The 55,265-nt window shown below is 65.6% G+C and carries 58 protein-coding genes and 1 pseudogene (2 of these 59 cut by a window edge); 12 read left to right on the top strand and 47 right to left on the bottom strand.

Features of this window, described 5'->3' with window-relative positions; all coding sequences use genetic code 11:
- The 23 genes from A9513_RS28525 to A9513_RS28415 form a co-directional block, all read right to left on the bottom strand.
- Positions 1–458 carry the 5' portion of a TIGR03747 family integrating conjugative element membrane protein gene (locus A9513_RS28525; RefSeq protein ID WP_065086183.1) on the bottom strand. The gene continues 292 nt to the left of window position 1, outside the view, so 458 of the gene's 750 nt are visible here — the first part of the coding sequence; its start codon is at positions 456–458; the stop codon falls past the left edge of the window.
- Positions 455–2,611, bottom strand: a complete 2,157-nt coding sequence (gene traD, locus A9513_RS28520; RefSeq protein WP_065086182.1) for a type IV conjugative transfer system coupling protein TraD — start codon at positions 2,609–2,611, stop codon at positions 455–457. Before traD ends, A9513_RS28525 begins: the two co-directional genes overlap by 4 nt.
- Positions 2,612–2,619: 8 nt before the next feature.
- On the bottom strand, positions 2,620–3,153 hold the full coding sequence (locus A9513_RS28515; RefSeq protein ID WP_065086181.1) for an integrating conjugative element protein: 534 nt from the start codon (positions 3,151–3,153) through the stop codon (positions 2,620–2,622).
- Positions 3,150–3,770 carry a lytic transglycosylase gene (locus A9513_RS28510; RefSeq protein WP_058159121.1) on the bottom strand — a complete coding sequence of 207 codons (621 nt, stop codon included), beginning with the start codon at positions 3,768–3,770 and terminating at the stop codon, positions 3,150–3,152. Before A9513_RS28510 ends, A9513_RS28515 begins: the two co-directional genes overlap by 4 nt.
- Positions 3,755–4,474 (bottom strand): TIGR03759 family integrating conjugative element protein, encoded by a 720-nt coding sequence (locus A9513_RS28505; protein WP_065086180.1) that lies wholly within the window; start codon positions 4,472–4,474, stop codon positions 3,755–3,757. Before A9513_RS28505 ends, A9513_RS28510 begins: the two co-directional genes overlap by 16 nt.
- A gap of 9 nt (positions 4,475–4,483) precedes the next feature.
- Positions 4,484–5,131 (bottom strand): hypothetical protein, encoded by a 648-nt coding sequence (locus A9513_RS28500; RefSeq protein ID WP_065086179.1) that lies wholly within the window; start codon positions 5,129–5,131, stop codon positions 4,484–4,486.
- Complete coding sequence (locus A9513_RS28495) at positions 5,128–5,697, bottom strand: PilL N-terminal domain-containing protein (protein ID WP_058163801.1); 570 nt, start codon at positions 5,695–5,697, stop codon at positions 5,128–5,130. Before A9513_RS28495 ends, A9513_RS28500 begins: the two co-directional genes overlap by 4 nt.
- Positions 5,698–5,894: 197 nt before the next feature.
- Positions 5,895–8,168: a helicase-related protein gene (locus tag A9513_RS28490; RefSeq protein ID WP_065086178.1), complete on the bottom strand. Its 2,274-nt coding sequence runs from the start codon at positions 8,166–8,168 to the stop codon at positions 5,895–5,897.
- Between the two features lie 100 nt (positions 8,169–8,268).
- Positions 8,269–8,574 carry a hypothetical protein gene (locus tag A9513_RS28485; protein ID WP_024537150.1) on the bottom strand — a complete coding sequence of 102 codons (306 nt, stop codon included), beginning with the start codon at positions 8,572–8,574 and terminating at the stop codon, positions 8,269–8,271.
- A gap of 101 nt (positions 8,575–8,675) precedes the next feature.
- On the bottom strand, positions 8,676–9,785 hold the full coding sequence (locus A9513_RS28480) for a DUF6094 domain-containing protein (RefSeq protein ID WP_065086177.1): 1,110 nt from the start codon (positions 9,783–9,785) through the stop codon (positions 8,676–8,678).
- 65 nt (positions 9,786–9,850) lie between these two features.
- Entirely contained in the window at positions 9,851–10,501 is a 651-nt protein-coding gene (locus tag A9513_RS28475; protein ID WP_003141029.1) for a hypothetical protein, read from the bottom strand.
- 84 nt (positions 10,502–10,585) lie between these two features.
- The gene (locus A9513_RS28470; protein WP_009461172.1) at positions 10,586–10,951 is read right to left on the bottom strand and encodes a hypothetical protein; all 366 of its coding nucleotides are present in this window, start codon (positions 10,949–10,951) and stop codon (positions 10,586–10,588) included.
- 89 nt (positions 10,952–11,040) lie between these two features.
- Positions 11,041–11,652, bottom strand: coding sequence for a DUF3275 family protein (locus tag A9513_RS28465; protein WP_023125201.1), 612 nt, complete (start codon positions 11,650–11,652; stop codon positions 11,041–11,043).
- Positions 11,653–11,707: 55 nt separating this feature from the next.
- Positions 11,708–12,259, bottom strand: coding sequence for an STY4534 family ICE replication protein (locus A9513_RS28460; RefSeq protein WP_023125202.1), 552 nt, complete (start codon positions 12,257–12,259; stop codon positions 11,708–11,710).
- A 344-nt stretch (positions 12,260–12,603) separates the two neighbouring features.
- Positions 12,604–12,966 (bottom strand): DUF3085 domain-containing protein, encoded by a 363-nt coding sequence (locus A9513_RS28455; protein ID WP_003294147.1) that lies wholly within the window; start codon positions 12,964–12,966, stop codon positions 12,604–12,606.
- Between the two features lie 66 nt (positions 12,967–13,032).
- Entirely contained in the window at positions 13,033–13,833 is an 801-nt protein-coding gene (locus tag A9513_RS28450; RefSeq protein ID WP_013721851.1) for a hypothetical protein, read from the bottom strand.
- A 290-nt stretch (positions 13,834–14,123) separates the two neighbouring features.
- Positions 14,124–14,840 (bottom strand): hypothetical protein, encoded by a 717-nt coding sequence (locus A9513_RS28445; protein ID WP_013721850.1) that lies wholly within the window; start codon positions 14,838–14,840, stop codon positions 14,124–14,126.
- Positions 14,841–15,090: 250 nt separating this feature from the next.
- Positions 15,091–15,483 carry a hypothetical protein gene (locus A9513_RS28440; RefSeq protein ID WP_023125203.1) on the bottom strand — a complete coding sequence of 131 codons (393 nt, stop codon included), beginning with the start codon at positions 15,481–15,483 and terminating at the stop codon, positions 15,091–15,093.
- Positions 15,484–15,508: 25 nt separating this feature from the next.
- Positions 15,509–15,745 (bottom strand): hypothetical protein, encoded by a 237-nt coding sequence (locus A9513_RS28435; protein ID WP_010792170.1) that lies wholly within the window; start codon positions 15,743–15,745, stop codon positions 15,509–15,511.
- A 779-nt stretch (positions 15,746–16,524) separates the two neighbouring features.
- Positions 16,525–18,540: a DNA topoisomerase III gene (locus A9513_RS28430; RefSeq protein ID WP_023125205.1), complete on the bottom strand. Its 2,016-nt coding sequence runs from the start codon at positions 18,538–18,540 to the stop codon at positions 16,525–16,527.
- Between the two features lie 294 nt (positions 18,541–18,834).
- Positions 18,835–19,218 carry a single-stranded DNA-binding protein gene (locus A9513_RS28425; protein ID WP_004255072.1) on the bottom strand — a complete coding sequence of 128 codons (384 nt, stop codon included), beginning with the start codon at positions 19,216–19,218 and terminating at the stop codon, positions 18,835–18,837.
- Positions 19,215–19,763 carry a DUF3158 family protein gene (locus A9513_RS28420; protein WP_065086176.1) on the bottom strand — a complete coding sequence of 183 codons (549 nt, stop codon included), beginning with the start codon at positions 19,761–19,763 and terminating at the stop codon, positions 19,215–19,217. The genes A9513_RS28425 and A9513_RS28420 overlap by 4 nt, the downstream gene beginning before the upstream one ends.
- The gene (locus tag A9513_RS28415; RefSeq protein WP_065086175.1) at positions 19,760–20,548 is read right to left on the bottom strand and encodes a PFL_4669 family integrating conjugative element protein; all 789 of its coding nucleotides are present in this window, start codon (positions 20,546–20,548) and stop codon (positions 19,760–19,762) included. The genes A9513_RS28420 and A9513_RS28415 overlap by 4 nt, the downstream gene beginning before the upstream one ends.
- Positions 20,549–20,784: 236 nt before the next feature.
- Here A9513_RS28415 and A9513_RS28410 point away from each other — a divergent pair, with 236 nt between their 5' ends.
- The gene (locus A9513_RS28410) at positions 20,785–22,002 is read left to right on the top strand and encodes a phospholipase D family protein (protein WP_065086174.1); all 1,218 of its coding nucleotides are present in this window, start codon (positions 20,785–20,787) and stop codon (positions 22,000–22,002) included.
- A gap of 51 nt (positions 22,003–22,053) precedes the next feature.
- Here the strand turns inward: A9513_RS28410 and A9513_RS28405 are convergent, their stop codons facing one another.
- From A9513_RS28405 to A9513_RS28370, 8 genes are all read right to left on the bottom strand, one after another.
- Positions 22,054–23,256, bottom strand: a complete 1,203-nt coding sequence (locus A9513_RS28405) for an STY4528 family pathogenicity island replication protein (protein WP_065086173.1) — start codon at positions 23,254–23,256, stop codon at positions 22,054–22,056.
- Positions 23,257–23,259: 3 nt separating this feature from the next.
- Positions 23,260–23,820 (bottom strand): DUF2857 domain-containing protein, encoded by a 561-nt coding sequence (locus A9513_RS28400; RefSeq protein ID WP_010792177.1) that lies wholly within the window; start codon positions 23,818–23,820, stop codon positions 23,260–23,262.
- Between the two features lie 17 nt (positions 23,821–23,837).
- A complete protein-coding gene (locus A9513_RS28395; RefSeq protein WP_065086172.1) occupies positions 23,838–25,481 on the bottom strand; it encodes a ParB family protein in 1,644 nt (547 codons plus the stop codon).
- Positions 25,474–25,710 (bottom strand): type II toxin-antitoxin system HicA family toxin, encoded by a 237-nt coding sequence (locus tag A9513_RS28390; protein ID WP_017244807.1) that lies wholly within the window; start codon positions 25,708–25,710, stop codon positions 25,474–25,476. The genes A9513_RS28395 and A9513_RS28390 overlap by 8 nt, the downstream gene beginning before the upstream one ends.
- Complete coding sequence (locus A9513_RS28385) at positions 25,694–26,560, bottom strand: ParA family protein (protein ID WP_026006522.1); 867 nt, start codon at positions 26,558–26,560, stop codon at positions 25,694–25,696. The genes A9513_RS28390 and A9513_RS28385 overlap by 17 nt, the downstream gene beginning before the upstream one ends.
- 40 nt (positions 26,561–26,600) lie before the next feature.
- Positions 26,601–26,819: an AlpA family transcriptional regulator gene (locus A9513_RS28380; protein WP_004255100.1), complete on the bottom strand. Its 219-nt coding sequence runs from the start codon at positions 26,817–26,819 to the stop codon at positions 26,601–26,603.
- Between the two features lie 124 nt (positions 26,820–26,943).
- Positions 26,944–27,699 (bottom strand): hypothetical protein, encoded by a 756-nt coding sequence (locus A9513_RS28375; protein ID WP_017244805.1) that lies wholly within the window; start codon positions 27,697–27,699, stop codon positions 26,944–26,946.
- 554 nt (positions 27,700–28,253) lie between these two features.
- Positions 28,254–29,165: a LysR family transcriptional regulator gene (locus A9513_RS28370; RefSeq protein ID WP_017244804.1), complete on the bottom strand. Its 912-nt coding sequence runs from the start codon at positions 29,163–29,165 to the stop codon at positions 28,254–28,256.
- A gap of 410 nt (positions 29,166–29,575) precedes the next feature.
- On the opposite strand from A9513_RS28370, the pseudogene A9513_RS35265 reads away from it, so the two are divergent.
- Both A9513_RS35265 and A9513_RS28365 read left to right on the top strand, forming a co-directional pair.
- Positions 29,576–30,105 (top strand): annotated as a pseudogene (locus tag A9513_RS35265) (LysR substrate-binding domain-containing protein); the annotation flags it as partial.
- Between the two features lie 124 nt (positions 30,106–30,229).
- Positions 30,230–31,174, top strand: coding sequence for an IS481 family transposase (locus tag A9513_RS28365; RefSeq protein WP_054665630.1), 945 nt, complete (start codon positions 30,230–30,232; stop codon positions 31,172–31,174).
- Between the two features lie 30 nt (positions 31,175–31,204).
- On the opposite strand, the gene A9513_RS28360 is transcribed toward A9513_RS28365, so the two are convergent.
- The 12 genes from A9513_RS28360 to A9513_RS28305 all read right to left on the bottom strand — a co-directional run bounded on the left by A9513_RS28360 (position 31,205) and on the right by A9513_RS28305 (position 43,194).
- On the bottom strand, positions 31,205–31,678 hold the full coding sequence (locus A9513_RS28360; protein ID WP_031323743.1) for a cytochrome c: 474 nt from the start codon (positions 31,676–31,678) through the stop codon (positions 31,205–31,207).
- Positions 31,679–31,726: 48 nt separating this feature from the next.
- Entirely contained in the window at positions 31,727–32,926 is a 1,200-nt protein-coding gene (locus A9513_RS28355; protein ID WP_023125211.1) for a lipid A deacylase LpxR family protein, read from the bottom strand.
- Positions 32,923–33,789 (bottom strand): TIGR00730 family Rossman fold protein, encoded by an 867-nt coding sequence (locus A9513_RS28350; protein ID WP_023125212.1) that lies wholly within the window; start codon positions 33,787–33,789, stop codon positions 32,923–32,925. The genes A9513_RS28355 and A9513_RS28350 overlap by 4 nt, the downstream gene beginning before the upstream one ends.
- Complete coding sequence (locus tag A9513_RS28345; protein ID WP_065086171.1) at positions 33,789–35,198, bottom strand: MBL fold metallo-hydrolase RNA specificity domain-containing protein; 1,410 nt, start codon at positions 35,196–35,198, stop codon at positions 33,789–33,791. The genes A9513_RS28350 and A9513_RS28345 overlap by 1 nt, the downstream gene beginning before the upstream one ends.
- Positions 35,199–35,205: 7 nt before the next feature.
- Positions 35,206–35,415, bottom strand: coding sequence for a DUF2892 domain-containing protein (locus A9513_RS28340; RefSeq protein ID WP_017244801.1), 210 nt, complete (start codon positions 35,413–35,415; stop codon positions 35,206–35,208).
- 20 nt (positions 35,416–35,435) lie between these two features.
- Entirely contained in the window at positions 35,436–36,974 is a 1,539-nt protein-coding gene (locus A9513_RS28335) for an efflux transporter outer membrane subunit (protein WP_065086170.1), read from the bottom strand.
- Positions 36,971–38,089, bottom strand: coding sequence for an ABC transporter permease (locus A9513_RS28330; protein ID WP_017244799.1), 1,119 nt, complete (start codon positions 38,087–38,089; stop codon positions 36,971–36,973). The genes A9513_RS28335 and A9513_RS28330 overlap by 4 nt, the downstream gene beginning before the upstream one ends.
- 4 nt (positions 38,090–38,093) lie before the next feature.
- Complete coding sequence (locus A9513_RS28325; RefSeq protein ID WP_017244798.1) at positions 38,094–39,263, bottom strand: ABC transporter permease; 1,170 nt, start codon at positions 39,261–39,263, stop codon at positions 38,094–38,096.
- The gene (locus A9513_RS28320; protein ID WP_065086169.1) at positions 39,260–41,032 is read right to left on the bottom strand and encodes an ATP-binding cassette domain-containing protein; all 1,773 of its coding nucleotides are present in this window, start codon (positions 41,030–41,032) and stop codon (positions 39,260–39,262) included. Before A9513_RS28320 ends, A9513_RS28325 begins: the two co-directional genes overlap by 4 nt.
- 1 nt (position 41,033) lies before the next feature.
- Positions 41,034–42,071, bottom strand: a complete 1,038-nt coding sequence (hlyD, locus tag A9513_RS28315; RefSeq protein WP_065086168.1) for a secretion protein HlyD — start codon at positions 42,069–42,071, stop codon at positions 41,034–41,036.
- Positions 42,072–42,098: 27 nt separating this feature from the next.
- Positions 42,099–42,518, bottom strand: coding sequence for a hypothetical protein (locus A9513_RS28310; protein WP_023125218.1), 420 nt, complete (start codon positions 42,516–42,518; stop codon positions 42,099–42,101).
- A gap of 67 nt (positions 42,519–42,585) precedes the next feature.
- Entirely contained in the window at positions 42,586–43,194 is a 609-nt protein-coding gene (locus tag A9513_RS28305) for a TetR/AcrR family transcriptional regulator (RefSeq protein WP_015476681.1), read from the bottom strand.
- 284 nt (positions 43,195–43,478) lie between these two features.
- Here A9513_RS28305 and A9513_RS28300 point away from each other — a divergent pair, with 284 nt between their 5' ends.
- The 4 genes from A9513_RS28300 to A9513_RS28285 all read left to right on the top strand — a co-directional run bounded on the left by A9513_RS28300 (position 43,479) and on the right by A9513_RS28285 (position 47,310).
- Complete coding sequence (locus tag A9513_RS28300) at positions 43,479–44,375, top strand: LysR family transcriptional regulator (protein ID WP_065086167.1); 897 nt, start codon at positions 43,479–43,481, stop codon at positions 44,373–44,375.
- A 381-nt stretch (positions 44,376–44,756) separates the two neighbouring features.
- Positions 44,757–46,604: a diguanylate cyclase gene (locus tag A9513_RS28295; protein WP_065086166.1), complete on the top strand. Its 1,848-nt coding sequence runs from the start codon at positions 44,757–44,759 to the stop codon at positions 46,602–46,604.
- Between the two features lie 116 nt (positions 46,605–46,720).
- Positions 46,721–47,029 (top strand): type II toxin-antitoxin system RelE/ParE family toxin, encoded by a 309-nt coding sequence (locus A9513_RS28290; protein ID WP_065086165.1) that lies wholly within the window; start codon positions 46,721–46,723, stop codon positions 47,027–47,029.
- Positions 47,014–47,310: an addiction module antidote protein gene (locus A9513_RS28285; RefSeq protein ID WP_037011255.1), complete on the top strand. Its 297-nt coding sequence runs from the start codon at positions 47,014–47,016 to the stop codon at positions 47,308–47,310. The genes A9513_RS28290 and A9513_RS28285 overlap by 16 nt, the downstream gene beginning before the upstream one ends.
- Positions 47,311–47,341: 31 nt before the next feature.
- Here the strand turns inward: A9513_RS28285 and A9513_RS28280 are convergent, their stop codons facing one another.
- Both A9513_RS28280 and A9513_RS28275 read right to left on the bottom strand, forming a co-directional pair.
- Positions 47,342–48,562 (bottom strand): cytochrome c biogenesis protein DipZ, encoded by a 1,221-nt coding sequence (locus A9513_RS28280; RefSeq protein ID WP_065086164.1) that lies wholly within the window; start codon positions 48,560–48,562, stop codon positions 47,342–47,344.
- A 93-nt stretch (positions 48,563–48,655) separates the two neighbouring features.
- Positions 48,656–48,928, bottom strand: coding sequence for a DUF2790 domain-containing protein (locus A9513_RS28275; RefSeq protein ID WP_024767565.1), 273 nt, complete (start codon positions 48,926–48,928; stop codon positions 48,656–48,658).
- Between the two features lie 225 nt (positions 48,929–49,153).
- Here A9513_RS28275 and A9513_RS28270 point away from each other — a divergent pair, with 225 nt between their 5' ends.
- The 4 genes from A9513_RS28270 (at position 49,154) to A9513_RS28255 (ending at position 52,561) form a co-directional block, all read left to right on the top strand.
- Complete coding sequence (locus tag A9513_RS28270) at positions 49,154–49,894, top strand: response regulator (RefSeq protein ID WP_024767564.1); 741 nt, start codon at positions 49,154–49,156, stop codon at positions 49,892–49,894.
- On the top strand, positions 49,891–51,201 hold the full coding sequence (locus tag A9513_RS28265; RefSeq protein ID WP_083196245.1) for an ATP-binding protein: 1,311 nt from the start codon (positions 49,891–49,893) through the stop codon (positions 51,199–51,201). Before A9513_RS28270 ends, A9513_RS28265 begins: the two co-directional genes overlap by 4 nt.
- A gap of 136 nt (positions 51,202–51,337) precedes the next feature.
- Entirely contained in the window at positions 51,338–51,976 is a 639-nt protein-coding gene (locus tag A9513_RS28260; protein WP_065086163.1) for a hypothetical protein, read from the top strand.
- A gap of 75 nt (positions 51,977–52,051) precedes the next feature.
- Positions 52,052–52,561 carry a DoxX family protein gene (locus A9513_RS28255; RefSeq protein ID WP_024767562.1) on the top strand — a complete coding sequence of 170 codons (510 nt, stop codon included), beginning with the start codon at positions 52,052–52,054 and terminating at the stop codon, positions 52,559–52,561.
- A gap of 67 nt (positions 52,562–52,628) precedes the next feature.
- Here A9513_RS28255 and A9513_RS28250 read toward each other — a convergent pair whose 3' ends face one another.
- A complete protein-coding gene (locus A9513_RS28250) occupies positions 52,629–53,570 on the bottom strand; it encodes a DMT family transporter (RefSeq protein WP_065086162.1) in 942 nt (313 codons plus the stop codon).
- An 81-nt stretch (positions 53,571–53,651) separates the two neighbouring features.
- On the opposite strand from A9513_RS28250, the gene A9513_RS28245 reads away from it, so the two are divergent.
- Positions 53,652–55,076 carry a PLP-dependent aminotransferase family protein gene (locus A9513_RS28245; protein ID WP_065086191.1) on the top strand — a complete coding sequence of 475 codons (1,425 nt, stop codon included), beginning with the start codon at positions 53,652–53,654 and terminating at the stop codon, positions 55,074–55,076.
- A 138-nt stretch (positions 55,077–55,214) separates the two neighbouring features.
- On the opposite strand, the gene A9513_RS28240 is transcribed toward A9513_RS28245, so the two are convergent.
- Positions 55,215–55,265, bottom strand: the 3' portion of a protein-coding gene (locus A9513_RS28240; protein WP_065086161.1) for an organic hydroperoxide resistance protein. 372 nt of this gene lie beyond the right edge of the window; 51 of the gene's 423 nt are visible here — the last part of the coding sequence; its start codon lies beyond the right edge, outside the window; it ends in the stop codon at positions 55,215–55,217.

Genomic DNA, 55,265 nt, shown 5'->3' with positions numbered 1-55,265 from the left:
AGGAAGACCAGCGTCGTGTAGGCCGCCGCGATCAGGTAGCTCTCCACGTTCACGTAGACCAAGCCGATGTAGTAGCGGAAATCCTTGGTCGGGCGATGGCTGCCGGCGCTGGCCTGCGTCGAGGCGTCGCGTATCCAGTCCAGCAGACCGCTCTTCACGAACAGACAGTCGTAGCCCTGCTCGACCAGCCGGTGCGCGGTGCGCCCTGGCTCCTGCACCAGCGCGCTGCGCGTGAAATGCGTGGAGAGCTGATCCAGCTCGTAGTGCAGCATGCCCTGCGCGTGGCGCCAGCCCTGATCGGGCCAGAAGAAGTGCATGCCGACGCATTCGATCAGGATGCACAGCAGCAGCGCGCCGCACAGCACGCCGAAGAAGCGGAACGGCAGCGTGATGAGGCCGGCGATCAGCCCCTGCTGTCGTTGCTGCTGGCGCTGTGCCGCGACGGCCGGATCGCTCATGCTTCGGCCTCTTCAGCGGCGGCCATCTGCTTGAAGTCGTCCAGCAGGTCGTCGGGCAGCGCCTTGTCCTGCAGGCCGGGGATGCCCTGGTTCTCCCACCAGTCTCCCGCCTCGACGTAGTGCTGTCGCATGTAGCCGGCCAGCTCCTGCAGATCCTTCGGCATGGCTTCGTCGGGGTCGGGTGCCGGCAGCGGCATGCGGACTTTCCAGAGGTTGCCGCCCTCGGTCAGCGCGAAGCACTGCCCCTTGGGCAGCGCCACCACATGCGCCGGCTCGATCAACGGCACGCTGTTGCTGCTGATGCGGTCCTGGGTGTTGGACGTGAACGCGGTATTGCCGTGCGGGTCGGAGCTGTCGGTGGCGCCGCTCATCAGTGCCGTGGCATACACCTCAACCTTGGGCAGTTGTCGCGTCAGCAGTTCGGCGGTGGCGGTCTCGCGCACGCGCAGCATGAACAGGTTGTTGAAGTTGCCGACGACCTGGCCGGCCTTGGCACGGTTGCCGATGCGCGCCTCGATGTCGCTCAAGGTCTGCGTGTAGGCCGTCACCTGCACGCCGGCACCGCCGCCCTTGTTGACCATCGGAATGAACTCGTCGCCCATGAGTTCATTGAATTCGTCGGCGTGGACGTTGATCAGAATCTTGGCGCCCACCGCGGCGCCGGGCAGCCCGTCGTCGATGCCGAACTTGTAGATGTGGCCGGCGACCGAGACGAGATCGCTGAACATCGAGTTGCCCACCGCCGCCGCGACTTCGGCGTCGGACAGCGCATCCAGCCCCACGTAGACCACCGCGCGTTTGCGGATGACCTGCATCCAGTCGAAGATCGGCCGCGGGTCGGACAGGTCGGAATAGTTCGGTGCGAGCAGTTGCGCGATCTTGCCGGTGGTGAGCTTCTCCAGCAGCGGCAGCAGCGAAGCGACGATCTTGTCGAAGTACGTCCGGTCGTAGCGCACGGCGCTGCGCAGGCCGTCGAGCACCGGGTCATAGATGCGCACCTGGGACAGGTACTGTTCGAGGGCCACCACGCGCTTCTCGCGCCCGATCATGTTGCGCGGGATGTTCTTGTCGTTCAGCTTCGCTTCGAGCTGGACGATGACCTCCCAGGCCTTCGGCTCGTTCTTGGCGAAGTAGTGCTGGGCGTACTCGATGAACAGCGCGTCGATGTTGATGACGTGGCGCTGGATCAGCAGGTAGTCCGGCCGCTGCCCCAGCTCGACCAGGGCGCGCGCGATGATGTTGACGAAGCGCCATGCGAATTCGCGGAACGCGGCGCTGTTGCCTTCGCCCGAGAGCTGCCCGGCGATGCGCGTGGCAACCTCGGAGATCCGCCCGAACCGGCCCACGGCGTTGTAGCGCGCCGAGATGTCCGGCCAGCCCAGATGGAAGACGTAGAACTCGCCTTCGCGCCCGGCGCGCTTGGCCTCAACGTACATGCGCTTCAACAGATCGGCATCGCCCTTGGGGTCGAAGACGATCACCACCTCGTGCTCGCCGCGGACCTTGCGGCGGATGTCTTGCGTGATGAACAACTCGGCCAGCCGCGTCTTGCCCACGCGCGTGGTGCCCAGCACCAGGGTGTGGCCGACGCGCTCGCCCAGCGGCAGCGTGACATCGACCTCGTGCGGCTCGATGCCATGCAGGCGCGGCATTCCGCCGAGCGGTGGCAGCGGTCGCGCCGGGTTGAGCGGGCTGTCCCAGGCCAGCGCGCGCGCCAGCGTCGAGACGGGAAACGGGGCGAACTCAAGCCGCTCCTCCAGCCGCCGGGCGGCCCGGTAGATCGCCGTCGGCTCGACATAGCGGCGGAACTCCGGCCGGTAGGTCTGCATCAGCCGGTGCGTGTGCCGCTGCTCCCAGCGAAAGCCCCGGCCGACGAACAGCCGTTGCTGACTCACCGGTACGTCGCGGCTGGTCATCACGTAGCGCGGCAGGCGGCGGATGTTGCGGCGATAGCGCAGGATCGCCCAGGCATCGCGCAGGCGAATCGCGCCAAAGGTCAGGAAAGCCAGCGCCGAGCCCAGGCCAAGCAGCGGGTTCAGCGCAAGCGACCACGGTGCCACCAGGCACAGAATCGCGGCGCCGGTGCAGACCACCACGGTGTAAAGCTCCACCGCTGGCCGCAGCAGCACCTCGACCGCATGCGGTTGGGCCATTGGCGCACCTACTGCTCGACGCCGGTGGCCGTGATGAGCACCGGGTAGTGGCGCAGGCCCAGGCGCTGGGCCAGGTCGTCGCCGGAGACCGGCGACAGGGTCAGGCCAGGCGCCAGCCTGCGCAGCGCCGTCAGCGCGGCCATCGACTCCACATTGACCACCAGGCCCACGGCCCCCAGCTCGCGCAGCGCGGTCTGCCGCTGCCGCAGCCAGGCGCGCGAACGCTCGTCGTCGCCGATCAGGAACAGCGCCGTCAGGCCCGGCGCCCGGATGACACGGCGCTGCACCTCGCCCGGCGACAGTTGCGTCGAGCGCACCGGCAGCATGGCGGCTTCGGCGTCGGCCGCGTTACCCGCGTGAGGGGCCGGCATCGGGGCCAGCGGTGCGGCCTGATCCGGCTGAGGATTCAGAGACTGGTAATACGGCAGCGCGGAGGCGCCGCCGCGGTCTTCGACGACGATCAGGGGCGCGGAGGCGGTCTGGGCGAAGACGGTGGCCGTGGACAGCAGCCCGATGGCGGCGATGAGGACGATGTGGTTCATGGCGTGGTGGCCTGGAGGGTTGGAACGGGAACGCCGGGGTCGAGCACGCGGCTCAGGTGCCGATGCACACTGCGCCGGTAGCGCGCCGCGGGTGCCCCGCCGGCGGGCCGGTGGTAGCGGCCGATGGCAAGCAGCCAGTCCTCGCCCGGCGTGTGCTGTTCGCGCAGGATTTCCGCAGCGATGGCGAGGTTGCGGTACGGGTCCAGCAGCTCGCAGGGCTGGGTGTAGCGATGCGCGTGGTAGCCGAGATTGACCTGGCCGAGGCCGGCGTCGATGCGATTGGCCGGCGTGTGGGCGAGTGCCCGGCGCAGCCCCGCGCAGGCCTCGGCGCGGGTGGCGTAGCGCTGCGGCGTGCCGGCGACGTTGAGCGTCCACGGCCAGGGGATCAGGCGCCCGCGCAGCATGGCGCCGCTCTCCTGCAAGGCTACCGCGTACAGCACCGCCGCCGGCACGTCTGCACGGTGCGCCGCCAGTTGATAGGCCGGCGGCGGCACTTCCCGCGCCAGGGCGGCCAACGCCCAGCCGCCGCTGGTGAGCAGCAGCACGGCGCCGGCGCAGCGGATGGCGACGCGGGATGGCCGACGCTCCCGGCCCGGAGTAGCTATTGCCGCTGCCATTGACCGTTCACCTCGCGCACCACGGCCGGCAGATCGCCGGGCAGGCCGAGCGACAGCCAGCGTCCCGCATCGTGGTTGAGCGTGATGGTGCGGGCGCGCACCCTGGCCGGGTCGATGCCCACCCGGGTGGCCCACTGCCGGATGCGCGCGTCGTCCTGACGGCTGCCGACCATGTAGAGATCGAAGGCCGTGCCGGCCGCCTGCAACTGCTGCACGCGCTGCGCGCACGGTGCGCAATCGGCCTTGACGAAGACCGCCAGGCGCCCGGAGCCGGTGTTGCCGGCACCCTGCGCCTTGGCGCCGGGCAGGCTCACGCGCGGCTGGCCGGGAAACAGGCGCTGCCACGCCGCGTCGTAGGCCCGCTGGTAGGCCAGCGTCTTGCCGACGCGCCGGGCCTCGGCCTGCACCTGCAACTCCGCGTAGCGCCTGCGCTCCTCCTCGCTGCGGGCCTCGATGCCCAGCGCCGTGAGCGGATCGAGCTGCGGCGAATAGACCCCGAGCGGCCCCTGCATCAGTTGCCGGTAACGCGCCCACTCCTCGGGCTGAAGCCCCCACTCCCGCGCCTGTCTCTCGTCGAGCGCGGTATCAGCGCCCGGCTGCACCTGGGCGGGCACCATGCGCGAGTTCGTCACCGGGGCCGGCTGGGCGGATGCGCCGAAAGCGGCGAACAGGACAACGGCAGCGAGCAACGGCCGCAGGTTCATGGCGACCTCCTACGGCACCGCGACGCGCTGCGTCTGGCCGTTCACCTGGAACACGCCCGCCTGCGCCTCGATGGACTGCAGTTGCCAGCCGCCCTCGGCATCGCCCTCGCGCAGCAGCCGGGCGCCCGCGAGCGAGGCCGCGGCGGTGGAGGTGATCGACAGAAAGCGCTCGCCTCCCCGCAGCTCCACGCCGAGCGCCCGGAACGGCGGCTCCGGCACCTTGGGCTTCGTCGCAACCGGAGCGCGCGGGCGAGCGGCGGATGCCACCTGCCGGATCTTCTCCAGGCGGGTTTCGATTCCGCTCACGCGCGCCAGCAGCGTCTGCAGGTCGACGGCCAAGGCCCTCGCCTCATCGGCCTCTTCGAGGCGCGTCATCCGTTCGTCCAGCGCCTGCCGCGCGTTGGCGAATTCGGCCTGGCTGATCGGCACCGGCCGGCGCTTGTCCGCATTGGCCTGGTGTTCGAGATCGGCCACGCGCAGGCCCAGCGCATTGACCTGCGCATCCTGTGCGCTGCTCTGGGTCTGTTCGGCGAGCCGCGACAGGCCGACGCTGTTGACGAGTGCCACGGCACTGATGAGGACCAGCCAGAAGGCCGCGGCGACCTTGAGCCAGCGCGTGCGGGAATTGCGCTCGGATGGCGCTTGGGGAAAGGTCATGGCTGCATCTCCCCGGGCCGGTCGGCGTCCGGTACGGGCGTGGCGGTGCCGGGCGGGTTGGCGGAAAGGAAGGTGGGAGCACCGCGCCGGCTGAAGCAGACCTGGCGGGTCAAGTCATCGACCGACAGCTCCCAGGCGGGGCCGGCAAGGGTCAGCAAGGCATCGCGCAGCATCAGCGGGCCCAGGCGCAGGTGTGCGGCGGGCAGCGGCAGCGCGTAGAGCGTGGCGGCCTCGGCCGCATCGCAGAGCCGGTAGCCGGAGCGCAGGAGCACATGGCGCATGGCATCGCCCACGCTGGCATCGAGCATGGGCGGAATCGAGACCTCCACCGCCTGCTGCAAGAGATCCCGCTGCGCAGGTTCCGGCACCAGCTCGACCAGGGTGTAGCGTCCGTAGCGGGCCACCGGAACGAAACCCGGCTCCGGCGCGACGGCGGTTGGCGATGCGGCCGGCACCGCTGACGCAGACGGTGCGGCGGTCGTCGCGCAGCCGGCGGCCAACAGGCTGCCGGCCAGCAAGCCAGCGACGAGGGCCAGGCGGTGAACAGCGCGGATGGATGGTTGCATGGAGGGCGCTTCCCTGGAACACGGAGCGCTCACCATCGCCGCCGCTTGGCCTGCGGGCAGCAAACAAAACGCACTGACGCCCGCCCGAATACATGGGGGGCGGCGCCATAGACTGTCATACGCCCAAGAAAAACGGCCCCGAAGGGCCGTGGAAAGAAGCCGGCGACCCCGAGGGGCCACCGGCATGGGCACATGGATCAGACCGTGACAAGCTGCCGGGCCAGTGCGACCTCGACGGAATCACCATCCTGGTTCAGAACATCCAGGCCCGACTCGGGTACGTCTCCCGACGTGCTTTGCGACACCATGATCTTCCGGGCCATCAACCCCAGGCAGGTCATCTGCGAGGAGTTGGCGTAGCCGAGGTAGATCACGCGCACCGGCTGCTTCTGGCCGATGCGCCATGAGCGCCGCGCGGCCTGCTGCAACGAATACACGTTGTAGCCCGACTGGAGGAACACGATGGTCGGGAACTCCAGCAGGTCCAGGCCGGTTTTCACCAACTCGGGATTGGTGATGAGCACATCGATGCCACGGTCCAACTGCTCAGCGATCCAGTCCTCGCGGCGGGAGGCATCCACGCTCGCGCGCAGTACCGCCACCTTGAAGCCTTCCTGCTCCAGCAGCACCTTCAAACGCGACGTGGTGTCGCGCGTGCCGGTGTAGACCGAATAGACCAGGGTCTTGCGACCTTCTGCCTTCTCCTGCTTGCAGATCTCGATCAGCTCGCGTTCCTTGGGCATCACCTCCAACTCGTTGAACTGAGCCGGCACGAACGCCAAGGTGTTGCGCGTGCGCGGATGCACCACGGTTTCCGACCGGAAGCAGCAGTCCGGCCAGGCCAGCAGCACGTTGAGGACCACGCCGAGCAGCGTCGTGTCGCGCTTCGCCAGGGCCTGCTTCAGCTCCTGGGTCAGGCGACCCGCCAGATCGCGGTAGGCCGCGGCCTGCGCCGTGTCCATCGCGACTTCGCGGAACTCCTCGTCGTAAGGCGGCAACACATTGCCGCCGATGTCCTTCAACTTGAGGAATACCGTGAACGGCAGGACGCACCGCAGTACGCCCTTCGGACCGAAACCCGGCGCCTTGACCGTGCGCACCGATACCTTGGTGCCCTTGGCCGTCTTGTGCGCCGTGCCAGTGCTCTCGGAATAGATGTCCTTCAAGACACCGTGATCGCGCATGAACGCCATCGCGGCCGACGTCATGCTGCCGCTCTTCGTCGGCCGGTAGCCGTCTTCGATCATCCGCCCCGGCAGGGCTCGGAACAGCAGGTGGAACAGGTCGTCGCCGTAGCCGCCCATCAGTGTGCCGGTGAGCAGCAGCGTCTTGCGCGCCTTGGCCGCCAACACCCCCATGGCCTGGCCCTGTGCGGAGCCGCCGTTCTTGTACTCGTGTGCCTCGTCGGCGATGAGCAGGTCGAACGTGCCTTGGGGAAGCTGCCTCTTGATGAACTCGGACGGCTGGTAGCCGCCCTCGCCGAAGCCGAACTCCATGTTGGCCATCGCACGTTCCATCCGATGGGCTTGCCGGTCCGAGAAGACCAGCTCGCCGTTGCCATCCATCAGGTTGATGAACTCGTGGATGTTGTCCCCGAGCATCGACGCGAGGAAGGCGTCACCGAACTTTTGCATCAGCTTCTGCGCGGTGACTTCCCCGATGGTTGGAATACGCTTCAGTGCCTTGAGCACGGTCGAGGACTGGTCGCTGGCGGACAGGCCTCTCGGACGGATCAACGACCACAGCGGTGCACGGCAGTGGCTGCACTTGCGGCGGGACTCCTCGGCTTCCAGCTCGACCGGGTTGATCGGCTCGCCGTCGAGGTCGGTGATGACATGCCCGCAATCCGGGCAGGCCCCCACGTCGCCGTGAGGCATGCGCCGCCGAACGAAGACAGGCTTCCAGTGGAACCCCATCCGCATCCGCACGCGGCCCAGGACGAAGAACTCCTGGCCCTGGGCCGGCACGCCCAACTGCTCGCGCAGTTTCAGCAGCTTGACCAGCGTGTCCGGGCCATTGAGCACCCAGACCTTGGCGCCGGCCACCGTCTCCTGGATTTCGCGCCGCCACTTGTAGACCAGGTGGGGTGGCGAGAGCACCAGGGTGCGGCGGTAGCCTTCGGCGTTGAGCACGGCGGCGGTGGCAATACCCACCGTCGTCTTGCCGCAGCCCATCTCGCCATTGACGATCGCGGCGCGTTCGCCGCGATCGACCAACAGCTCGGTGACGGCATGGACCACATCGGCTTGCGCCGGGAACAGCTTGCGCTTGAGCGCGGCGAGGATCAGTTGCCGATGCACCCGCACCTGGCCGGTGTAGACCGGAGGATTGGCGCGGTTGAGCGAATCGAGCAACTCGTCGCCGAACTCCGATACGAAGTCCTGCAGGCTGAGCGTGAGGGGTGAAGCGGCCGCTTCGAGCAGGTCGCCCTGCACAGCGGTTTCGGGAATGGTTTCGAGATCGAGGGACATGGTGATGCTCCAAAGCAAATGGGGCATGCACCTCCCTCACGGGGCGGCGACATGCCCCTGGGGGGAAAGAAAGAAGCGGCGCGAGACCGCTGGATGGGGATCAGTATTCGCTGGGCAGCAGCAGCGTGGTGACGCTGCGATCCCATTCGGTGATGATCCAGAGCTTCAGGTTGGGCGTGACCTGGTAGGACGAGAACAGACGATCCTCGCCGGACTTCAGCGCGGCGTCGTTCTGCCGCCGATCGCTGTCGCTCAGGTCGCCCCATTCGCCATGAAGATGGCGGCGCAGGTACGGCGTGGGGTTGAGCCGGCCCTGTCGGACCAGCTCGTCGACGCCGGCGGTCATGACCACCTGCCCGGGCGAAAAGCGTGCTTGTGACGCGAGGTTGAGGACTGCGAGTGCCATGGTGGTTTCTCCTTCTGGAAGAAGGGGCCACGGCACCCCATCGGGGCGACGTGACCCCGGTGGGTGGATGAAAGCGACGGCGAACCGTCAGGGAACAGCGATCAGCGGATGGTCAGCACTTCGCCCCACGTGGGCGAGCCCAGCGTCAAGTCCCATGCACGAATGACCGGCACGAACTTGTCGGTGAGGATGCGCGTCTCGGCCACGGAGCCGTCGTCGCGTTCGGTGTATTCCGTCTGGAGCGTCTTCTCCTTGTGGGTATCACCTTTGACGACGAGCACGCGCCCGCTCTTGGACTTCACTACGCCGGAGATCGCGCCTGCGGCCAGAGCCAGGGCGAGATGCCAGTGCGACAAGGCCCGCGCGGGCGGACGCAGCGATTGCTGCGCGGCGCCCAGGTGGGTATCGAGCGCCGGCCAGAGTCCTTGCAGCCGGCCGACTTCATCGGCGAACTGCTCGGGCTCCATCGTCACGCGATAGAAGTGCTCCGGCTCGGCCGGGCTGGCAGGGACGGTGTACGGCAGGAACGGCCATTCGAGCGGCAGTTCCTCGGCTTCGGCGTCACCCTGTCCGATCTGCAGCAGCAGACCGCGCACGGCTTTGACCGACTCCGACGCCTGGTCGCGTTGACGAATCCTGCGACCGAAGATCACTACCTGCTTGAACTGCGTTTCCACCGCACGGTAGATGCGCAGGTCGGCGAAGTGGCGCGTCAGCCATCCGACCAGCTCGGCGTCGAGCACGTAGTGCGGCACGATGAAGACCAGCACGCCACCGTACTGCAGCAGCGGCAGCGCGCGCTGATAGAACAACTTTTCCAGCCGCGCACGGCCCTGGCCCTGATAGCCGATGTTGCCGTTCACGTCCTTGCTCAGGTCGCCATACGGCGGGTTCAGCCACAGCAGCCCGAAGGACTGGCGCGAGATCAGCGTGTCCATCAGGTCACCTTGGATGCAGCGATCGACCAGTTGCCGTGCGTGGCGGGCGCGCTCGGCGTCGTACTCGACGGCGAAGGCCTGGACCTGCTCGCGCCCGAGGGCGTGAGCGGCTTCGGCGATCGCCACGCCTTCGCCGGCGCAGGGATCGAGGATGGACATGGAGCCGGGAGACGGCGCCAGTGCGGACAAGGCCCGCTCCAGCGTCGGTTCGTCGGTGGGGAAGTAGCCGTTACGAATGAAATTGCGCGCCAGGCGCGGAAACATGAGTGCCATGGATTTCTCCTGATGATGGATGAGGGAAGGCGGGCACGCGCGGCGCGCATGCCCGTGGGGATGGTTCACGCCACACGCCGAAGCGGTGCGTTCGCGGCCAGTTCGTACTGCGTGGCGCCGAGGGTGCCGTTGCGAATCAGTTCGCCCAGCGCCTTCGTCAGCGCCGGGACATCGAGGGCCAGCCGATGGCCTTCCAGTGGCCCGAGGGCCAAGGGAAGACCGGTCAGCATCCGCCGTGTCTGCAACAGCTCCAGCACGGTGTCGCGCCAGTGGTCGAGCAGTGGCAGCGGGCAGGTGTCCTGCACCAGCGTCCACAGCCGGTCGAGCCGGTGCGCGGAATCCCTGGGCAGAAGCGCCAACGCGCTGGCGTTGGCCTTGTCTGGCTTCACGCAGCGACGATCGAACAGCCACACATTCGTCAGCGAACCGAACAGCGTTCGCCGATAGGCGCGGGTGATGCGCTTTTCCAGGTTCTCGACGTTGCCGACGAAGACCGGGATGGATGCGCCCTGCTCGGTGATGACGTGGAACTGGTCGAGCCCCTGTTCATCCCGGCCGAGGGTCAGGCGGGCGAGGAACTCCTGAACGGCGGTGTCGCGCGCCCAGATCGACAGAAAGACGAGATTGCCCTGCTCGTCACCGACGCAACCGTCGGCCATGAGGTCGGGGCATTCGTCGATGCGGTACAGCGGTTTCGCGGAAGAAGGTGCAGGCATGGTGATGTCCTCTTGGAAATGAAGGAGCAACCAAAGCCCGCGGGGCCATGCTCGCCCCGGTTGGGTGAAGGAAGATGCGTGCCGCTAGACAGCGCGCCCCGCGTGAAAGCGGTGAACCCGCTCGCGCCACTCGGGGCTTTGCACCGGCGCCATGTCGAGATAGCGCAGCGGGCACGAGTAGTAGTACGGATGCACGGACTCGTCGAGGGACTTGTAGCCCCAATCGCCGCCCGAGCTTTCCAGCAGATGGCAGCCGATGTAGCAGACGGACTCACCGGCCGCGAGGCCCATGACGCCCGCCTGCCTAGCGGTGACGCGAACCACGGTCCACAGAACGTCGCCGTCGAGCGTGTGGTCGATGACTTCGCAGCAAGCGCGTTCGGACGCCTGCGGAGCGAGCAGCTCGCGGATCAACTGATCGCGCGTCTGACGAACGAAGGTCCAGCCCATGAGGGTCTCCTTGAAGAAAAGGCCGGAGCCCTCCCCGTCGGGGGAGAACCCCGGCGGGTGGCGGTATGCCGCGCAATGCGGCGGATGGATCAGGCAGCTTTGAGGTGCCAGTCCTGGGACAACGGAGCGAACTCGTAGCCCAGCTTGTCGAGACGGTCGCGCTGCTGACGCAGCACACGACGATCCACGGTCGCGTCGAGCTTCACGGTCTCGCCCAGGGGCCACAAGGAAGCGAAGAGCGCCGCGTCGTCTGCCTCGGCCGAGGCCGCAGCGGACGCGGGAGCCGGTTCGCTGCCGAACGGCGTGGTATCGACCAGGGGATCGCGCGGACTACGCGGCTTCGCCTTCGGCTTGGCCGGGGGCGTTGCCGGCGCGGGCGCCTGCGCTTCCTCGTCGATCGGATCGACTTCCTGCGGACTCAGCCGGCGGGCTTCGTCGCGGCTCAGGGCGTCGATGTTGGACAGCGTCATCCCGCCCAGATGGGCGCGGATTTCGATGACCATGCGGCCGTTGGCGTTGTACGTGGAGGGGCGAATCTCGACGATGACGAAATCACCGTCGTACTTGCCCTCGCGGTACTGATCGAGTTCGGCGTTCTTCACGACGAACTCGCCGATCGAGGTCGCCAGGCGGCCGACGTTGAAGTCGCCGTTCCTGCCGTGGATGGTCTTGATGGCCAGTTGGCCGGGAATGGTGATCATGAAGGTCTCCTGCTGACGAAGAGAAGACAAGGCCCCGGGGATGGGGCCTTGCGGATCAGAACGACTCGGCAACGGCCAATGCGGGGGCATCGGCTGCGTCGTCGGCAGCATCGGCGACGGGCTTGGAAGGCTCCGGTGTCGAGGCTTGCTGCGCAGCGGGCGCATCGGACGTCACCGGGACTTCCGGGTCCCGCTCGTCGGTCTCGGTCGGCTTGGGTTCGGCCTTGTAGACGAGCTTGCCGTCGACCTTGATCCAACTGACGAACAGCAGGCGGGCCTTGAGGCTCACCCCCTGCTCGCCGGCACGCTTGCCCTTGGAGTAGGTGAAGGTGTCGGTCCACAGGTCGCCCAGGCGGAAGCCGATCATCACCTTCTTCTCGGCGTCGACCGCCTGAATGCAGCGGCGCACCAGGTGCTGCGCTTCCGATCCCGATACGCGCGTGTCGAAGCGCACATACGAGACGTCATCGCTGGGACCGTTCAGGGCCGCGATGTCGCAGGCCAGGAACGCATCGCCTTTCTTGGGCTTCACTTCGCGGATGCGATTGAGGTACCCGAGGCCGGTGATGTGCAGATCGAAGTAGGACTTTTCGTTGGAAGTGGTCATGGTGAATCTCCTGGGAACAAAGAGGCGGAGACACACCCGACCCAAGGCGGGGAAGGTGTGGAACCCCCGCGTGGGTTGATGGAACAGCTTGGTGGCATCGCCATCGAAAACCGATGGCCGTTCGCGCATGGATGCCGGTGCGAACTGGAGTGATCAACGCGGTCGGAACCGCATCGCAGCCTTGAAGATCGTGGCTGCCTGGGCATGTCGCTGACGGACGTCAGCGGAACATGGCCGGAAGCGTGGCGCCAGGACGGCGCGCATGCGAGCGGCAATCGGCACTCGCGGCTGTCCGCATTGCCGGGAAGAAAGAAGCCCCCGGAGCGGGGGCCGGGGATGGGCGGTCAGTTACCGCTGGGCGGAGGAACCGCCTGCAGCGACAGGTGTGTCGTGGTGGCGGACACGTCGAGGTCGTCCTCGCTGTGCAGGATGCGCGCAAACACGCCCTCCTGTGGATCGAAGAACTCGCCAAAGTCATCGCCGCCGAACTCGGCGCGCGCCAGCTCCCACCAGTCATCGAAGGCATCGACATCTGGGTTGCAGCCGGCGGCATAGGCGATGGTCTTCTGGCGACCATCGGGTCGGCGCTCGCCGCGCTCGGCCAGGAAGTACACGCCCTGATCCTTGACCAGGATGACGCGGCATTGATTCGCCACCGCTTCGGCGAGCACGGGCCGCAGCTCCGTGCCTTTGAATCGAACAGTCATGGGTGTGATCTCCAGGGATGCAGGAAGAGAGGCTTCCCGCCGCGAAGGCGGGAAGCTGCTGGGAGATCAGTGCCGGACAGCCTTGCGACCCGACAACAGGCACTGCACTCGGATGCGGCGCCAGCTCCCGTCGTCGATCAGCCGTTCCAGCGTCTCGCCGAGGGTGTCGAAGAACACCTCATCGACCCGTTCAATCAGCTCGCCGTCGCGGCGCAGCTCCACCGCGTAGAGGTCGAGGCCACGCTCATACAGCACGGTGACGTGACCCTGGAACTTCATCGTGGCGACGGTGAAGCCGATGGCCGGTGGCGTGCGGATGATGTCGGCGGGCAGCGGATCGACCCAGGTGATGTCCCGAGCACCGGCGTCCACCAGCATGTGGGTGATGCGCCGGAAGCCGTCGGGAGCGGGCAACTGCTCCAGTTGGTCGATCAGTTCCTGCAGCTCGGGGCAGCGCGGCTCGGGGATCGGCAGCTTCGCCGGTGCGGACCCGAGCACGAACCGCTTCACCGTGTAGGGCTGGCCGTCGGCGGTGAACTCGGTCTGCTCCTCGGGCGTGTCCGCCCGCTGACCGTCGAAGCGGCGTCTGACATAGGGTTCGACCTGCACCTTGGCGCCCTCGTCGGGCACTTCGGTCACGAGCGTGCGATCAAGCACCGCGAACTCGGCCCGTCCCGTCTTGACGACGATGGCCTCGTCGGTGGTGGCGATGACCTTGCCCTCGAAAGGCTTCGGATCGATGTGAAAGCCCAGCGTCGAAACCTTGGGCTGGCCGTCGAAGATGTTGAACTTGAACGAACGGACGTTGGAAGGCACATGACCGACAACGAGCGTCGGCATCTGTGCACGGATGGCTTGGGTATCCATGGGGAGACTCCTTGTGGCAACCAAGGGACTCCCGCCCGCAAGGGAGGTCGGTCCCTTGAGGGTGAGGTGGATGGACGCGGGTGCGCCCGGAGAACGAAACAACCAGCACGGCGAACCGCGCCGCAGTCTTGAAGGTCTCGACTGCCTGGGCATGCTGCCGGCAACGCCAGCGAACATGCGGCCAGCGTGCGGCACATGGCGGCGGCCGTCCGCCGGGAATCGGCAATGCGCCGGCACCGCGTTCCGCGAAAAAGAAGAGCCCCGACGTAGGGGCTCGAATGGGTTGCGGGTTACTCGTCGTCGTAGAGCGTCAGCCCGTCCAGCACGGGCGCGTCGGCATCGAAGATCAGCAGGCGCACGTCGGCGAGCGCGGCCAGGTGGAGCACCTCCACGAGGGACTCTGGCATGCCTTTCCGGCGATGCTCTCGCTGCAACCGCTCGGCGGTGATGCCTTCGACCCGTTGCAGGTTCTCGTCCGTCCAGGGCGTGGCGATCAGCTTCACGCCGACCGCCGGGCTGTAGGGAATGCGGAAGGCCACGAACAGAAAACCGCTCGGCGTGGCGATGTCGGCCAGGTTGGCCAGATAGCGACCGGCCTCCACGGTGATGTGCGCCGAACTGATTTCCCAGGCACGGCTGTAGAACCCAGTCTCGAAGCGCAGGCGGCGTACCACCTCGCGCGCGGCTTCCTCGGAGAAGGTATCGCCGACGTGCAGCGGCTGGCCGGCTTCTTCGGCCATGACGGCGTAGACGAGGTTTCGGGCGATGCCGTGGCTGGGGCACTGCGCGTCCAGCTCGGGCGGCACGTTCTGGCCCTCGGTGATCAGCGCGAAGTCGTCGCAGAAGACGCAGGCATGGCGCTCGACCTGGCTGTCCGGCAGATGCGACTGCGAGACGTGCAGCGGCAGATAGCTCAGCGGGCAGTCGTCGTCGTAGGAAATCGCCAGCAGCCGCTGCACGGACAGGCCATCGTAGCCGCGGACGAAGGGGTTTTTGGAATGAGACATGGGATTCCTCCAGCAGAGGATGGCCGAGGCAATCCCCTGCCGGGGATTGAACCCCAGCGAGTGGATGAAGTGGCAACCGGTCAGCCGGCCGCGGCGTCGGGCCGCCCTGGTGGCGGGCGGTGCAGGTCAGTGGAAGATGGTGATTCGGGACATGGCCGCTCCTGCGAAAGGAAGGAGGGACATGGCCCCGAACGGGGACGCACGTCCCTCGTGGGGTGGGATGAAAGGACGGTGGGTTGCCAGGCACGGCTCACCAGCCGTTGTAGTGCAGCGTGAGGTCAGCGATGACCTGGCGCCGTTCCAGATCGAGGCCGCCGAAGTCGGACAGCCCCTCGAAGCCGCAACGCTTGAGCATCGCGCCGCCCTCGCGGGAGTTGTAGAAGCTCACCATCGCTGACAGGAACATGCGTTGACCGCTGCTCAGTACGCCCAGGGCGTCGTTGAGCATCAGCATGTTGGGCCGCAGGTCCCACTTGGTGGTGGCACGCTGCAGACCTTCGCGTGTGCCGTCGCCGAACCACTCGTGGCCGGCGATCTGCGCGCCGCACTTCCAGGCCTCGAAGAAGGCCTGCGGTGCAGCGTCGAAGTGCGCCTGTTCCAGCGCCATCTGATCGAGCACGTCTTCGGGTAAAGACAGATTCATGAGAGAACTCCTTGAAGGGTGGGAATCAGGGGTGAGCGCGCTGTGTCCAGGCATGGGTATCCAGGGCGCGCTGTGCTGCGAGGTGGGTCGGGAAATACTCGACGGACTCCCGCGATACCGGGCCCTCGTCGTCTTGCGTGCCGATGTAGTGGCCGGCCGCGCTGCGCAGCACCTGTAGCGGCAAACGCTTGCCGGTCCAGGCCAGCGCCAGCGCACCACTGCGCACTGCGGTTGCAGAGGAAGATGCAGAAGGTTCAGACATGCCGTGCTCCTTGGTGGGTCGAGGAGCACGCATCCCGTAGAGGATGGAGTTCCCCTCGGGTGGTTGAGAAAAGTGCATCGTCGCCAGGCCGGCGAGCGTCCGCGGTGGGCGATGCGAAGCGGACTGGATCGGTCGACGCGGCGAACCGCGTCGCAGTCTTGAAGACCGAGACTGCCAGGGCATGCTGCTGACGACTGTCAGCAACGCATGGCGTGAGGATGGGCGCGAAGCATGGCTGCCGTCGCAGGGAAAACCGAATCGCGGACGGCCCGCTTTAGGGCAGGCCCGCGTAACGGGACAAGGCAAGGACCAGGGCGCCGAAGGCCACGCGGGCCTTCGGCTGGAGAGGAAGGAAAACCACCTGTGGGCTGCGTCAGCGCGGGCCGTCGTCAAAGCCGTTCGCTGCGTCAGCAATCGCACCCGGCCCGTTTCGTGGCTGGGGCCGGAAACCTCTGGCGTGCATCCACACACAAAGGGAGCCCGTTGTTCCGCCGGCGGGCACCGGCACGGAATACCCTCGGCCCAAGGGGCCTCCTCACGGCTCGCGCGGCGGCAAGGCGTCAGGAAGCCCCTCGTGACCGAGGCAAGGCACACCGATCAAGGGAATGGCGGCGGGCGCGATTCGTGGAACAATGACCTTCTCGCCCCGTCGCCCGATGGCGAGCAGACGGGGCGCGCACACCGTTGCAGAAGGAGACGCGCGCTTTGGAGTCCCGCGCGGTGCGGGACGTTTGCCTCGCCGTCAGTGAAGTGGCCGGCGCGGCAGGGGGAAGCGAGGATCAGGACGCCTTGGAGGCAGCGCGCCGCTTGCGCGGTGCGCTGCGCCGGCCCGTCGGGGACTCGATCGGCAGCGTGCCCTTGCAGTCCGGGTAGCGCGAGCAGGACCAGAACGCGCCGCTCTTGCCCGTGCGCTGCTGCATCGGCGCGCCGCACTGCGGGCAGGCCGGCGCCGGCGGCAGCTTGAGCGAGAGCGTCGCGCCGCGGTACTGCTGCACGAGCTGGCCGACCCACACGGACTGCTTCTCGATGAAGGTGTCCAGCGCCATCTGGCCGGCCTCGATCATGTCGAGCGCCTGCTCCCACACCGCCGTGGTGCCGGGGTCGGCGATGGCCGAGGGCACCGCGTCGATGAGCGTGAATGCCGCGTCGGAAGCGCGGACGGCGCGGCCTTTCTTGACCAGGTAGCCGCGACCGATCAGACCGTTGATGATGTTGGCGCGTGTCGCCTCGGTGCCGATGCCGGTGGTATCTCGCAGCTTCTGTTTCAGGCGCGGGTCGGTCACGAACTTGGCGACGGTCTTCATGGCCTTGATCAGCTCGCCCTGCGTGTAGGGTTTGGGCGGCAGCGTCTTCAGCGCCTTGAGATCCACCTTTCCGACCGGGCAGGACAGGCCCGCATGCAGGGCGGGCAGCACCTGGCTGCGCTGCGCATCCTCGCCATCGGCATCGTCCGGCCGCGGCGTCGCCAGCACCTCGCGCCAGCCGGTGACGGAGATCTGCTTGCCCACGGCCGCCAGCGACTGACTGCCGCACGAGAACTGCGCCACCGTCCGGTCGAACTCATGGTGCGGGAGGAACTGCGCGAGGTAATGAGCGCGGATCAGCCGGTAGACGGCCAGTTCCTTCTCGTTCATGGCCGATAGGTTGGCGGGCTCCAGCGTCGGGATGATGCCGTGGTGAGCCGACACCTTGCCGTCGTTCCATGCACGCGAACGCTGTTGGCGATCCAGGCGCTCGATCAGCGGCCGCAAGCTGGGGTCGGTCTTGACCAGGCTGTCGAGTACGGTCGGCACCTCAGCCAGCATGCTCTCGGGCAGGTAGCCCGAATCCGAGCGCGGATACGTTGTCGCCTTGTGCGTCTCGTACAGCGCCTGGGCAATGTCCAGCGTCTCCTGCACGTCGAGGCCCAACTGCTTGGAGCACACCTCCTGCAGCGTGCCCAGGTCGAACGGCAGCGGCGGTGCCTCGCGCACGCGCTCGGTGTCCACCGACACGACCTGCGCATCGCGTGCCGCGCGAATGCGATCCGCAGCCTGCTGGGCCACCGGCTGCTGAAGGCAGCGACCCGCTGCATCCGTGCTGCCTTCGGGCGGTATCCAGCTCGCGGTGAAGGATTGGCCGGCATGGGATAGCAGCACATCCACGGCCCAATACGGCATGGAGACGAATCGCGCGATCTCGCGATCACGATCGACGACCAGCTTCAGCGTCGGCGTCTGCACGCGCCCCACCGACAGCACGCCGGTGTAGCCGGCCTGCCGACCTAGAAGCGTGAACAAGCGGCTCAGGTTCATCCCGATCAGCCAGTCGGCGCGCGATCGGGCGAGTGCGGAGAAGTACATCGGCAGCGTCTCGGCGGACGGCTTGAGTGCACCCAGTGCCTTGCGGATCGACGCATCGTTGAGCGCCGACAGCCACAGGCGCTGAATCGGCCCGTGGTAGCCGCATAGGTCGATGATCTCGCGGGCGATCATCTCGCCCTCGCGGTCGGCATCGGTCGCAATCACCAGCTCGCCCGCCTTGGCGACGAGCTGCTGCACGACCTTGAATTGCGCTGCGGTCGCCGCCTTGGGCTCGACACGCCAACGCTCAGGAAGAATGGGCAGTTGCTCGACGGCCCAGCGCTTGTATTGCTCGCCGTAGCCTTCGGGCGGAACCGCCTCCACCAGATGACCGATGCACCAGGTCACGACGACACCCGCGCCGCTGTAGCAGCCGTTGCCGCGTTGGCCGGCGCCTAGCACACGGGCGATGTCCTTGCCCTGGGACGGCTTCTCGCACAGGAACACGCGCATGAAGCCTCCTTGGAAATGTGCGGTTCATCGGATGGGCGTCAGCTTGGCGGGGCCAGGAGATGCCGGCAGCAAGGAAGCCGATTGATGCAGACACCGCTTTGTGATCGGCAGGCGGTCCGTTGCCGCAGCGGTGCGCATAGACCGCAGGAGTTGGCACAGCAAGAGCGTCGTTTCTGGAGGGCGGCTGGAACTCCGTGGACGACCTTGGAGCTATCCCCTGGGGATAGCTCGCTGGTGCATCGCGGGCGTATGACGGTTGCTACAGCCGCCCTCGGGGGAACGGCGATGGGCGAATTACTGTCTGCCGGCGGGCTTGGCGCTGAGCGCCACCGACTCGATGCGGTACGGCAGGATGCCCACGCGCCGCGCCTCGACCTTGAACGTCACGCGCTCGTTCTCGTCGGCGTCCTCCCATTCGTCGCGCATAGTGCGGCCCTCGACCAGCACCCGCATGCCTTTCTGGTACAGCGTCTTCCAGTGCTCGGCGTCGCGGTGCCACAGCTCCACGGGCGCCCAGAAGCCGCCGCGATCTTCGTACTCGCCGTCCTTCTTCGGGATCGGGTTGTCGAAGTAGACGTTCAGGCGCAGCAGCCGGCGCGGCTCGTCGTTGCCGTTCGGAAATTCGCGGTAGTCCGGCGCAGAACCGATGTTGCCCTCGCCGACGAAGTGCGTGCTCATGGTGACTCCTTGGTGGTGGGTGGAACGGACGCGGTATGCCCGTGGACGCGCCGCAGGTAAGCCGCTTCGGCCTGCGCGGCCTTGTTGGCGCATTCCAGGGCTTGGCGAGCGATGCTGTGGGTCAGGCTGATCTGCATGTTCAGCACGATGCGCTGCAGTTCGATCGCGTACAGCTCGTCGATCAGCGAGGCCGGCGTCGCGGGGTTGGCCAGCAGGGCCTCCCACAACGCCACGCCCATGGAGGAACGGTCGAGGTTGCGCCAGCGCAGGAAGGTCGTCCCTGCGCCAGTGGCCTGCTGGGCCAGTTGCACGTGGAGCAGGCTGAAGGGGTAGGCGCGCGCCTGGGGCAGCACGCGCCGCTGCGCCAGGCCAATCACGTCGTCGCGCAGCGCTGCGCACTGGCTGGCCCAGGTCTCCAGACTCCCCTTACCCTTAAAAGGCTGTAAAAGGCCTTTTAGGTAGCCTGCATGTTCCAGCCGCTGGAAGTCCGCCTGTTCCAGCGCCACGAAGCGCGTGGAGTGGCTGATAGGGGGTGATGCTGTCATGCGCCAACACCCTCATCGCCCGCGGCACCATCGGCTGCGCCACCCGTGGGAGCCTGCGCATCGGGCACGATGGCAGGCGCAGCAGGCGGCGTGCCGGGCTTGTTCGACCGCCGCGCGATGGGTGGCGCGAAGCGCGAGCGGCGCGTGCCTTCCAGCACGTCCTGCGGCAACTCGCCGAACTTCTCCAGCGCCGCTCGCGCCGCCGCGTTCTTCGCCGCGAAGTCGTCGCGCGTCGTGCCCGAGTAGCGGTACTGCTGGGCCAGCGAGAACAGGCTGCGCAGCGCGTGCGCGCCATCATTGAGCCAGCGCTCCAAGGTGCTGCGGTCGATCAGCGCCGTGTGGTGGGCCAGGATGAACTTGCGTGCCAGGTCGTCGTAGTCGGCCAGCAGGTACACCGCCATGAAGCCGAGTTGTGCATTCACGAACAGCGGCAGCTTCACCGGCTGCACATTCATGTTCTCGCCCAGGGACAGCGCCGCTGGCACGTCGGCCAGGGCCTGATCCACCTGTTCGCGCAGGGTCTGCAAGCGGGTCTTGGTGTCGGCGAGCTTGTCCTCGATCCGCAACATCCACCAGTCCGAGTACGGGTCGTCCTGCTCGGCGCCGCGCTTCATCTTGTTCATGGCGCCGATGAAGCCGTTGAGACCGATGATGCCGGGGCGCCCCTCGGTCGGCGCGCGGCCGTGCCAGATGCGCGAAGCGTGGTGCGTGTGCAGCGTCAGCGACATCGCGCTGCGCAGCGATCCGAGATTCAGTTGCAGGGGTTCTGTGCGTTCGTTGGCCATGTGAGCGACTCGCGGTGAAGGGGCGAGTCGCCAGCATCGGCATCGGCCGGAAGGCTGTCAGTCAACAAACCGCAGCCCATGCGTGCCCGGATTGTTCCGCACGGAAGGCTGTGTGTGCCGGCTATCCCCTGGGGATAGGTCTTGAGCCCGCGATGCTTGATGTCTGGGCGTGAACCATGACAATGACTGGGGGCGCATCGCACCTGGGTTGCTGCGCAGAAGAACGAGGGGAAAACATGCAGGATGGGAAAGCCGTTCAGTTGCTGTTGAACGGGGAAGAGCACGGGCACGGCCACGTAGTCGAGAAGCTGCTGAAGCGGGCGGAACGCCTGGAATGCTTGGTGGCCTTCGCGAAGATCTCGGCCATCGGCGACTTGTTGAAGCCCTTGCGCAAGGCGCTGGAAGGGGGATTGAAGGCCAGGTTTGCGATAGGTCTGGACTTCTACCTGACCGAACCCGAAGCACTCCGACAGCTCTTTGCGCTCGCCGAGAAGCACGCGCTCGTCCTGTACCTCAGCAACGCCAGCGACACCTTCCACCCGAAGATCTACGCCTTCCAGAATGGCAAGCAATGCTCGGTGATCGTCGGCTCGGCCAACCTCACCCACGGAGGCTTCTACGGAAACTACGAGGCATCGGCCCTCATCGACGACGCGAGCGGCGCGCTGATGGCATCTGTCACGCGACACCTCGATGCGCTGGTCGCGGACAGGATTCTCGTGCCAGCGACCAAGCCCCGGATTGATGCCTACGAGCGGGAGTACATCATCCACGACACTTGCCGGAAGGTGGCCAAGAAGCGTGCGCAGAAGGCGAGCCGAACCGAGGGGCCGGACTTCACGATCCTGGCCGACCTCCTGGAGCTGATGAAAAGCGACGATTCAGCGCATGGATTCACCGCGCAGAAGACCGGCCGCAAGGGAAACCTGCGCCAGGCAAGGCGCAGGCTGGCAGAGCTGGCGGCCCTGAGCAGCAATGCCAGGCGGGACTTTCCGAGTAAGTACGACGCGCTGATCGGCCTGTTCCATTCCGGCGGGCTGCACCGCGGCAAGAGCCGGATCGCCAACCACCCAGGGCAGTTCGTGGCCGCAGTGGCGGACATCCTTGACCGGCGCAAGCTCTCGCCTGCCGAAGCGTTTACCGTTCTACATCGACATTTTGGCGCCATCACCGGAGCAGGCATCAACCTGCTGACTGAGATTCTGCACGCGCTGGACAACAAGCGGTTCGCCGTGATGAACCAGAACGCGGTGTCGGGACTGGCGCTCGCCGGCATCCGGGACTACCCACTGCATCCAACCAAGCAGAACGTCAGTGCGGAAAGCTACGCAAGGTACTGCGGGCATGCCGATACGGTCAGACGATCGTTGGGCCTGGACGACTTCACGGAGCTGGATGCACTGTTCAACTACGCCTATTGGCGGGAAACGGAAGAAGACGAAGCCGCGACCTGACTGGATAACCCCACGGAAGGCGACCTGTTCCGTCTATCCCCTGGGGATAGCTCAGGGATCGCGCAAGGCTGAACGCAGCCGTGCGAGGTAGGCGCGCGCCACCTCGGGGTCGGCTGGGCGGGAGGCCGAAGGCGACGACGATGACGCGGGCCCCGCAGCTCGCGGCGCGGGCGGCGCTGCTGCGTCGGTGCCCGCCCACGCCTTGAACTCCCCGCGGATCGCCTTCTGGATGATGCCAAACAGGTAGCCGGCCGGGTTGCGCACCGCGCTGTTGTGGCAGCGTGCCGCCCACTCGTCGAGAACGGCCTGCCGCTGCGCCTCGTCCACCTGCTGCAGCGCCACCAGCGCGCCGGCCTGCTGCTCGTCCTTCAAGCGCAGGAAACGCTCGGGCAGTCGCAGGTTCTGCAAGGCCCTCGCGCGCGGTACTGTACGTACTTCATTTATACGATCATTACGTACTGTACGGTCCTCCTTCGGAATCCGAAGAGAGCTGTCCGGCGCGGGTTTCGGCCCTGCTTCGGATTCCGAAGACGGGCGCGCAGCATTCCGAAGAAGGGCTTCCTGGCCTTCTTCGGATTCGTGGTCCGCACCCTCCTGTGGATAACCTGGCGTCGTCCAGCCATGCCGCGCCATGCGCTGCGCCAGCACTTGCAGACGGGTCGGCAGCGTGCGCCCGCTGAGCAGCGGGTCTTCGGCGATCTCCCGCAGCGTGTTCATGCCCACGACCTGCACCGCCTTCGCCGCGTGCGTGAGCGCCTGGCTCACCAGGCCCAGGTAGTCCGGGTCGAGCTGCATTGCCTCGAAGGGTGACAGCGGTTCGTCGTGCAGCACGTAGAGGTTGCCTTGGATACGGCCGGTCTTGGGATCGCGCCGCCGCCGCACCAGGCTGAGCCAGCGCGTCAGCCGCAGCAGCGTCAAGGCGCGCGCCACGGTCTCGTGCGAGGCTTGCGCCGCACAGGGCATGAACGCCAGATATGGGCGGAGCTGGTCGTAGGTGGGAAAGGCGGTCACGCCGTCGTCGTTGAGCTGCAGGCGGAACACCTGCCAGGCATTGCGCTCCAGCGGCGTCAGGCGCCGGTCGAGGAACAACGCGCGCGGCACGCTCTCGTGCCGGTTGCCGCTGTAGAGAAAGCCGTCCTGGCTCGGCGCCGTGCCCTGCGCCGGTTCCTTCGGCTCAAGGTGCCGCAGCGCCTCGTCGAACAACGCCGACAGCGCAACCGGGCCATCACGCCGTGGAGCGTCGCCCGTCGTCATGACCTACACCAGCCCCTGGTCGACCCAGTTCCGTATCGCCGACCAGATCACCGACATGGGCAGGGTCATGGCCTCGGCCAGGTCCATGGTCAGCGCCAGCATCGCCATGTCGTCGTTCAGTGCGATGTGCCGCTCCGTGATGCCGGCCTTCCAGCGTTCCCACAGGGCCACGTCCTGCGCCTCGTCGAGCACCGGATGCCGACCCTTTCGCTTGGGCAGCCCGAGGATGTCGCGGCGCAGCGCCACTTCCTGATGCGTGAGGCCGTAGAACTTGCTGACCATCTCCGTGCTCGCCCCCAGGCGCAGCATGCGGTCCACCGTGGCGATCTCCCGCTCCACGTCGTGCACCTGGCTCAGCAGCCGCTTCAACACTTCCCGGTTCACCGACACCGAACACCACGACACCGTGGCATTCACCAGCATGCTCACGAGTTCTGGGTGCTTCAGCGCATCCAGCTCCTCCTCACCGAAGCCCATGGCCTTGCAGCGGCGCAACTGGCCGTTGCGCAGGTCATGCAGGGCCTGGGCGATCACGGCCTGGTTGAGCGGGTGCGGTGCCGACATACGGGAGCCTCCTGCGCTCAGGAATCCTGGCTCGCTACGCCGGCTTCCAGATCCAGCAGCCGGCGCGCCAGGCGCAGCAGACGGAACAGCTTTACCAGCCCGGCATCGCTCAGGCGCGTGACCAAGCCGCCGTGACCATGCAGCAGCGGCCCAAGGTCATCGGCCAGCCGCGCGCTGTCCAGCCCGGTCGTGGGTGCCGGCGCGGTGCTCAGCGCGTGCAGCAGGGTCAGCATCGCACGCGCGAACGCCGGGAGCGCCTTCGCCTGGCCCACGGCCGGCGTCACGCAGACGAAGCCGATGCCGCCATCGCTGGCTTCGATGTGGTCGCCCACCGCCGCTTCCCCCGCGATCTCGCGAGCGAACTGCGCGATATGCACGCGCAGGCGATCCGGCACGTCCAGGCCCGGCTCGATGTACCAGACATCCGAGATGGGAAAGAGCCCGCCAACCTGCACCGGGATCGCACGCAGCGCGTCGGCCTCGAAGTCGGGTAGCTTGTCGCCGAGCTGATCCGCGACCATCCGCTGGATGGACTGCAGGCGCTCGGTGGTCGGGGCCGGCGTCACGATGTGCCCCTGCAGGCGCTCGTCGCGCTGCCCGTCCCGGGCGTTTGGTGCAGCGGCAGGTGGTGCCGAGGGTGTCTCTGCCGGTGGCGCGACGGGCGAGGTGTCCCGTGGCGTTGGCGCCGCGGGCGGCAGTTGCGGCGTGATGGCTGGCGCCGCAGGTGCGACAGGCGTTGCCGGGTTCGGCGCGGCCGGCTCGCTGGTCAATGCTCGCTGACGGCTTTCGCTGTCATCGACCTCCAATGCCAGCGTGTCGTAGTCCGCTCCCAGCAGCTCGGCCATCTGACCTACCAGTTCGTCCTGCACGCGCTGGGGCGAGAAGCCCTCCGGCTGCGTGTCGAACTGCGACAGCACATCCTGAAACAGCGAAGCGAAGTCCACGGTCAGCGGCCGGCCCAGCGCACGCCGCTCCCAGGTGCGCTCGCACGCCTTGCGCAGCACTGCGAGCCGGTCCACCTGATGCCGGCCCAATCCGCCGTACAACAGCGTCGGGATCGCCGGCAGCAGATAGCGCACCGCATCGTTCATGCGGCTGATGTGTGACTGCGGCACCGGATAGCCGTCGGCAGTCAACCGCCGCGCGAGTTCGCTCTGCGACAACGCCTGGCCGCTTTCCTGCTCGTAGAACTCGCGCGCCTTCTCGATGCCCAAGGCCCGCTCGATGAAGGTCAGGCCGCCGCGCAGCTCGTTTTCGGCCAGATGCCCGGTCAGCGCCACGATTTCGCCGCGCGCCGGCCACGGGCGGAACAGGCACGCAATGCGGAAGAAGCGTTCCTCCTTGGTCTCGCTCCACAACTCGCGCAGGATCGCCAGCCGCGTGTTGCCGCCGTTGCGAATGATGTAGTGCGCCTCGCCCGGCCTGCGCGTGATCGCGGGGGGCGCGTCCAGCCCACGTTCGCGGATGGACGCCTTGATCTCCGCATAGGCCGGGTTGCGCGTCACGCGCGGGTCGTGGTCGTAGGGCCGCAACTGGTCCAGCGTCACCACCATCGGCGTGTCGGCGATGGGGTCGCTCAAGGTCGCGGCCGAAGGGCCGCTGCGCTCGAAGCCGGTGGCCAGCAGCTTGGCAGCCATGTCCTGCGGCGTCAGCTCAGCCACGGCCGTTCTCCTGCGCTTGCCGGTCGGCGCGGCGAAGCTGTGCGCGGGCATTGCGGTCGGCACGGTGGTCGCTTGCAGTCGAGCTGGTGTAGATCGACGCGCAGCCTGGTTTCGTGAATTTCAGGTGCCCACCGGACGTGCGCACCACGCGCCAGCCTTCGCCCAGCGCAAACTCGATCAGCGCGCGCAACCGTTCACGGCCGCGCGCCAGTTCATGCGTGCTCGCCATGGCCGGCTCCTCCCGCATCGGCCCGGCCGGTGACCAGCGCGAAGCGCTCCCGCCACACGGGGAACAGCTCGCCGGCCAGCGTGCGCATGGTCTCCAGCGCCGCGGGCGCCGAGCGCCCCGCCGGCTGCCGGTACTCCACCCGGTGCACCGGCAATCCTCGTGTCGCAGCGCGCGGATAGGCTTCGATGGCCGGCACGTCGGTGCCCAGCACCTGCACGCCGGCCTGTTCCTGGAACACCTGTCGCAGCGCCTGCTGGACCAGCCGCGCGTTCGACGACACCGGATGCACACGGTTGATGAGCAGGCGCAGCGGTGGCGGCTCGATGCCCAGGTGCCGATACGGCGCGATGTCCTCGATCAGCTGCAGCGTGCCGCGCCGCAGCTCGCGCGCCGCGAGGATCTCCGGCGTCACCGGCGACAGCGCCAGGTCGGACGCCAGCACCGCCATCTCCAGCAGCACGCTGCGCGCGCCCTGGGTGTCGACCAGCAGCAAGTCATAGTGCGTGCGGAAGACGGGAAGCAAATGGCGCAGTCGCAGGCGCCCATCCGGTGCGTGCAGCAGCAGCGTGTTCAGTTCGCCGCGGTCGTCGTTGGAGAGCACCAGGTCCAGGCCCGCGATCGCGGTGCGCGACACCAGTTGCTCGATGCGCCGTTCGTTGAAGGCCAGCATCTCGTAGATGCCGCCGGGCGCGCGCACGTCCAGCGTGAAGTAGCTCGACAGCGTGGGCTGCACGTCCAGATCCAGCAGCAGCACGCGCAGCCCGGCATCGGCGATGAAGCCGCCCAGGTTGGCCGCCGTCGTGGTCTTGCCCACGCCGCCCTTGGTCGAAATGATGGACACCACCTGCATGAGCTTCTCCTCGTCGAATGGCATGAACCGAGAAGAAGCGTCAGGCGCGTTCTTTGAGGCGATCAGCGATCCACTGTTCGATCTCCACCGAGTCCCAGCCCACCGCGCGCACGCCCAGGCGCAGCGCCTTGGGGAACTTGCCTTCCTTCATCAGGCTGTAGATGTGCGCGCGCTTGAAGCCGGTCTTGGCTTCGACCTCGGCGCGGCGCAGGATGCGGTGCTCGGGCGGCAAGGCCGGCGCGATGGTCTGCGAAGACATGAGAGGCACTCCTTGACGCTCGATGGCGTTGTTCAGAAAGTGCCTCGCATTCCACATGCTGCTGCTGCGGAATTCACTGCAACTGCAGAACACGCAACTGCAATTGCAGTCTGCTGTTACAGGCTCAGCGCGATGCCTCCAGGTGGCGACGCGCCTGTGCCAGCTTGCTCCACAGCGTCCGCTCGCTGATGCCGGGCCGCCCTTCATGGTGGGCCAGTAGCGCACTGACCACCGCATCCATGTTGCGGAAGGACGAGTAGGCAGAGCCCGCGGGGGACTTGCCCAACAGCAATGTCAGCAGGCCGCCGATGATGTTCAGGTAGGTCGATTCGCTGCGCAGGCCCGGCTCACGCGCATCGCCCTCTCGGATGCGAATGGCATGCTCCTTCGCCAACGCTTCGTGCTGCGCCTTCAGCGCCGTATGCAGTTGTGCGAGTTCGGCAAGCTGCAGCTTGGCGGCCTCGCGATCGGCCAGCAACACGTTCAGCATGGCGACGCTCACCGCAGGGTGCAGTTCGCGCTCAATGCCGTCGAACAGGAACGGAGGCCGCTCACCGGGGTAGTAATGCGACATCCACGCCTTCAGGTCGACGTGGCGCACGATCAACGCAGGATCGTCGAGTGCGGGGCGCTGAGATTCCTGCGCCATGCCTGCCTTGCCATAAGAAAGTTCATCGTGTGCCAGTGCGTCGAAGATGCGCTCGGAAAAAAGGCGCAGTAAGGGCCAGCGCGGAAAGTCGTTCGGCTCGGGCATGGCCCGTGGCCCGAGCGTTTCAAGAATCCGCGGCTCAAAGCGCAACAGGCCCGCCCAACGGATGGCCGCCTCGATCGGGCGGTAGTAGATCCTGGCGCCAAAGGCAAGGCAACTCGATTTCTCCATGTCGCGTGCGTCCCATCGTCGGATCGAACTCCGGCAGACGCGCACCGCCCAAGTGGGCGAGGCGATTGCCCAGAAATCCGGATGAAGCGCAGGGCCGGCCGGCATCGTGGAAGGAGGCGTTGCATCGGCGCTGACGGCCGGCCAAGGGCAAACTACATCTTGCTACGCTTGAAACTCCTCAACCATAATGCGGGCGCTTTGCCTTTGGACCGGCACGCGGCTTGGTGGTCGCGCTCCCCTGGAATCAAGCATGGGTGCCGCGCTTTACCCGAAACCTGGTCAAAGTTTTCCGTAGGAATTCCAACGGCGTAAAGTGCCAATGCGTCAATCGGATGAGCCGGTTTGCAACCAGCAAAAGCTCATGCGTTCCGCGTCAGTGAAATGACCGCGGCGGCGAGCCCGCAGGCGGGTGCTGGAGTACAGAAGGGCGCAGCAATTGCGTCGAAACTGGAATCAGTACAGCGCATGAGCCATGCAGATCGGGTCAGCCGCAAGACCAAAAATGAATCGCGCAATCCGAGAAAACTAGCCGCGCACCTTCCGATAGATCCGCGTCAGATCGCGCGTGATGTGCTTGCGTCCTGATGGCATACACGTTCGGCGCGTTCGATGAACCGCTGCAACGGCTCCGTCATACCACCCTCGGTTCGTAACAGATAGGTGGTTATCGATGCGCTCTGATCGGCCAACGGGCGGACAACAACATCCGCCGGCTGGCAAGTTGCCAAGTGCGCGGCAGTGGAAAAACCTAGCCCGTACCCTGCGGCCACCAACGTCAGCATCAGCCCGTGAGAAGCGGCGTACTCGGCCACAATCGGTTGGACATCGACAGAGCGGAACAGTCGTTCGCTCTGCCGACCGCAACCTTGGCATGCCCGTGGATCACAAAGTACCAGCGGATAGCTCACCACTTCCTGCAACGGCACTTCCTTGAAGGCTACAAGCGGGTGCCGTGCGGGCAGGAGCACTACCAAGGGGTCGGCCCACAACGGCTGAGCAATGATCCCGGCCTCCACTTCATCGACCATTGCAAAGCCGGCGTCGAACAGATCCGCGTTCAGCCCCTGCACGAGTTCGGTCAGCGGTACTTCGGAGAGCCGGATGTTTACCTGCGGCGACTCTTCGCGGCACAGCGCAAGCAGTGCTGATAGCCTCGCCCGCCCTATGTCTCTCGACAGCGCGATGCGCAAAGTGCCCTGAAAACCGGAGGCAGCAGCCTTCGCTCTGGCCACTGCCTGCTCAACGCTCAACATGACGCGGCGGGCGTCCTCCAAGAAGACTCGCCCTGCCCAGGTCAGGGTTGCGCCACGCGGCGTGCGACTGAGCAACGTCACGCCTAGAGTTGTCTCCAGCTTGCGGATCGTGCGTGATAGGGGAGATTGTTCTATGTGCAGCCGCCGAGCGGCTCGACCGAAGTGCAGTTCCTCGGCTACAGCAATGAAGCAGCGAAGATGACGTAAGTTCATGCGCAGTCCTTCGTGACGTGACCAGTCCTTATGATCGTAGGGAGCCGCATGCGTGCGGAGAAGAGACCGGCATGTCTTGCAGCGCCTGCCGTCGCCGGCTCACAGCACGCGGGCAATGGTGTCCGGAGTTATTGCAACGCTGCTTGAGCGCGGGCGGCGGTCATGGCGGATGGCTAGAGCACTCGCGCCAGCGCGCCTCGGCTAGTCTTCTGTGGCCGCAGCGACCCGAGGAAGACAGTCGCGGCGTCTTACGTCACTCCCCGAGGGCGAGCGATTTGGTCTGTCGACACGGGCGGCGGCGCGGCGTCTGAAGCTCGCGCCAGCGGGCATCGCGCCGGATGAACTGTCGATGGGCATGTTCGGCGACTTCGAGATCGCCACCTGTAACCGCGCTGCTGAAGCACTGCGACCGGAGCAGCCGCAGCAAGCGGCTGACGCGGGCGGACAAGCAATTCCTGGAACATGTGCCGCGCATCTTCACTGCCTTGCAGCAAGCCCGCGACAGCGTGAGGGCAGCGGCCAACGGCTTTCACGGTCAGCAACGCATTGCGCTGTCCGATGGCATCACCCCGTCGCGCTTGCCGACCTTGCTGGCGCTATGCCGGCAGGAGGAGCCCGAAGTCGAGTTGCGCCTGTTCGAGGTGCCACTGTCGCAGCAAATCAAGGGGCTGCATGACGATCTGTATGACCTAGGGCCCAGTCTGGTGAAGTGGGTGACGGCATCGTGGCTAAGGTGCTTTGGAGCGACCCCCTCATGGTCGCGGTGCCGGCATGGCATCCGCTGCTCAAGCACAAACGTATCTCACTGGACGAGGTGCTGCGTTATCCGATGGTGCCGTGTGACCCACATGCATGCGGGAGTCATGCACGTCAGATCCAACGAGTGCTGCGGCGGGTGAAGCAGGAACCCGTGATCGCTGAACGGGTGGCTTCTTGGGAACCTGGAACTCGTCGAGGTATATCGATTGGATAGGGGCTAGTTGTGATCTCTCGGTAGGTTGTTCATCCGGGGCATCTCTGGAAGATGGGGGTTGCGAAGCCAACCCAGCCCCCAGGAGCCCCGGATGAACCTGCATAAACATGCCCGTTTGAGCCCGCGCGGTCGAGCCCTGCTCGTGGACCGCATCCTTGTTCAGGGCCTTCGCGTCGAAGAAGCAGCGCATGCGGCCGGTGTCAGCGTCCGCACGGCCTACAAGTGGCTCAGACGGTTCAAGGAGGAAGGTCCGCAAGGCTTGGTCGACCGGTCCTCTCGGCCACGCTCCTGCCCGCATGCCACGCCACAGGAGATTGTGCAGCACGTCATCGAGCGGCGCCGCTCACGGCAGACGTATCGGCAGATCGCCGGGCAACTGCCTGTTGCCCCGAGCACCATCGCCCGGCTGCTGCGTCGCGCCGGCCTGCACCGCTTGGCCGAACTGCAGCCGGCAGCGCCGGAGAACCGCTACGAATACGCCTTGCCCGGCCAGCTGCTGCATCTGGACATCAAGAAGCTTGCTCGTTTCCGACAGCCGGGGCATCGGGTCACCGGCAATCGCCAGGTCAACTCCGATGGCATCGGCTGGGAATACGTCCATCTGGCCATCGATGACCACTCCCGCGTGGCGTTCGGCTCCATCGAGCCGGACGAGCGCGGTAGTAGCGCGTGCAGGGCGCTGTTGCGGACGGTGCGCTACTACCGACGCTTGGGCGTGCAATTCGAGCGCGTCCTGACCGACAACGGCGCCTGCTACAGATCGCGTAGCTTCCGGCGTCTGGTCCGTCGGTTGGGCATGCGCCACCTGCGCACGCGCCCCTACACCCCACGCACCAACGGCAAGGCTGAGCGGCTGGTGCAGACCAGCCTGCGCGAATGGGCCTACGCCCGCTCATACGCCAACTCCGAACAGCGAGCCCACGCGCTGCAGGGCTGGCTTCATCACTACAACTGGCATCGACCACATGCCAGCCTTGGCTACAGGCCACCCATCACCCGAATCCCACTGAACAACGTGGTGGGTTTACACAGCTAGTCTTCCGTCAGCAGGTGTAGCCATCCCCTGCTAGCGACTTCCATAGAACTTTTCCACGAACGAGCGACGGTAACTCTGGTGGCAGGCTAGGCAGCTTTGCTGGGTCTTGGAGAAAGCCGCGATGACTGCTTGGCCGTCACTCCGCTTTGCGGCCTCGCCCATGGCGGTCGCGGCGTCATGCACCTGTCCATCAAGACCCCGAAACTTTCCAGCGTCTGCCCCAAGCCAGGCAAGGATGCGCATCTTTTCCGACATGGGCGGCTCGGCATGCTTGGCGATTCGTGGTGCTAGCTCGGCGACCAGTGGCCAGTCTTCTTTGGAGATCGCGCCCGTGACGACTTGCATGTCGCGCCCGAGTCTTTCCATTATGGTACGAAGCGCCATTGGCTTTGCCGCCTCTGCGGACTGCGCACCGAGTGCCGTGGCGAAGGTTGCCAAGAGCACGGACAGCGAGACTGTGAAGAACGATCTGGGTTTCAAGGGCTGGTTCACGAATTTCTCCATTGATGTTGTGACGAATGCTTTGGGTCTAACGAATGGTTGCAGGTGTCCTCAAAATTCCAAGCTCAGCGCGATCGATCCGAATGCGTGATAGCCCGCCTGCTGGTCGAACTCGCGGGTTCTCCAAACGCGCATCACGGCAAGCCGCACGCCACGTCCAGCAACGATCCATTGGCTGCTGATGCCGAGAGCTGCTTGCGCGACCCAAGGCCGCCGGCTGACATGGTGGCTATTCCGGAACATGTTTCCGTCGAGTGAGAAGTCCCAGGCGACGGCTTTACCCTCCAGGTTCAGGAAGACATGTGCCCCAGGTTTGGGCGCCAGGACCGATTGCGGCGTTGTCGTGCGCAGATCGGCAACACCAGAGGGCGGGCGGTTCTCCGCGCCAGGGCGGATCGGATAGCTGCCGAAGTCGTTCGGTATGTTCCAGCCCGCGCGAAACTCCACGCCGGTACTGGCGGCGGTTTCGATGTTTCCGACCCGCAGGGCATAGCTGCCGATCACGTCGCTGCCCCATCCAGGGCGGACCGCACCCTCCGTGTACGGCTTGAACTTGCGTTCCATGGCCATCTGAAATGCCGGCTCGTTGCGCAACTGGTTGTCCCAGCCGCGAAATCGCTCGATGCCACGCACCCGATGCACCAGATCCTGCGACTTCTCTGCCAGCGACCAGGGGCCGATCAAGCCCAGGGTTAGTTCGCGTACGTCCAGCATTTCATAGCTGGCAGCCTGTGGGTGGATTCGGCGATTCCACGCCAGGCTCAGGTAGAGCAGGCCAGCGTACGGCCGATCGTCGGGAATCAGATCGGTGCGCGTCTTGTCCTCGGGTGTGTACATAGACTGGCCAAAGCGAACGACGAGGTTCTGCGATGCCGGTTGGTCGCCGGTATCGCGCCAGAAGCCGGGATCGGCCCAGCCGATGAAGCGGGCGTACAAACCAATCGGCTGTGGCAGGCACTCGGGACGGAGCTCGCCTTGCAGATCACGTGAGACTGCTGTTAGCGCGACACCGTTGGTGTAGTTGCGGTCGGAGCCGGTGAATAGATCGTTCTCCAGGCGCAGGGTGCCACCCCGCCAGCGCAGGGATTGCCCTGGCGAGCAGGAGGGAGGATCTGCAGAGAGCGAGAAGTCGGAACCGAAAGCAGAAATCGGGCTGAACAATGCACAGGCAATCAACAAGGTGGCGCACTGCATCGACTGCTGCACCTTGGTGCCGCACAGGCTCCGGCAATACCCGTCGACGCCGATCATGTCGCCCCATCGCCTGCTGCCCTGTTGACGTAAAAGCGTTCGAGGGCACTAACGATTTCCTCGGCTTCGTCTACGCAGGTGAACAAGTCGAGATCGGATGGAGAGACATAGCCTTCGTCGAGCAGAAGATCGAAATCAACTACGCGACGCCAGAATGCACGGCCGACCAGCACCACCGGAATACGCTGCATCTTTCCGGTCTGGATCAAGGTGAGCACCTCGAACAGCTCATCGAGCGTTCCATAGCCACCGGGGAAGGCCACCAAGCCCTTGGCGTGCAACAAGAAGTGCATCTTGCGCAGCGCGAAATAGTGGAATCGGAACGCCAAATTTGGGCACATGTAGGGGTTGGGTGCCTGTTCGTGGGGCAGCGTGATGTTGAGGCCAATCGAACGTGCGCCGACCTCGAAAGCACCGCGGTTGGCGGCCTCCATGATGCCGGGCCCACCCCCGGTGACGACGACGAAATCACGGCGGTTTTGCTGCTGGAAACGCGCCGAAATAAGGCCCGAGAAACGCCTCGCTTGCTCGTAGTGACGTGCCTGTTCGACCCGGCGATTGGCTCGGGCAAGCTCTTGCCTCAGCCCGACATCCTCCGGAGTGACGCGCGCCTGACGCTCCAGCGCGCCAAGACGGGCTTCTGCCGTCTCGGCATCGCTCACGCGTGCGCTGCCGAAGACCACTACCGTCGAGCGAATGCCTTGCTCGTGCAGGATGCGGTCAGGCTTGAGCAGTTCGAGCTGCAGTCGCAGCGGCCGCAGTTCTTCCTGGCCAAGCAGCTCGATGTCTTCGTACGCAAGACGGTACGTTGGCGACTCGCGGATGGCGCGCAGGCGTTCATCGAGATCTTCGGCGGGCTTCATCACTCGTGCGCCAGAAAGTCCGGCCAGCGCAGCGCATGACCATACTCAGGCACCGTGACCTGCCAGCCGAGTTGCTGTTGCAAGAGTTCGGCGAAGGTCTGGGCGGCGGACAGTTCCCCATGCACCACGAAGGTTTGCGCCGGGGGGTGAATAAAACCCCGAGCCCAATCCAGCAACGCCTTTTGGTCGGCATGCGCCGAGAGGCCATCCACGCTGTGGATCGCAGCACGTACCGGAATGTCCTCACCGAAGATGCGCACGCGTTCGGCCCCCTCGATCAGGCGCCGGCCAAGCGTCCCCTGCGCCTGGAAACCGGGAAACAAGATGCTGCATTCGCGGCGTGGCAAGTTGTGCCGCAGGTGGTGCCGGATGCGTCCCGCATCGCACATGCCGCTGGCAGAAATGATGATGGCTCCGGAGCGGATCCGGTTCAGCGCCATGGACTCCTCAGCGCTCGCTGTGAAACTCAGGTATGGGAGGTTCTCGCCGCGCGCGTGCCAGCCGGCCAACCGCTTCGCCTGTTCGTCGAACAATTCGAGATGCTCGCGCGTGATGCGCGTGGCCTGCGTGGCCATCGGCGAATCGACGAATACCTTCGGTTGCCGCAGCCGCCCCTCGCAGGTGAGTCGGTGCAGGTGATAAAGGATTTCCTGGGTTCGGCCGACCGCGAAGGCCGGCACGATGACATTGCCGCCGCGTTCGAACAATGTCTTTTCGACGATGCCGATCATTTCCTCTTCGGTCGCCGAGAAATCCTTGTGCTGGCGGTTGCCGTAGGTGGACTCGATGACGAGGATGTCGGCGTCCTCGATGGTTGTCGGGTCGCGCAGTATCGGGCGCCCCGGCTGGCCGAGGTCGCCACTGAAAACGAGCTTTGTCGGGTAGCCATATTCGGTGACCCAGACCTCGATGATGGCCGACCCAAGAATGTGCCCGGCATCGCGGAAACGGGCGCGCACCCCGACGCGGGGCGCGAACTCCCGGTCGTATTCGATGCCTCGCACCTGCTGCAAGCAGTCGCTGGCATCCTGCAGCGTATACAGCGGCGGCAGTGCGTCCTTTCCGCGGAGTCGCTGCGCATTGCGTTTTGCATCGCTCTCCTGGATGTGGGCACTGTCGGGCAGCATCACGCCCAGCAGATCAACCGTGGCGGGAGTGGCGTAGATGGCCCCCTTGAACCCGGCGCGCGTGAGTTTGGGCAATAGCCCACTATGGTCGATATGGGCATGGGTCAGGAGCACGAAATCAATCGACGCCGGGTCGAACGGGAATGGCTCATGGTTGCGCGCCGCCGCCGTGCGGCCGCCCTGAACCATGCCGCAATCCACCAGGAAGCGTACGTTGAGCGCTTCCACCAAGAAACACGACCCGGTGACTTCGCGCGCAGCGCCCAGAAAATGCAGTTTCATGGGATGCTCACTCCGGTTTTTTCTTTTGTATCGGGCAAGTGCTCAGGCCAAGCAGACGGTAGCCCGGACAGCGGCCAGCCAGGCCGGTGATGAGGGGCATGATTCCGATGAGTCCCAGCCAACGCCAGGATGAATCCAGCCACAGCGGGAGGCTGAGCAGAACCAGTCCGACGACGATGCGGACAATGCGGTCGAGACTTCCAACGTTGATTTGCATTACGGTCTCCTTGTGTTGAGTCAACGGCTTGAAAACGCGACGGGGGCGGCAGCGCCCCGCAGCGGATGGGTTGCGGTCGATGCCGTCGTGGATACGTCCCAGCCGCCACCAAGGGCCTTGTACAGCGCCACCAGTTGCACGGCGGCGTTGGTATGCGCGCGTGCGGCTGCGGTTTCGGCCTCGTGCAGGCTGCGCTGGGCAGCCAGCAGTTCGACCAGCGCAATGTCGCCTGCCGCATAGCGCGCCTTGGCGTGGCCGTAGCTGGTGCGCGCGGCATCCAGTGCCATACCGCGGCGCTCCAGTGTGTCCAGCCCGCCGTGGTAGTCGCCCAGCGCGCGCTCGGCGTCGCCCAGCGCCGTCAGCACCGCCTGCTCATAGGCCAGCGCGGCCTGCCGCTCGGCCGCCTCGCGTGCCCGAATTTCGGCTCGCACACGGCCACCGTCGAACAGGCGCCAGGAAATCAGCGGCAGGATGGAAAAACGCGAGCTGGATGCATCGAACCAATCGCCCGTGCTGAGCGCTTGGAACCCGCCGCCGATACCGATGGAGAGTTTGGGGAACAGTTCGGCCGTGGCCACGCCGATGTCGGCGGAACTCGCTGCCAGGCGACGTTCCGCAGCCAGCACGTCCGGGCGCCGGCGCAGCATCTCTGCGCGCTCGCCCACCGGCAGCGCCCGCAGCGTGCTCGGCGTCAAGGGGCCATCCAGCAGTGCCAGCTCCCGCTCCGGCGGCGCGCCCAGCAGCACGCCCAGGCTGAGTATCGCGGCGCGCTGACGCACCTGGATATCCGGGATGAGCGCGTTGACTGCTGTCCATTGGGCGTACGCCGCCTCCACGTCGGCGGCCGACGCGTCGCCCAGCGCATGCCGCAGGCGCACCAATTCCAAGGTGTGCTGCAGCGTATCCAGTGTGGCCTGTTGTGCGTGCAACTCGTAGCGGGCGCCGACGGCGGTGAACCAGGTGCGCGCGACCTCGGCCACGATGCGCATGCGTACTCCCTGTGCCTCGGCTTCGGTCGCCTGCAGGCGAGCGCTGGCGCCCTCCAGGGCGCGCCGCCTGGCCCCGAACAAGTCGGCCTCCCAGGCCGCGTCGAAGCCCGCGTCGTAGATGGTCTGCGTGGCGTCAAGACCGGGGATGGAGCCTACGGGCAGGGGTCCGTTCTCGCTTTGACGGCGCCGGTTGACGCTCGCGCCAGCGGCGGCGGTGGGCAATGCCTCGCCGGCCACACGATCGCGCAGGGCGCGTGCCTCATCGATGCGTGCCGCAGCCTGGCGCAGATCCAGGTTCTGTGCCAGCGCCGTGGCCATCAGGCGATCGAGGATGGGATCGTCCAGTGCAGACCACCATTGGCTCAAGTCTGCGGACTGGGATTCGCTTGCCAACGGCAAGCTCCAGCCGCTGCCGACGTCGACCGGCGGCGGCTCGCGGTAGTCAGGGCCCACGCTTGCGCAGGCGGTCAGCAGCACGCAGGACAAGGCCAGCGCGAGCGGACGCGCGCGCCCAGGGGTCAGGCCGCTGACGGTTGCGCGAAGAAAGGAAGTGCGGGGCTTGGATTTCATTGCAGGCGTCCTCGGACGAATACGGTGGCCATCGTCAGCGTGGCCAGGGCGATGACCGCCAGCGGCCACAGGCTGGCGAGAATGTCGCCGGGCGGCATGGCCTTGAGAAAGCTGCCTTCGACGATGATGAGGAAGTGGGTCAGCGGAATGGCCTGGGCCAGCCATTGCAGGACGACGGGCATGTTTTCCACAGGCGTCGCAAAGCCGGACATCAGCACCGCCGGCACGCCGATGGCGAACGCCCCCAGGATGGCCTGCTGCTGCGTCATGCTGACCGCGGAAATCATCAGACCGATGCCGACCACCGACAGGATGAACAGCACCAGGCTGGCGAGCAGGAGCGCAAACGAGCCCGTAAACGGGATGCCGAACAGGAATACGCCCGCGCTGATCATGAACAGGCCCAGCGCGGTGCCAATTGCGAGTGCCGGCAGTGACTTGGAAATGATGATCTCTGGCGTCGAGGTGGGGGACACCAGCAACTGGTCGAAGGTGCCGAGCTCGCGTTCGCGTGCAATCGACAGCGAGGTGATGAGCAGCGCGCTGAACAGCGCCAGGATGCCCGTGAGGCCGGGCACGATGAACCAGCGGTAGACCAGATTCGGGTTGAACCAGTGGCGCACGACCACGGGCGTTGGTGCCTGGGCGTCGGGCACGACCTCGGCGCCGACATCGGCGGCGATGGTGGACAGATAGGCTACGGTGATCTGCCCGGAGTTGCTGCGCCGGCCATCGACCAGTACCTGCGCGCGGCCACTTTCGCCGGCGGCGATGGAGCGCGAAAAATCCACCGGGATGGCAAGCGCGGCGATCACCTCGCCACGGTCGATCAGCTCGTGTAGCTGCTGCTGGCTGTCGACATGCCGGACGTGGGTGATGAAGCGGGCGCTGTCCAGGCGCTGTACCAACTCGTGCGACCAGCGCCCCGCATCCTGATCGTAGACGGCGATATCGACGTTGCGCACTTCCAGCGTCGCGGCAAAGGCGAACACCAGCAACTGAAGGATCGGCGGCACGAACACCACCATGCGGCTGCGCGGGTCGCGCAGGACGCTGAGCACTTCCTTGATGAACTGGGCACGCAGGCGGGTGAACGAGAATGCGGAGGTCAACATCGCTTCACTCCAGGTTCTTGCGCGTGGCGCGCTTGGCGATCACGAAGAACAGCACCCCGATCGCCGCCATGGCCGCCAAGTTGGGCAGGAACACGGCCCAGATGTCGCCGGCCAAGAACACCGTCTTCAGCGAATCGACGAAGTAACGCGCCGGAACCAGCCGGGTGATGGCCCGGATTGGCGCGGGCATCGCGTCGATCTCATATAGAAACCCCGACAGCATGAAAGCCGGCAGAAAACCCGTGAACAGCGCGATCTGCGCCGCCAGAAACTGGTTGCGCGCCAGCGACGAAATCAACAGACCCTGACCCAGCGCCGGTACCATGAACACTGCGGACAAGAGCAGCAGCGCCGCCAGCGAGCCCCGCATCGGAACGCCGAACACGAATACCGCCAGCGCCGCCGCGCCCAGCGTGGACAGCATGCCGAGCACGAAGTACGGCAGCAGCTTGCCGATCAGGATTTCGGCCACCGAGGCCGGTGTGGACAGCACCGCCTCCATCGTGCCGCGCTCCCATTCACGCGCCACAACCAGCGCCGTTAGCATGGTGCCGATGATGGTCATGACGATGGCGATGGCGCCGGGAATCAGCGCTCGACGGCTTTCCAGCTCTGGGTTGAACCAGTAGCGCGGCTCCAGCACTACGGCCTGCGGCGGCGCCGCGACATCGAGCCCGGCGCGCCAGGTCTGGACCACGCCGCGGGCGTAGTTCTCGACGTAGTTGGCGGTATTGGGGTAGGAGCCGTCGGTGACGATCTGCACCAGCGGTTCGCTGCCGCGCTGCGCCAGGCGCTGCTCGAAGTCCTGCGGGATCACCACGTAGCCGCGCAGGTCGCCGGAGATCAGTTGATCGGCCACTTCGCGCCGGTCATGGGCGAAATGGGCATCCAGGAAGCGCGTACCGGCAAAGGCCGCCGCAAGCTCTTGCGCTGCAGCGCCGGGCGACTCCAGCACCACGCCGACGCGGACATCCTTCGCATCCAGCGACACCGCATAGGCGAACAACAGCAACAACACCACCGGCAGCACGAACGCGATCAGCAGCGTCGAGGGGTCGCGCAGCGCCTGGTAGCTTTCCTTGGTGACCAGGGCGATCAAGCGCCGCAGATCAAAATGGCGCAGGTCGGTCTGCTGTGGTCCATTCCCGTCTTTGTGCTTTGTGGTGCCGTTCATATGGCGGCCTCCAGCTCGCGGTCCGCCGACTCCACCAGGTGAATGAAGGCGTCCTCCATCGTCGGGTCGGGTCGTTCGGGGCTGATCGCCGAGCGTTTGAGCGCGTCGGGCGTATCCAGCGCAATCAGTTGCGCACGCGACAGCATGGCGACGCGGTCGCAGTACTCGGCCTCGTCCATGAAGTGGGTGGTGACCATGATGGTCACGCCCTTGCGTGCCAGGCCGTTGATGTGGGTCCAGAATTCGCGCCGGGTAATGGGGTCCACGCCCGACGTGGGCTCATCCAGGAACAGCACGGGCGGCCGGTGCATCAGCGAACAAGCCAATGCCAGGCGCTGCTTGTGTCCCAGCGGCAGGGAATCAGGCGTGGCGGACAGCCAGTCGCCCAGATCGAAGGTTTCGATCATCTCGGCAATGCGCTCGCGCCGGGTGTTGCCTTCCAGTCCGTAGACGCCGGCCGAGAATTCCAGGTTCTGCTGCACCGAGAGCAGGCCGTAGAGCGAAAACTTCTGCGCCATGTAGCCGAGCCGGCTCTTGGCCGCTCCGGTGGCGCGGCGCAGATCATGGCCCACTACATGCGCTTCGCCAGCAGTGGGTTTCAACAGGCCGCACAACATCTTGAAAGTGGTGGACTTGCCGGCACCGTTGGGGCCGAGCAGGCCGAAGATTTCGCCCTTTTGCACCTCGAAGCTGACGTTGTCGGTGGCGGTGAACTCGCCGAAGCGCTTGGTGAGGTTTCGGCACGACACGGCAATGTCGAAACCCAGCTCAACCGGCGGCAGACGCTCGGCCAGCGTCGAAGTGCCGCCGGGGCCGCCACCGAGCAGATCGATGAAGGCGTCTTCGAAGCGCGCTGGCACCTGCGCCAGCCGCACCTGCGCCTGATCGGACAGGGCCTGGAGCTGCTCCGCTTGAGCGCCCTCGCGCAACACCACGCGCACGCCGGCGCCTTGGATCACGCCATCGCTCACGCTCTCCAGGTCGAGCGCCTGTGTCAGCACCGCCCGGCGCTCGGCGCCGACGTTCTCCAGACGGAAGCTGCGGCCTTCGAGCTGCGCGGTGAGTTGCTGCGGCGGACCATCGAACAGGAGCTGTCCCTGGTTCAGCAACAGCACGCTCTCGCAGCGCTCGGCTTCGTCGAGATAGGCGGTGGACCACACCACGGCCATGCCCTCGTCGGTCAACGCCTGCACCATGCGCCATAAATCCTGGCGGCTGACCGGGTCGACGCCCACACCGGGCTCGTCCAGCAGCAGCACCTTGGGCCGCGCCATGAGTGCACAGGCAAGGCCCAGCTTCTGCTTCATGCCGCCGGAGAGCTTGCCGGCCAGGCGTTTGGTGAAGGGTCCGAGCCGCGTGAAGTCCAGCAGCTCGGCAAACAGAGCGGCGTTGCAGTCCGCATCCATACCGCGCAACTGCGCGTACAGGCGCATGTTCTCCATCACCGACAGGTCTTCGTACAGGCCAAAGCGCTGCGGCATGTAGCCGCTGGCGACGTGGATGGCGTCGTTGTCCTTGACCACGTCATAGCCTGCCAAGGTGACGTGGCCGGCGTTCGGCACCAGGAGGCCGGTCAGAATCCGCATCAGCGTCGTCTTGCCGGCGCCGTCGGGGCCGACCAGACCGGTCAGCCGCCCATAGTGGATGCGCGCGCTCAAGCCCCGCAGCGCCTTTATGTCGCCGAAATGCTTGTCCACGCCCTCGATGACGACGGCAGCGTCTTCGCGCGCACCCGTAGGCACCGCGGCGATGGCAGGGCTTGCCTGCATCTCAACGCTCCCCCGGGATAGTGGTGCCGGCTTTCGCATCGACCTCGATTGTCACCGGCATGCCCTGGCGCAAGGCACTGTCGCTGTCGGCTTCGTCGATGACGATGCGCAGGCGGTACACCAGATCCGTGCGCAAATCCGTCGTCTCCACCGTCTTGGGGGTGAACTCGGCGCGCGGCGAGATGAAGCCGATCTGGCCGCGATAGACCTTCTCTGATGAATCGCTTTTGACGCGCACCACAGTACCGGGCGCGATACGCCCCAAGTCCGACTCGCCCACGTAGGCGCGCACGTAAACCGGCTTGTCCAGGCTCAGGCTGTAGACCGCGCTCTGGCTTGCAACCATGCTGCCGGGCTCGCGCACCCGTGCGATGACGGTTCCGCTACTGGGCGCCATCAACTCGGTGTCCGCCAAGGCTGTCGTGGCTTGCGCTGCGGCGGCCTGTGCGGCCGCAAGGCGAGCCTCGGCCGCGGCAATGTCTTCCTTGCGAAAGCCTTCGGACGCTTGCGACAGGGCGGCCTTGGCTGCTGCGACGCCCGCGGTGGCTTGATCCCTCGCCGTGCGGGCGGCATCGACCGTGCGCTGGCTGCTGGCGCCTGATGCCAGCAGGCCACTTTGGCGTTGGAAATTGCGCTCGGTTTCGGTGGCGAGCGCCTGTGCCTGCCTGAGCGCTTCGCGCGCCAGGGTGATTTCCTGCGGCCGCAGGCCACGGCGCAGCTTGGCCAGTTCCGCCTGCGCCACTTGCACCTGGGCCTGCGCTGCCGCAAGGGCTTCCCGATACGGCTGCGCGTCGAGCGTCGCCAGCCGCGCACCGGCACTGACGGCATCGCCCTCATCGAAAGCCATTTGCATCACGCGCCCGGGCTGACGGAAGGCCAGTTGCACCTCGCGGATGTCGACGTTGCCGTAGAGGCGCAATGCATCTTGTTGTCCATGGTCGCGCGACAGCCAGAACGCCAGTGCGCCGCCAAGAGCGAGCACGACAACGGCGATCACGACCCAACGGGTTTTTCTGGAAAGGAGGTTTGGAGTTTTCATCGATGGGTTTCCGCTGGATAAAGGTGCTCAGTGCTCGCGTGCGACCGGCGCATTCGCCGCTGACCGGCGCCAGGCTATGGCCGCTATGCCAGCCCACACCAACGTGCGCAGCGTCATGGCGACCACCGTGCGCCGCTCCCAGGCGCCACCCAGAGCCACATGCACTCCGAAAGCCAGGAACACGAGTGCGGTCGCCACCGTGATGACAATCGCCAACCACGCGGCCCAGCGCCGGCGCATCCACAAGCCGACGCCGGCGACGATGTAGGCGATCCCGGCCAGAAAATTGAACCAGAGCACGAAAGGCACATAGTCGCCGGCGGCTTGGCGCGCCGCGCCGTCGACAAACAGGACTGCGCCGCCTTCCCAGATGGTCATCAGGCCAAAACCGATCGCAATCAAGGAGACCACGCGCATCCAGATCGAGCGTCCGCTGTGTGCCGTCATGTTCGTTGCTCCCGATTTGTGGAAGGGTTTGGAGGTCGCAGTCGCGCTTGCGGAGAAGACAGGTGTTTCATGTGTTGCTTTCGATGCCACGGCGATAGATGGCAAACACGGCTGGTGCGTCACGGCGGATGCGACAGACCTTGCCCGCCAACAGCGACTGCATGACCAGTCCCTGGATCGTGCCGATGAACAACACGGCGGCGGCATCCACATCCAGTCCCGCATCCAGTTCGCCCTGCGCCTTGCCGGCTTCGAGCAGGCGATGCAACCGCTCGCCGTAGTGCTGAATCAAGGTCTGCACCATTCGCTTGGGCAGGGTCTCTCCAGGTCGCTGCAATTCGCCGAAGAGCATCCTCGGCACACCCGGGTGCTCGGACACGAAGTCGATATGCGTCATGAAGACCGCCTCAAGGGCTGCGACCGGAGACGTAGTGCCTTCTGCTGCCTTGTCCACCCGAGCCAGCAGGCGTTCCGTGACCCAGGACATCACCGCCTGCAGGATGGCGTCCTTGGTCGGGAAGTGACGAAACAGCGCCCCCTGGGTCAGCCCCATACGCTGTGCGATGGCCGTGGTCGTGATGTCGCTGGGGTTCTGCTCGGCGGCCAAGTCGACCACCGCCTCGACTGTGGCCGCGCGCCGCTCATCGGCCGGTAGATGCTTGGAGTGTCCACTCATTGCTTGCGCCTTCGAAAGTGAGTAATCTATTACTATCTTAGCACCATGCAAGCTTGCCGCAAGAGGGGAAGCGCGAAAAGGAGGTCTCGATGAACAGCAGAACTGCTATCTCAGACGGCTGCCAACGGTCGATTTCTGGCGGGCGCATACGTCGCCCTCCGCACCTCATTGGCGGAAGGGCGCCGGCACATCGCAAGCCTGGCGGGGGCGTAAGTGGACGGGATGTGGATGGAGATGCTGGCGCCCGAGAGGCCGAACCAGAAGAAGACGAACAGGAGGTGGCCTTGGATTTCAGATTGCTGCGCTACTTCGTCGCAGTTGCGGAAGAACTGCATCTGGCCCGGGCAGCCGAGCGTCTGGGCATTGAGCAATCGCCTGTGTCGCGTGCGATGCGCGACCTGGAAAGCCAGCTTGGCGTGCAGTTGTTCGACCGCAGCACACGCCTGACGCGGCTGACCTGGGCCGGCCAGGTGTTCCTCGGCGAATGCCGGCGCGTGCAGGCCACCGTGGAGCAGGCAGTCAAGAGCGCCAAGGCGGCGGCACAGGGCTACCAAGGCAATCTACGCATCGCGATCTGCGACAGCCTGGCGCAGCCCCGCATCGCCACCTTGCTGGCACGCAGCCGCGAGGATGAGCCCGAGCTGGAGATTCGCGTCTTCGAGTTGCCGTTCGCGCAGCAGCTCAAGATGCTGCACGACGATCTGCTGGACATCGGCTTTGCCTTGTCAAACGCGGTACATGATGGCCTCGTCGCCGAGCCGGTGTGGACCGATCAGCTGTCGGTGATCGTGCCCGCACGCCACCCCTTGCTGGCGCACGTGCAGGTGCCGCTGGCCGAAGCCCTGAAGTTCCCGCTGGTTCTGTGCCATCCCGAATCGGGATCGGGCTGCCGCCATCAGATTCAAGCGTTGCTGCAGGACGCAGGCACGCCCCTCAAGCTGGTCGATGAAGTGACCAGCCTGGGTGTGATGCTGACCTTGGTGGGTGCCGGCTACGGCATCGGCTTCGCCATCGCCTCGCAGGTGCAGACGCTACAGCGCCCGGACATCTCCATTCGTCCCCTGGCCGGCACCCCACCGGTGCTCTATACCTACCTGCTGCGCCGCCAGGGCGAACCCTCGGAGCCCATGAAGCGGTTCATCGAGCGGGCGAAAGGCGGGCGGGACCGCGCCTGTCGATGATGAGTCAATCCTTTGAGGACGCAGCTCACCTGTCCGTTGCGGCCTGTGGCGTGATGTGCCAGTGGACAGATAGACTTCGGTATGAAATCCGATGCTCTGGCTGTTAGTGGATGTGCTTGGCTCGCTTTGGATCACCCGCAACGGCCTGCGTTGACCAGGCCGAAGACTTGAGTCCACAATCGAGTCCATTCCGTGACGCTTGGATCGGAAAAGACGTTCGTAATAAACGAGTTAGCGACCGGGTGCTGTTCCCTTCGCCCGCTCCAGAATCCCCAGCAAAAGCCCCCGGCAGCGTAAGTTGCCGGGGGCTTTTGTGCTTTTGGCGCCGCCAAACCGGCTCTTGTAGAATCCTCGGCATCCCTACAGCCCGGATCCTGCCGTATGCCCGCCTCCGCCCCGCACCGGCAATCGCTGTCCTGGCTCCTGCTCACCATCTTCTTTCTACTGGTCCGTCCCGCCTGGGCTGCCCAGGTGATCGATGCTGCGAGCGTCACCACCCAGCCCCTGACGTTGACCGCCTATGTCTCCGTCCTCGAAGACCCGAGCCGCAGTCTGACGCTGGCGGACGTGCAATCCTCTGCGCAGCAAGCCCTTTTCAAGGCCGATCAGCCACCCGGCAGTGCGCTGGCGATGGGTTTTACCCGCTCGGCCTTCTGGCTGAAGTTGCAGCTGAGCAATCCCGGCGATGCCCCGTTGCAGCGCCTGCTGGTGGTGGAGAACCCGCGTATCTCCCATGTGCAGATGAACATCCCGCAGGCAGATGGCAGTGTCAGGACGATCAACACCGGCAGCGACGTCCCGCAGAGCAACAAGGTCTACCCGAACCGCAACTTCGTCTTTCCGCTGAACCTGCCCGCGCACTCCGAACAGGTGCTGTACCTGCGGGTCGAGTCGAGTATCGGCCTGCTGGTGCCGCTGCAGTTGTGGCCGGTGAAGGCGTTCCACGCCTACGAACGCGATGACTACACCGGCAAGGCCTGGTACTTCGGCATCGCGGTGGCAATGATCCTGTTCAACCTGATGCTGCTGTTCGCCCTGCGCGACCCAATCTACCTGCTGTACGTGGTCTTCGTGAGCTGCACGGCCGGGGCGCTGGCGATCAAGAACGGCCTCGCTCCGGACTGGTCGATCTTCGGCGAGCCGCTCAATTCCAACGTGGTCTACTACTCCGGCGTGTCGATGGCCCTGGCCGCGCTGCTGCTGTTCGCCCGCCGGATGATGCAGTTCGAGCGGATACTGCCGCGCCTGGACCGGGTACTGCGCGGGATGATCCTGGCCTATCTGCTCAGCCCCGTCGCCTATGCGCTGGCGCTGCCGTATTTCTCCCGCGCCGGCATCCTGCTGAACTTCGCCACGGCGGTGATCCTGCTCATCGGTGCCGGCGTTGCCGCCTTCAAGCGCCAGCGCAGCGCGTTCTTCTTCCTCGCGGCCTTCGCGCTGCTGATGCTGGGCGGGGCGATGACCTCGCTGCGCGCCATGGGCATCGTGCCGACCAACCTGTTTACCGTGGACGGCCTGCAACTGGGGTCGGCGATGGAGATGATCGTGCTGGCCTTCGCCCTCGCCGACCGCTTCAACGTCATGCGCCGGGAGAAGGCCAGGGTGCAGGAGGAATTGATCCGTACCCAGCAACAGCTTGTGGATAACCTGCGCAGCTCCGAGCACGAGCTGGAACTGCGCGTCGCCGAGCGCACCGATGAACTGCGCGAGCTGAACAACCAGCTGGAGGCCATGAGCCTGACCGATGCCCTCACCGGCATTGCCAACCGGCGCCGCTTCGACCAGCTACTGGAGCAGGAATGGGACCACGCACGTCGCTCTGGTGAGGCTCTGGCCCTGGCGATCATCGATGTGGACTGGTTCAAGCGCTACAACGACCACTACGGCCACCCTGCCGGCGACGCCTGCCTGCGCGACATTGCCCGGACGCTGGCGGCCACGGTCAACCGCTCCACCGACCTGGTGGCACGCTATGGCGGCGAGGAGTTCGTTTTCCTCGCGCCGATGACCGACCTCGCCGGCGTGCGCGGCATGGCGAACAAGTTGCTGCAAGCGGTGGAAGCACTCGCCCTGCCCCACGAGCTGTCGCCGTTGGGGCGGGTGAGCGTGAGCATCGGCGTCGTAGCTGCGGTACCGAGTTCGGAATACTCCGCCGAGATGCTGGTGCAGCAGGCGGATGCGGCGTTGTATGAGGCGAAGAAGCAGGGGCGCAATCAGGTAGAGGGCTGACAGGCAGTCGATCGCTCCGCCGTCCTACACCCGGCTCAGCACTTTCATGGTGGTCGGCGAATATTTCAGGTGCGGGCTCGCTGGCACACCAGTATCCTACTGGATACAGGTGCAGCATGACCTATCAGCTAAAGCAAACTGCCCAGTTTGATCACTGGCTTTCTGAGCTCCGCGCCCCCCGCGGGAAAGTCGCAATCCTGCGTCGGCTGGACCGTATCCGGTCCGGTCATTTCGGCGACATCCGCTCGGTGGGCATCGGTGTCTCGGAAATCCGACTGGATGTCGGCCCTGGCTATCGCGTCTACTTCACGCGCCGTGGCGACGTGCCGATCCTGTTGCTGTATGGCGGCGACAAAACATCCCAGCAGCGCGATATCAAGCTGGCGCAGCAACTGGCGGGAGCAATTGAATGGCCATTGAACTGAGCGACTTCGACACTAGCCACCACCTCGACAATGAGGAGGTCATTGCCGAATACCTGTCCCAGGTCCTGTCTGACGGCGATACCGATGAGCTGCTACTCGCCATCGGCAACATTGCCAAGGCGCGCGGCATGACCAAGATCGCCAATGACTCGGGACTGGGCCGGGAGAGCCTGTACAAGGTCTTTGCGCCCGGAGCCAAGCCGCGCTTCGAGACGGTCATGAAGGTCATGCGCGCGCTGGGTGTCGAGTTGCAGGCAATTCCCGCCAGCAGCGGGAAATGAGGGACAGTCCCGCCCCCGCCCCGTCACTTGCTCATGCCCCCGCCTTCACTCTATCCCTCTCCTTCAGCAACGCCTGAATCACCTGCTCCTGTTCCTCATACCCACCCTCCCCGATCGACAGATGGCGCACGCGTCCCTGGGCATCGATGAAATAGTGCGCCGGCCAGTACTGGTTGGCGAAGGCGTTCCAGATCCGGTACTGGTTATCCAGCGCCACGGGGTAGTGGATATCGTGCTGTTTCACCGCTTCGCGAACGTTGGCGGGTACGCGTTCGAAGGGGTACTCCGGGGTATGCACGCCGATCACCACCAGGCCCTGGTCGGTGTACTTCTTCGCCCAGGCGTTCACATACGGCAGGCTGTGCTGGCAGTTGATGCAGTCGTAGGTCCAGAAGTCGATCAGCACCACCTTGCCGCGCAGGTCGCGCAGGCTCAGTTCGGGGCTGTTGATCCACTCCACCGCGCCTTGCAGTTCGGGAGCCGGGCCGAGGTCGGGCAGGCGTTCGGCGCCGTGGGCCAGGTCGCCGGGCATCAGTTGGCTGATCAGCGCGGGCACGCCGTCGATGACCTTGCGTTCCAGGCTGTTCACCAGCCTGGACGAACCGCCGGAAGCCAGTTGTGCGCTGGTGCCGCTGGCGATGCCGACCACGGCCAGCAGGGCGAGTACACCAGTGGCGCGGCGCAGACCCTCGATGACGCCCATGCGCGGCCGCAGCTGCTGCATCAGCCGGCGCCCGGCGAAAAGCACGATACCGAGCACGGTGGCACTGCCCAGACCGTAGGTAAACAGCAGCAAACTGGTCTGCGCGCTCGGGCCTTGCAGCATGGCGCCGGAGAGAATCAGCCCCAGCACCGGGCCGGCGCAGGGCGCCCACAGCAGGCCGGCGGCAAAGCCCATCACCCACGCGGAGAACGTCGGCGGCATGCGCCGGGCTTCACCGTGCAGACGATCGCCGATCCAGGCCCAGGGGCGCGCCAGCCAATCGCTGAAGCGCGGCCAGAGCAGCGCCAGTGCAGAGACCGACAGCAGCACCAACGCAAACCACCGACCCCATTCGCTGGCGGCAATCACCCAGTTGCTGGAGACGGTCGCCAGGCTCGCCAGCACGGCGAAGCCGCTGGCCAGGCCGAGCAGCGTGACCCACGGCGACCACGCCGGGCCGCCGGCACGCTGCAACAACAATGGAAGCACGGGAAGGATGCAGGGGCTGAGCAGGGTCAGCGCCCCGCCGAGAAAGGCGATGAGCAGCATGGAAACCTCGATGGGCCGCCGGCCCGTGGGCTTTTTCTGGAGTGAACAGCGGGAAAAAACGCCGCGGCCATCCGTGGCTGCGGCTCGGGGGAATCAGCCGCCTTCGTTGCAGTCGGTGGCGAACTTGCGGTAGGCCAGGCTGTGCGGCTGGCCGTGGGAATCCAGGTAATCCATGCGGGCGTTGACGATGCCGCAGTCAAAGGGCGACGCCGCCTCTTCCTGGATAGCAACGACCTTCTTCACGTCCAGTTTCTGGCCGTAGTGATACTGCTCAACGGGCTGCGTGTCGGCAGCCTGGGCGCCGAAGCTGGCGAAAGCGGCGAGGGAAGCGAAGAGGCAAGCGTTGGCGAGCTGGATGGCTTTCATGGGGGTTCTCCTGTCCTGTGTCGGGTTTGGCCGGCGAGGGCTGTGTGCCTCGCCGTTGGTGCCCATTTCACGTTCAGGAGGTATCGGGCTTGTGTCGCGCAGGCCCTTGGTTTGCTGCGCCGGGTATCGGAGGCCGGCCTGGATACAGTGGAATACAAAGCACGGCAGGCAAGCGTGGCGCTGCGCTATAAACTCGCCTCAACCCACTGTGAATGAGGCACCGGCATGGACCATGTCGATCACGTACTGATCGTCGACGACGACCGCGAGATCCGCGAGTTGGTCGGCAACTACCTGAAGAAGAACGGCCTGCGCGTGAGCCTGGCGGCGGATGGCCGGCAGATGCGCGCCTTCCTCGACGCCAACTCGGTCGACCTGATCGTGCTCGACATCATGATGCCCGGCGACGACGGCCTGAAGCTGTGCCGCGAGCTGCGCGTGGGCAAGCACAAGTCCACACCGGTGCTGATGCTCACCGCGCGCAACGACGAGACCGACCGCATCATCGGCCTGGAGATGGGCGCCGACGACTACCTCACCAAGCCCTTCTCCGCCCGTGAACTGCTGGCACGAATCAACGCCGTGCTGCGCCGCACGCGCATGCTGCCGCCGAACCTGCAGGTCAGCGAGGCGAGCCGGCTGATCGGCTTCGGCCGCTGGAAGCTGGACACCACCGCGCGCCACCTGCTCGATGAAGACGGCACCCTGGTCGCCCTGAGCGGCGCCGAGTACCGCCTGCTGCGCGTGTTCGTCGATCATCCGCAGCGTGTGCTCAGCCGCGAGCAATTGCTGAACCTCACGCAAGGCCGCGAGGCGGACATCTTCGATCGCTCCATCGACCTGCTGGTCAGCCGCCTGCGCCAGCGCCTGCTGGATGACGCCCGCGAACCCGCCTACATCAAGACGGTGCGCAGCGAAGGCTACGTCTTCGCCCTGGCCGTCGAACTGCTCGAGCCCAACGCATGAAATCCGTCCTGCACTGGCCACGCACGCTGGCCGCGCGCCTGGCGCTGATCTTCCTCGCCGGGCTGGTGTTCGCCTACAGCCTGTCATTCTGCTCGCAGTTCTACGAGCGCTACCAGAGCGCGCGCAGCATGATGCTGGGCAACCTGGAAACCGACGTCAGCACCGCCGTCGCCCTGCTCGATCGCCTGCCGCTGGACGAGCGCGAGCGCTGGCTGCCCATGGTGCAGCGGCCCAACTACCGCTACCGCCTGGATGGCGGCCAGCCCGGCGAGCCGATGAACATGGCGCAGGCGCCCATGGCGGCGACCTCCATCGCCGACGCCATTGGCCCACGCTACGGGCTGCGCTTCGAGAACATCCCCGGCTCCATCCCGCACTTCCAGGTGCACCTGAAACTGGCCGACGGCATGCCGCTGACCATCGACGTGACGCCCAAGGGCGTGCCCGTGGCGCAATGGCTGCCCTGGGTACTGATCGTCCAGCTGGCATTGCTGCTGTTCTGCACCTGGCTTGCCGTGCGCCTGGCGATTCGCCCGCTGACACGACTGGCCCAGGCCGTGGACCACCTTGACCCGGACGCCCCCGCGCCCGAACTGGACGAGCGCGGTCCCAGCGAAGTCGCCTACGCCGCCCGCGCCTTCAACGCGCTGCAAGGTCGTATCAGCGCGTACCTCAAGGAGCGCATGCAACTGCTGGCGGCCATTTCCCATGACCTGCAGACGCCCATCACGCGGATGAAGCTGCGCGTCGAGCAGATGGACGACTCGCCCGAGCGCGAGCGCCTGTGGAGCGACCTCGAAGAGATGCAGCACCTGGTCCGCGAAGGCGTGGCCTACGCACGCAGCATGGACGGCGCCAGCGAGGCGGCGGTCAAGGTCGACTTCGATTCATTCCTCGACAGCCTCGTCCTCGACTACCAGGACAGCGGCCAGGCCGTGGAGCTTCAAGGCAGCAGCAACGTCGTGCTGGAAACCCGCCCCCACGCGCTGCGCCGGGTGCTCACCAACCTGGTGGACAACGCACTGAAGTTCGGCGGCGCCGCCCAGGTGCAAGTCGAACGCGATGCCCAGGGTGTCGTGTGTATCCGTGTGCTCGACGACGGCCCCGGCATCCCCGAGGAGGAACTCGCCGAGGTGTTGAAACCCTTCTACCGGGTGGAAAGCTCGCGCAACCGCGGCACCGGCGGCACCGGCCTGGGGCTGGCGATTGCCCAGCAACTGAGCCAGGCCCTGGGCGGCACGCTGAGCCTGTCCAACCGCGCCACGGGCGGGCTGTGCGCGCAGCTGGAGTTGCGCCCCGCCAGCTGAGGCTGCGCTTGAGCGAGGTGTACACAGAGATACAAGACGGCCTTCCCCGGACACATCCGGTATAAGGCCCGTCGCCAAGATGGCTCCACGAACAGCGGCGGCAACCCGCCCGCCGCGTTCCCCAAAGGAGCCTGCCATGATCCGTCCCGCCGAAAACGCCAGCCTGCATGGCTGGCGCCTGTTCTCCCTGCTGTCCGCCCTGGTGCTGCTCGCCACCGCATTGGCCCTGTGGAGCCAACCGCAATGGGTCGCAGCCCTGCGTAGCGCGATCCGTGTCACCGCCCGCACGTCCTTCGCGCTCTTCCTCGCCACCTTTCTCGCCTCGTCCCTGATGGCAGTGGTACCGAGCGGCTTCACCCGCGGCCTGCTGCGTGAGCGACGCTTCCTCGGGCTGGCCTTCGCCTTCTCCCACGCCGTGCACGCGGTGCTGATCATCCTCTATGTGAAATTCTTCCCCGAGACCTTCTGGCACGGCCGCAGCGCCGCCGCGAACATCCCCGGCTCCGTCGGCTATGTCTTCATCATCCTGCTGACCCTCACGTCTTTCCCCTACGCAGTGAGACTGCTCGGCGCCCGTGCCTGGAAACTGCTGCACAGCACCGGCACCTGGGTGATCGCCGGGGTCTTCCTGCTCTCCTTCTACAAGCGCCTGCCGATGGGCTCCTGGTACCCGCTGGGCTTCGGCCTGATCTTCAGCGCCATCGCCTTCAAGCTCGTCGCCAAGCTGGCCGTGCACCTGCGCCGTAGCGCGCGCCCCGCGCTGCCGAACGCCTGAGCTTCGACTTCATCGACGACCGGGCTATTGCCGCCCGCCCAAGCCTTGCCCACGACCTTGCCCAAGAGGTGCACCATGACCCTGCTGACCCTGAACCCGATCAAGACCGTCCTCGACCAACTCGACCGCCTCGCCGCCTGGGGCTGGGACATTCCCCTGCGGCTGTTCCTGGCCTGGGAGTTCTTCGAATCAGGCCTGGAGAAATGGCATGGCGACAACTGGTTCGAACAGATCCACGCCAGCTTCCCCTTCCCCTTCAACCACTTCTCCGCCGGCTTCGACTGGCAGGTATCGATGTGGGCCGAACTGATCGCGCCGATCCTGCTCCTGCTCGGCGTGGCCACGCGCTTCGCTTCCGCGTCGCTGATCGTCGTCACCATCGTCGCCATCGCCGCGGTGCACTGGCCGGCGCAGTGGTCGACCTTGTCCGAGCTCGCCCAGGGCTATTCGATCACCGACCACGGCTTCGGCAACTACAAGCTGCCGCTGATCTACCTGGTCGCACTGCTGCCGCTGCTGTTGAAAGGTGCGGGAGCGCTGAGTGTGGATGGAATGATCCGCCGGCTGTATCGCTCGCACAGCTGACCCTGGCTTCGGACAAGGGAAAGGCAGGTTTGCCTTTCCCTTGTCGCTTCCGCAGCAGACGCCCCCATTACTTGCGCGCAAACAGCGACGCCAGAGGCAACTTGGTGATGGCAAAACCCAGCAATAACAGCAGCGAATAGAGCGCCAGGCTGGTGGAAATCGCTTGCCCCTCGTACCAAGCCCCGATGATCACCGCAAAAACAGGGAAAATGATGAACACAAAGGACAGGACCACGGGGCTCAGTCGTTTCAACAAGAAGAAGTAGACGAGGAAACCACCCACCGAGGCGCACAGCCCGAGGTATGTCAGCGCCCACCAGGACCTGGCGGATATCTGCGAAAACGACGGCTGCTCCACCAGCAATCCGAGGACGAACAGCGCCAACCCGGCAATGCCGATGGGCAGAGTGTTGTAGGTAACGACGCTGATCGCCGAGCCTCTCTGCTTGGTCACCACATAACACAGGGCATGCATCAGCGCGGCGGCAAGGATGGCCAGCACACCAATGAAACCCTGGTGTTCGAAACCCAGGCCCTGCTCACGAAGAATCATGTACAGGCTGGCAAAGCCGATGGCGATGCCGATCACCTGGAGTGTCTGAATCCTTTCTCGCAGGAATATCGCCGAGAAGATCAGGATGAAGACGGGCATGCAACTGAACAGCAGCGCTGTCAGCCCTGAGGAAACCAGGGTCTCGCCGTAGTTGAGGAGGAAGTACGGCACACCGAAGTAGCAAAGCGTGACGAAAATGAAGAAGCCCCGGCTTTGTCGAGGGAAGACAATCGCATCACCGCGCATCCGGGCGAATGCCAGGAACAATGGAAAGGCAATCAGGAAGCGCAGACCGGATGCCGTCAGCGGTGGCACCGTTTCAACGGCGATGCGGATACCCAGCCAGGTCGTGCCCCAACTGAGGCAGACAGTCAGGAACAGCACGGCCGTCACGGCACCTGCCAGCCAACTCTTCCGGGCAATAGGAGTGAGTTCCTGGGAAGCGGAAATGGTCATGACAGCAGCTCCAGATAGCGCTATGGATGGGTTCTTGTTACTACAATGAACCCGTTCAATCCGAAGCTATTGGCCTGTGAAATGACTGTCAAACCCTGTATTGACACCGTGTCAATTCTCCGCCACGCACTGGAATCGGGGCGCGGCACAAAATACAAACGCCTCGCGTCAGCCTTGGAGTTATGCATTCTCGATGGCTCCCTCGCAGCCGGCAGCAAGCTCACTCCCCAACGCATTCTGGCCTACAAACTCAATGTCACCGTGGGCACCGTGAGCCGCGCCTACGCCGAACTCGAGCGCATGGGCCTGGTAGTGCCAAGGGTGGGCGATGGGACTTTCGTTCGCCAGCGTGGTCTGGAGCGCAAGCGAGATGAGGGTTACCGCAATGTCGCTGAGTCCCCGGCGTTCTACGACATGAGCCGCAACCTGCACATCCCTGGGGCCGAGACCAGCCTGCTGGCACAGAGCCTAATGATCCTTGCACAGGATGTGAGCACGCTGGGAGAGCTGATGACCTACACACCGGAGGTCGGCCTGCCGCGCTTCCGTGCTGCCGGGGCGAAGTGGCTTTCCAGCCATGGTTTCCGCGCTCACCCTGAGCAGGTGCTGTGCACCAACGGCAGCCAGCACGCCTTGCTTTGTACGCTGATGGCGCTGCTGCGGCCCGGCGACACCCTGGTGACCGAACCTCTCACCTACCCTGGCCTGATCAGTGCAGCGCGGCTGCTGGGTATTCGTCTTCTGGCGGCGACGATGGACGACGACGGATTGCTACCGCACTCGCTGGACGAACTCTGCCGACTGCACCGAGTTACCGCCCTGTATTGCACCCCCACTCTGCAGAATCCCACGACCTCCATCCTGCCCACGGAACGTCGGCAGGCCATCGCGACGATTTGCCGGGAGCACAACCTGCTGATCATCGAGGACGAAACCCATGCGGTCCTGCTGGAAGATCGGCCCGCGCCCTTGAGTCACTTCGTCCCCGAGCGAAGCATTCTGATTGGCGGCATGAGCAAGGTGGTCGCCGCCGGCCTTCGCGTTGGCTACCTGCACGCCCCCGTAGCGATGGTGAGCCGGCTGGCAGCAGCGCTGCGAGGCTCCTGCTGGATGGCAACTCCCCTCCCCCTGGAGTTGGCCACCCGCTGGATCGATGACGGCACCGCGCAGATTCTGCTGCAGCAGCAAGCCGCCGAGATCGCTCGCCGCAAGGCACTGGTGACGCAGTTGCTGGAAGGATTGAACTACCGAACTCACTCCAGGAGCCCGCATTTCTGGATCCAGGTGCCCGAGCCATGGCGCGCCTCGGACGTGGAAAGCGACTTGGCGGCCAAGCACTACCGCATCGCGACCGCGGAATCCTTTGCTGTCGGTCACGCTGCAGTTCCGCAGTTCGTCAGGGTCAGCATCTGCGACGGAGCGATGGATGACGTGCAGTTGTGTTTGGGATTCCAGGCGCTCTCGGTCGCTCTGGACAGTGATACCGCATCCACGGAACGCTCATAGGCGAGAGGGTGCTCGCGAACGGATTTCCCCGCCTGGTCTGCAGCCAGGCCGGTTCGCGAGCAAGCTCGCTCCTACGGAAAAGAAAAAAGCCCGCGCACCGATGACGGTACGCGGGCTGGGCTGTGGATAACAAGCAGATCAGGGAATCACGAACCCAACTTCGATATTGCCGCGAGTCCCCTTGGAGTA

This window comes from Pseudomonas sp. AU12215, from assembly GCF_001675465.2.
In the GTDB taxonomy this organism is placed as follows: domain Bacteria; phylum Pseudomonadota; class Gammaproteobacteria; order Pseudomonadales; family Pseudomonadaceae; genus Pseudomonas; species Pseudomonas nitroreducens.
This window is presented reverse-complemented; position numbering and strand designations above follow the sequence as displayed.

Bases quoted from the DNA above. Each gene is read 5' to 3' on its own strand.
- traD (WP_065086182.1), bottom strand. From the start codon at position 2,611: ATGGCCCAACCGCATGCGGTCGAGGTGCTGCTGCGGCCAGCGGTGGAG.
- A9513_RS28360 (WP_031323743.1), bottom strand. From the start codon at position 31,678: ATGGAGAAATTCGTGAACCAGCCCTTGAAACCCAGATCGTTCTTCACA.
- A9513_RS28400 (WP_010792177.1), bottom strand. From the start codon at position 23,820: ATGTCGGCACCGCACCCGCTCAACCAGGCCGTGATCGCCCAGGCCCTG.
- A9513_RS28255 (WP_024767562.1), top strand. From the start codon at position 52,052: ATGACCCTGCTGACCCTGAACCCGATCAAGACCGTCCTCGACCAACTC.
- A9513_RS28425 (WP_004255072.1), bottom strand. From the start codon at position 19,218: ATGAGCACGCACTTCGTCGGCGAGGGCAACATCGGTTCTGCGCCGGAC.
- A9513_RS28380 (WP_004255100.1), bottom strand. From the start codon at position 26,819: ATGTCTTCGCAGACCATCGCGCCGGCCTTGCCGCCCGAGCACCGCATC.
- A9513_RS28330 (WP_017244799.1), bottom strand. From the start codon at position 38,089: ATGTTGACCTCCGCATTCTCGTTCACCCGCCTGCGTGCCCAGTTCATC.
- A9513_RS28370 (WP_017244804.1), bottom strand. From the start codon at position 29,165: ATGAACTTACGTCATCTTCGCTGCTTCATTGCTGTAGCCGAGGAACTG.
- A9513_RS28280 (WP_065086164.1), bottom strand. From the start codon at position 48,562: ATGCTGCTCATCGCCTTTCTCGGCGGGGCGCTGACCCTGCTCAGCCCC.
- A9513_RS28420 (WP_065086176.1), bottom strand. From the start codon at position 19,763: ATGACAGCATCACCCCCTATCAGCCACTCCACGCGCTTCGTGGCGCTG.
- A9513_RS28385 (WP_026006522.1), bottom strand. From the start codon at position 26,560: ATGCAGGTGGTGTCCATCATTTCGACCAAGGGCGGCGTGGGCAAGACC.
- A9513_RS28285 (WP_037011255.1), top strand. From the start codon at position 47,014: ATGGCCATTGAACTGAGCGACTTCGACACTAGCCACCACCTCGACAAT.
- A9513_RS28350 (WP_023125212.1), bottom strand. From the start codon at position 33,789: ATGAAGCCCGCCGAAGATCTCGATGAACGCCTGCGCGCCATCCGCGAG.
- A9513_RS28475 (WP_003141029.1), bottom strand. From the start codon at position 10,501: ATGCCTGCACCTTCTTCCGCGAAACCGCTGTACCGCATCGACGAATGC.
- A9513_RS28295 (WP_065086166.1), top strand. From the start codon at position 44,757: ATGCCCGCCTCCGCCCCGCACCGGCAATCGCTGTCCTGGCTCCTGCTC.
- A9513_RS28455 (WP_003294147.1), bottom strand. From the start codon at position 12,966: ATGACTGTTCGATTCAAAGGCACGGAGCTGCGGCCCGTGCTCGCCGAA.
- A9513_RS28470 (WP_009461172.1), bottom strand. From the start codon at position 10,951: ATGGGCTGGACCTTCGTTCGTCAGACGCGCGATCAGTTGATCCGCGAG.
- A9513_RS28415 (WP_065086175.1), bottom strand. From the start codon at position 20,548: ATGGCCAACGAACGCACAGAACCCCTGCAACTGAATCTCGGATCGCTG.
- A9513_RS28515 (WP_065086181.1), bottom strand. From the start codon at position 3,153: ATGAACCACATCGTCCTCATCGCCGCCATCGGGCTGCTGTCCACGGCC.
- A9513_RS28260 (WP_065086163.1), top strand. From the start codon at position 51,338: ATGATCCGTCCCGCCGAAAACGCCAGCCTGCATGGCTGGCGCCTGTTC.
- A9513_RS28375 (WP_017244805.1), bottom strand. From the start codon at position 27,699: ATGGAGAAATCGAGTTGCCTTGCCTTTGGCGCCAGGATCTACTACCGC.
- A9513_RS28510 (WP_058159121.1), bottom strand. From the start codon at position 3,770: ATGGCAGCGGCAATAGCTACTCCGGGCCGGGAGCGTCGGCCATCCCGC.
- A9513_RS28365 (WP_054665630.1), top strand. From the start codon at position 30,230: ATGAACCTGCATAAACATGCCCGTTTGAGCCCGCGCGGTCGAGCCCTG.
- A9513_RS28405 (WP_065086173.1), bottom strand. From the start codon at position 23,256: ATGACGACGGGCGACGCTCCACGGCGTGATGGCCCGGTTGCGCTGTCG.
- A9513_RS28445 (WP_013721850.1), bottom strand. From the start codon at position 14,840: ATGTCTCATTCCAAAAACCCCTTCGTCCGCGGCTACGATGGCCTGTCC.
- A9513_RS28355 (WP_023125211.1), bottom strand. From the start codon at position 32,926: ATGATCGGCGTCGACGGGTATTGCCGGAGCCTGTGCGGCACCAAGGTG.
- A9513_RS28335 (WP_065086170.1), bottom strand. From the start codon at position 36,974: ATGAAATCCAAGCCCCGCACTTCCTTTCTTCGCGCAACCGTCAGCGGC.
- A9513_RS28410 (WP_065086174.1), top strand. From the start codon at position 20,785: ATGCAGGATGGGAAAGCCGTTCAGTTGCTGTTGAACGGGGAAGAGCAC.
- A9513_RS28340 (WP_017244801.1), bottom strand. From the start codon at position 35,415: ATGCAAATCAACGTTGGAAGTCTCGACCGCATTGTCCGCATCGTCGTC.
- A9513_RS28435 (WP_010792170.1), bottom strand. From the start codon at position 15,745: ATGTCTGAACCTTCTGCATCTTCCTCTGCAACCGCAGTGCGCAGTGGT.
- A9513_RS28305 (WP_015476681.1), bottom strand. From the start codon at position 43,194: ATGAGTGGACACTCCAAGCATCTACCGGCCGATGAGCGGCGCGCGGCC.
- A9513_RS28390 (WP_017244807.1), bottom strand. From the start codon at position 25,710: ATGGCGAGCACGCATGAACTGGCGCGCGGCCGTGAACGGTTGCGCGCG.
- A9513_RS28270 (WP_024767564.1), top strand. From the start codon at position 49,154: ATGGACCATGTCGATCACGTACTGATCGTCGACGACGACCGCGAGATC.
- A9513_RS28245 (WP_065086191.1), top strand. From the start codon at position 53,652: ATGACTGTCAAACCCTGTATTGACACCGTGTCAATTCTCCGCCACGCA.
- A9513_RS28290 (WP_065086165.1), top strand. From the start codon at position 46,721: ATGACCTATCAGCTAAAGCAAACTGCCCAGTTTGATCACTGGCTTTCT.
- A9513_RS28485 (WP_024537150.1), bottom strand. From the start codon at position 8,574: ATGGCACTCGCAGTCCTCAACCTCGCGTCACAAGCACGCTTTTCGCCC.
- A9513_RS28325 (WP_017244798.1), bottom strand. From the start codon at position 39,263: ATGAACGGCACCACAAAGCACAAAGACGGGAATGGACCACAGCAGACC.
- A9513_RS28465 (WP_023125201.1), bottom strand. From the start codon at position 11,652: ATGATCACCATTCCCGGCCAACTGGCCATCAAGACCATCCACGGCAGG.
- A9513_RS28265 (WP_083196245.1), top strand. From the start codon at position 49,891: ATGAAATCCGTCCTGCACTGGCCACGCACGCTGGCCGCGCGCCTGGCG.
- A9513_RS28505 (WP_065086180.1), bottom strand. From the start codon at position 4,474: ATGAACCTGCGGCCGTTGCTCGCTGCCGTTGTCCTGTTCGCCGCTTTC.
- A9513_RS28345 (WP_065086171.1), bottom strand. From the start codon at position 35,198: ATGAAACTGCATTTTCTGGGCGCTGCGCGCGAAGTCACCGGGTCGTGT.
- A9513_RS28490 (WP_065086178.1), bottom strand. From the start codon at position 8,168: ATGTCCCTCGATCTCGAAACCATTCCCGAAACCGCTGTGCAGGGCGAC.
- A9513_RS28320 (WP_065086169.1), bottom strand. From the start codon at position 41,032: ATGCAGGCAAGCCCTGCCATCGCCGCGGTGCCTACGGGTGCGCGCGAA.
- A9513_RS28275 (WP_024767565.1), bottom strand. From the start codon at position 48,928: ATGAAAGCCATCCAGCTCGCCAACGCTTGCCTCTTCGCTTCCCTCGCC.
- hlyD (WP_065086168.1), bottom strand. From the start codon at position 42,071: ATGAAAACTCCAAACCTCCTTTCCAGAAAAACCCGTTGGGTCGTGATC.
- A9513_RS28450 (WP_013721851.1), bottom strand. From the start codon at position 13,833: ATGGATACCCAAGCCATCCGTGCACAGATGCCGACGCTCGTTGTCGGT.
- A9513_RS28250 (WP_065086162.1), bottom strand. From the start codon at position 53,570: ATGACCATTTCCGCTTCCCAGGAACTCACTCCTATTGCCCGGAAGAGT.
- A9513_RS28495 (WP_058163801.1), bottom strand. From the start codon at position 5,697: ATGCAACCATCCATCCGCGCTGTTCACCGCCTGGCCCTCGTCGCTGGC.
- A9513_RS28310 (WP_023125218.1), bottom strand. From the start codon at position 42,518: ATGACGGCACACAGCGGACGCTCGATCTGGATGCGCGTGGTCTCCTTG.
- A9513_RS28460 (WP_023125202.1), bottom strand. From the start codon at position 12,259: ATGACCACTTCCAACGAAAAGTCCTACTTCGATCTGCACATCACCGGC.
- A9513_RS28500 (WP_065086179.1), bottom strand. From the start codon at position 5,131: ATGACCTTTCCCCAAGCGCCATCCGAGCGCAATTCCCGCACGCGCTGG.
- A9513_RS28480 (WP_065086177.1), bottom strand. From the start codon at position 9,785: ATGGCACTCATGTTTCCGCGCCTGGCGCGCAATTTCATTCGTAACGGC.
- A9513_RS28440 (WP_023125203.1), bottom strand. From the start codon at position 15,483: ATGAATCTGTCTTTACCCGAAGACGTGCTCGATCAGATGGCGCTGGAA.
- A9513_RS28430 (WP_023125205.1), bottom strand. From the start codon at position 18,540: ATGCGCGTGTTCCTGTGCGAGAAGCCGTCCCAGGGCAAGGACATCGCC.